The sequence below is a fragment of the Aliiglaciecola lipolytica E3 genome, assembly GCF_000314975.1.
In the GTDB taxonomy this organism is placed as follows: domain Bacteria; phylum Pseudomonadota; class Gammaproteobacteria; order Enterobacterales; family Alteromonadaceae; genus Aliiglaciecola; species Aliiglaciecola lipolytica.
This window is the reverse complement of record NZ_BAEN01000059.1, coordinates 1-57671: the sequence shown is the minus strand read 5'-3', so window position 1 is coordinate 57671 and position 57671 is coordinate 1. Positions and strand designations below refer to the sequence as shown.

Sequence of the window (57671 nt, the reverse complement as noted above, 5' to 3'; positions counted from 1 at the left end):
ACCTAACTCTTTTTCATCATCTGTTAATACCGCATAACTTGACGCTAGTGCAGAAAATATCATCTGATCAGCATTAAGTTCACAACGCTCCACACATTTCACCAAGTTTTTAGCCATGTCATCAGCACAGGTTATGATGTGCGCTCTGGCTTCCATTCTTACACCAGACATACCAATTGGGTTTTTAATCCCCTCTTGTACGTCAATGGTATATTCCTGTGGTAGTACATGTAGTAAACGACGCTCCAGTGCAATTGGAACTGAGCGCGCAGCATGTACTACATTGTCGACGTCGTCTTGAGTCACTTCCTGATTATTAATGGGTACCATGCCACTTTCGTTTTGGCATTTAACATGACGTCCAGATATCGACATAAATACCGACGACACTCGACAATCTGCCATTAATTCCATTTCACCGACTGCACGTTGCACCGACTGCACAAGTAAATTCAGGTCATTGACTCCGCCTTTGTCCATACCTTTGGCGGAATGAGTACCAACACCAACAATGCTAATGTCACCGTCATCGAGGATCTCTCCTACTACGGCTTTCACTTTACTTGTGCCCATGTCTAAGCCAACGATTAGATTTCTTTCTGCCACCTTAGACATATAATTTGCTACCCACCTTTACTAACTCTCTTGTTCATTTGTTGATGCGTCTTTCCATCCTACAGCTAGGCCGGTGTCATAACGCAAATCGATATAATTAACTTGTTTATTTTGCTTTTTAAGCAAGGGATAGACATCCACAAATCGCTGCAGCCTATTCACAAACTCTGATCGTCCTAAATTTAAACGAATGCCATTATTAAGGCGTAAATTCCACGCAAAACGTTCACTTAAGTACAACTCGTCAATGCTTAAACTGGTCGCATTTAACAAGGTTTGCATGTCGCGATACCCATTCAATGCAGTTTGCTCACTCCCACCAGGACCAAACAAATTCGGCAGTACCTCTTCTGGTAGCTGCGCCTCAAACATATCGCCATACTGATTTAGCAACGAATCACTATTCCACCTTGCACTGGCAATCTCTTCCACAACATGGATATTCAAGCTGTTCGGCCAACGCTTACGTACAGATGCGCGATAAACCCAAGGTAACGCTTCAATTTCACGGTGTAATCTATCTACATCTAACTCAAAAAAACTCTCTGGGTGATTAGAACGAATCGTCTGTTCAATCACCTCATCTTTAATATTGACTCGATTACCACTGACAATAACTTGGTTTATTGGTGCTCTTTGCGCATCCTCTAACCAATCACTTAACCACCAAATTGCATAAATTAGGCTTAACAATACAACCGCCAAAAACACCATACCTGCCACTTGATAGTGGAATTGTGATTGGCTTTTGTCGGTTAGTTGCTGCATTAGTCACCATCCGCGGTTTGTAATATAGCTAACACCAATTGTTCAAAACTCATACCGGCCTGCTTTGCAGCCATTGGTACTAAACTCTTTTCAGTCATGCCGGGTACAGTATTCGCCTCAAGCAAATAAAACTGACCACTCTGATCGCGCATAAAATCGACTCTTCCCCAGCCACTTCCATCCACAGCAGTAAAGGCTTCAAGGGCTAACGCGCCAAGCTTATTTTCATCTTCAATAGATAAACCGCTGGGACAAAAATATTCTGTCGTGTTTGAGTGATATTTTGCGTTGTAATCGTAAAAAGTATGCGGGGTGGACATACGAATAGATGGCAAAGCTTTACCATTCAAAATACTAACTGTGTATTCTGGACCATGAATGAACCGCTCCAACAAGACCGTATTATCGTATTTAAACGCATCTTGAATGGCAGTTTCTAATTGTGTAGCGTTTGTCACCTTGGTCATACCTATGCTGGAACCTTCCTGCGCAGGCTTAACCATGACTGTGTCCCCCAACTCGTGCATTATAACCCTGCAAGATCCTGCTTCAAAGCTACTTTTCTCAGCAATTTGATAATTTGCTGTGGGCAGACCTAAGGTTTGCCATATTTGCTTGGTTTTAATCTTATCCATCGCCAACGCTGAGCCCAAAACTCCGCTACCGGTATAGGGTAAATTGAGTACTTGCAGTGCACCTTGCATACTGCCATCTTCACCACCTCGACCGTGTAACATAATTAACACTCGTGCAAATCCGAGCTCAATCAGTTGAGTTATGGCATGTTCAGATGGATCAAATGCATGCGCGTCTACTCCCGCACTTAACAACGCTTTTAATACAGCATTACCGGAACGCAGAGATACTTCACGTTCGGCAGAATGGCCACCGCACAACACGGCAACTTTTCCAAACTGTTTCACATCAATGTTCAATCCCGTGCTCATTAGGCAGGCCCTACATTCATTTTTTCTTTGCTCAATTCAATAGATTGCAGATACTTGGCAATTTGACCAATGTTGCCTGCACCCTGGGTCATAAGTACATCTTGATCTTGCAATGCTTCCGCTAATAATTTGGGTAACTCATCTTTGCTGGCCACATAGATAGGTTCAATTTGTCCGCGTTGTCGAATAGATCGACACAAGGCTTTACTATCAGCGCCTTCAATAGGCGATTCACCGGCTGAATACACTTCTAAAAGCAATAAAATATCGACTTGTGACAACACGCGTACAAAATCTTCATACAAATCCCGAGTACGTGTATAGCGGTGTGGCTGATATGCCATAACGAGTCGTTTGTCTGGCCAGTTATTGCGCGCAACAGCTATAGTCGCAGCCACTTCTGTTGGGTGATGCCCATAGTCATCTACCAAAATGACTTCGCCATCTCCGGTATCAAAACTACCAAGTTGTTCAAAACGACGGCCGATACCGCCAAACGCACCTAACGCATCGATAATGGCTTGATCTTCAACCCCTTCATCGGTGGCGACGGCAATCGCAGCTAAGGCGTTCAAAATATTATGTGTACCAGCTATATTTAGGGTTATTTGTATGTCTGAGTGACCGCAGCGAACAGCAGTAAAGCGACTTTGATTAAAGCCCATTTCGATGTTAGTTGCGCGCACATCAGCTTGCTCTTTAATACCGTAAGTCATGACTTTACGCCCAACTCTAGGCAGTAAAGTTTGGATCACAGGATCATCAATGCACATAACCGCAAGTCCGTAAAACGGCAAGTTGTGCAAAAAGTCCAAGTAGGTGTCCTGCATACGTTGGAAGTCACCTTCGTAGGTATCCATATGATCTGGTTCGATATTCGTCACTATCGATACCATTGGTTGCAGATGTACAAACGATGCATCGCTTTCATCTGCCTCAGCAATTAAATAACGACTATTACCTAACTTGGCGTTAGTACCGGCACTATTTAACAAACCTCCAATAACAAATGTTGGATCTAAATCAGCTTGTGCAAAAATTGTCGCAAGCAAACTCGTTGTTGTCGTTTTTCCATGAGTACCTGCAACTGCAATTCCGTGCCGGAAGCGCATCAACTCAGCAAGCATTTCTGCTCGACGAATTACAGGCACGCGGGCTTCTTTGGCAGCAATAATTTCTGGGTTAGTATGATCAATTGCGCTTGAAACAACGACCACATTTGCATTTTCAATATTTTCTTGGCGATGACCGATGAAGACACTAGCGCCTTTGTTTTGCAAGCGTAATGTCATGCCGTTATTTTGCTGGTCCGAACCTGAGATTGCATATCCCTCGTTTAGCAATACTTCGGCGATTCCGCCCATGCCTGCTCCGCCAATTCCGATAAAATGGATCTGCTTAATGCGGCGCATTTCTGGAACACGATAATTTGCAAATTCAGGCTTAATCATACTGCTCGCCCTCTCAGTGTTTCGCAAATGTCACTAACCGTTTTAGTCGCGTTTGGTTTTGCTAATGAATTAGCTTTTTGACCCATAGTTATGCGACTCTGCGCATCATCTACTAGTTGTTGAATAATAACTTTCAAACCACCTTCTTCTAATTGAGGTTGAGGTAATAAAATAGCTGCATGATGGTCAACTAATGCCTTTGCGTTAAAGGTTTGATGATCATCGACAGCATGCGGCAAAGGAACAAAAATAGCGGCAACACCAACCATCGCCACTTCGGCTACAGTCAATGCGCCAGCGCGGCAGATCACCACATCGGCCCATGCATAGGCTTGCGCCATATCATCAATAAACTCCATCACTTGCCAATTACTGGCATCCGGCCACTGCTGCTGATATACATCTGTAACGGCTTGCGCATGACCTTTGCCGGATTGATGTCGTACTTCGATATTGTCAACGTTCGCCAATGCTGGCGGTACATGCGTATTTAAGGCACTAGCCCCTAATGAGCCGCCCACAATCAACACTTTGCATTTTTCATCTGACACTTGTTTCGCGGGTAAGTTTACAAAGTCATTACGTACCGGGTTTCCTACCCAGCTATACTTGCCTTCGGGTTGTTTACCAAACGCTTGATTAAATCCAGTGAGTACGCGACTAGCTATTTTGGCTAACACTTTATTGGTGAAACCAGGTAGCGCATTCTGTTCATGCACAACCAGTGGCACGCCACGCAACCATGCTGCAATGCCTCCAGGACCGCTGGCGAACCCGCCCATGCCTAAAACCACGTCCGGTTTGGTTTCTTTGATCACCTGCATAGCCTGCATAACTGCGCGTACAATCTGTATTGGTGCTTTTAGCAAGCGAATGACACCATTGCCACGCACGCCTGCTACATCAATAAAACTGATCTGAAATCCAGCTTTAGGCACAATATCAGCTTCCATTCTTTGCGCAGTGCCAAGCCAATGAATCCGCCAATTACGTAACTCTAATTCCTTAGCAACGGCAATCCCTGGGAACACGTGCCCACCAGTACCACCTGCCATGATTAAAATGGTTTTGGTCATGTCATTCATTCGCTCACGACCTCCGCATTTTTTTGGCCAACTTCAGCCAGTAGTTGCTTCACTTTCGACTTGCCTTTAACAGTCTTCTTTTTCGAGCCCTTGCTCATGGCCTGAACGCCATCTACACGAATCTCAAAATCAATTCGAATCAAAATCGCTACAGATACAGCCATCACTATGAGGCTAGAGCCGCCGTAACTTACCAAGGGTAATGTCAATCCTTTAGTAGGTAGGACACCTGCACTAGCGCCTACATTCACCGCAGTCTGAAAACTGAACCATATGCCAATTGCGTAAGCTAAATAGCCGTCAAAAGGACGTTGTGCGGATAACGCTAAGTTGCCAAGTTTTAAGGCTTTAAAAACCAGAATAAACAACAGAACCAATACGGATGCAACGCCCATGAAGCCGAACTCTTCAGCTAAAATAGCGACAATAAAATCGGTGTGAGCCTCAGGTAAAAATTCAAGTTTTTGTAAGCTATTGCCTAACCCCTGACCAAACCAATCTCCGCGTCCATAGGCCATTAGCGATTGAGTTAACTGATAACCCGCACCAAAGGGATCTTCCCAAGGCTTTAAGAAGGAACTCATGCGGTCCATGCGATAATCTGCTGTTAAAATCAACGCAGTAATAGCGGATAACCCCGTGAGAACTAACCCAAAAAATTGCCATAATTTCGCGCCGGCCAAAAACAACAAGCCAAGCGTCGTTGCGAACATCACAACAACAGTGCCTAAATCGGGTTGTAACAACATCAATACGGCAAGCACAAAAAACACAACCAAAGGCTTAATAAACCCTTTTAAGTTTTCTTTCACTTCTTCGTATCTGCGCACCATGTAACCGGCGAGGTAGCAAAAGAAAAATAATTTCGCTAATTCAGCAACTTGAATGGTAATTGGACCTATCGCTAACCATCGACGACTACCGTTCACTGTGCGTCCAACAAATAGCACCATGATTAACAACACAACCGCCGCCAATAGTAACCATGGATTACTTACTCGCCACCACTGCATGGGAATTTGTAAAACAATACAGGCTGCAACGCAGGCTAAGCACAGGTATATTCCGTGTCGAATTGCGAAGTGGAATGGGTCGTCAAATAGACGCGCCGCCACAGGCATTGAAGCAGAAGTTACGATGACCAGTCCAATGCCCATTAAAGCGATACTAAGCAAAATGAAATTGACGTCAAACGCAGTGCTCTTAGCAAGATTTCCATCATGTCGTTGTGAAAACATTCTACGTAGTAATGAATCGTGCTGTGTATTCACTGTTTTGGCTTCACTCATTGGGTGACCTCCAAAACCGTGTTTCTAAATACATCTCCACGATGTTGATAGTTATCAAACATATCTAAACTTGCACAGGCTGGTGACAACAACACAATGTCGCCACTTTCAACGATGCTATTAGCAAAGTTCACCGCTTCGTTGAGGTCTTTCACTTCGATACTGCCAGGTTTTAAAGAGGCGATTTCTCTACCGTCTTTGCCTAACGTAATCAGTAAATCAACGTCATTAAGTAGCACAGGTTGAAGCTCCGTGAAATCGGCATTTTTGCCGTCTCCACCCGCAATCAAAACCAGTTTTCCTGAATCCCTGTTCTTAAGACTTTGCAATGCAGCAATGGTCGCGCCAACGTTTGTGGCTTTTGAGTCATTAATCCAACGTACTTGATTATGTTCGCTTATCAACTCAAATCGATGCGCTAATCCTTTGAATTGGCCGACTGCCTGAGTGATAGCTTCAGCTCCAACACCTAGGGGCCTAACGCATCCAATTGCGGCCTGAATATTCAGCACATTGTGAAGACCTTTTAACGCACATTGATGTTCACTGACGTACGCTTCTCCATCAACAAGAATCTCTCTAGAAGCGTCGTTCCAACTAATGCCAAGCGGCGAATTGCTTAATCCGAAACTGTATTGTGGCTGATATTCGTGTGGCCAGGTTTTTACATCATCACGATTAGCAATCGCGTATTTAGCATTGTGATAAATGCGTTTTTTTGCATCGGCATAAGCACTGAACGTGCGGTGACGATCTAAATGATCTTCACTCACGTTTAAAATTGTCGCGCACACAGGAGTTAGAGATTGCAATCTTTCCAACTGGAAACTGGATAATTCAAGCACTAAATATTCGGCGTCACTTTTTAGCAAATCCAATACAGGCGTGCCAATATTCCCACCCATTTGCGCTTTAAATCCTGCGCAATTAAGCATTTCGTTAACCAAACAGGTTACTGTGGATTTACCATTTGAACCTGTGATAGCAATTACTGGAATCTGATTGAAACGAGCAAAAAGCTCGACATCACCAATCACTTCAACACCCGCTTCGATAGCGTTTTGAATTTCGGTAAGGTTTGGATCGATACCTGGACTTAACACCACGAGATCGGCTTTCAACAACGGCTTTTGTTTGAATTTACCGCTGAACGTTTTTACGTCTTCTGGCATCTCCACTGGATTACGGTCCATGCCAATGACTTTTGCCCCCTGCTCCTGTAAAAATTTCACGCAAGACTTGCCGGTCAATCCTAAGCCGACCACAACTACTTGCATGTTTTTTAAATCAGGGGTTTGCATGATACCTATTTACCTCAACTTCAATGTGGCTAAGCCAATTAGCACTAAAATCAAAGAAATAATCCAAAAACGCACGATTACACGTGGTTCTGGCCAACCTTTTAACTCAAAATGATGATGAATGGGCGCCATTCTAAAAATTCGCTTGCCGCGCAATTTAAACGAACCGACCTGTAATATCACCGACAAGGTTTCAATCACAAATACCCCACCCATGATAATTAGCACGATTTCCTGACGCACCAGAACGGCCATTATGCCCAAGGTTCCCCCCAAGGCTAATGAACCCACATCGCCCATAAATACTTGAGCTGGATAAGTGTTAAACCATAGAAAACCTAATCCAGCTCCAACAATGGCAGTACATACAATGACGAGTTCACTGGTATCAGGAATATACGGAATATTAAGGTATGCAGAAAAGTTAATGTTCCCTGTGGTGTAAGCAAAAATCGCTAGCGCACCCGCGACTAAAATAGTTGGTACAATCGCCAATCCGTCTAAGCCATCCGTTAAGTTTACCGCGTTACTTGTACCGACAACGGTAAAGTAAACAACCACCATGAAAAACATGCCTAATTGCGGCATGACTTCTTTAAAAAACGGGACTAATAACGCTGTCTCAGCAGGATCTTGACTATTGGCATATAAATAAACGGCAACAGCAATTGCTATAATGGATTGCCAAAAGTACTTCCACTTGGCGATTAGACCTTTCGGATCTTTACGAATAACTTTGCGATAATCATCGATAAAACCAATCAGACCGTAGCCTACGACAATGAATAGCACGACCCACACATACCGATTACTCAAATCTGCCCACAATAAGGCACTAGTAAGGATCGCTGCCAAAATAAGTAATCCGCCCATGGTCGGAGTACCTGATTTTGACAGGTGACTTTGTGGGCCGTCATCACGCACAGTTTGTCCTATTTGCATCGTTTGCAACCATCGGATCATGGCAGGCCCAATCAACACCGCCATTAACAATGCCGTTAGTGTACTGAGAATTGCGCGTAGCGTTAGATACGAGAATACGTTGAAACCCGAATCATATTGCTGCAACCACTCAGCTAACCAAATTAGCATGCGATACGCTCCCTAATGCGTTCAAACTTTCCCACAGGAGAGTCCTCCAAAGCTTTTACGACACGCTCCATTCGAGCACTTCTAGACCCTTTAACTAAAATGGTAATGTCACGTTGTTCACCAGATAAAATGTTACTCACGTGTTCAACCAACAAATTGATATCACTAAAATGCTTACCACCAAATTCATCACTCGCCGATTGACTTAACACACCGAGTGTAAAGACATTGTCGATGCCTTTTTGTTTCGCATGTTGACCAACTAATTCATGGTAGTAGCGAGCTTTTTCACCTAACTCGCCCATATCGCCCAAGATCAAAAGGCGTTGGCCACTAAAACTACTGAGCAAATCAATCGCTGCATTTACTGATGCTACGTTAGCGTTATAGGTGTCATCGAGTATTTTGACTTGGTTGGTTAGCTGTTTGACTTGTAATCGACCACTTACTTGACGCATATTTTGTAGCCCAAATTTCACGTCTTCTAAACCTGCGCCAACGTTGATCGCCAAAGCCGCTGCCACCAGTGCATTGGCTACATTGTGTACACCGGGAAGTGCCAGCGTTAAATGGATATTGCCTTTGGGAGTGCAAAGTAAAAACTGTGCACAACCATCTAATCCAAGCGTAACGTCTTGAGCATAAAAGTCGGTTGGCTGTTCAACTGAAAAGCTTTGAACTTTTAAATGCTTTAATTTTCCATCCCAAAATTGGTGGAACTGGCTATCTCGATTGATGATGGCCGTACCATCGTTGCCTAAACCTTTAAAGATTTCACTTTTCGCCCGTGCCACACCCAATAAACTACCAAAACCTTCCAAGTGCGCAGCAGCAGCATTCACAATCGTCGCCACATCAGGCTTGACTAAATTGGTGGTATAAGCAATTTCCCCCAAATGATTAGCGCCCATTTCAATTACCGCGAAATCATGATTTTGTTCTAATCTAAGTAGCGTTAAAGGAACACCAATATCATTGTTAAAGTTGCCTTTAGTAGCCAACACATTGCCAATACGCGATAAGATTGCTGCAACCATTTCTTTGACGGTCGTTTTTCCACTACTACCTGTAATCCCGACCGTTTTAGGCGCTACTTTTTGTTTGATTGCCGCACCGAACTCACCTAGCGCTAACTTGGTGTCTTCTACTAAGATACAAGGCAAATCGGTTTTGACTTTTTGCGACACTATCAATGCTGTTGCACCATTACTTGCTGCCACATCAACAAATTTATGACCATCAAAGTTGGGGCCCACTAATGCAATGAAGACATCACCTTGTCCCAAGGTTCGGGTGTCTGTGCTTACACCTGTAATAAGTTTATTATCGCCAAGCAATGTTCCGCCTGTTTGTTGTGCTATCCATTCAAGAGACACTTCAATCATTGCAATTTCCCCAAACACAGAGTGTTAACATAATTTCGTTCATCGTATGCCAGACTTTGCTGACCTATTATTTGTTCGGTTTCATGACCTTTACCAGCAACGACAATCAAGTCACCAGATTGACTTTGTGCTATCGCCAGTTGAATCGCTTTTTTACGGTCCGTTTCAATTTTGATACGACTATTGTCCGAAATACCGGTGAGAATATCTGACACAATTGCATTCTCAGATTCAGAACGACTATTGTCAGAAGTGATAATAATTTGATCACTAAACTGTTGCGCCGCTCTGCCCATAAGAGGTCGTTTGCCTTTATCTCTGTCACCACCGCAACCAAACACACAAATAAGTTGTTTTTCGCAATGCACACGAGCTGATTTTAAAGCTTGCTCTAAAGCATCTGGCGTGTGCGCAAAATCGACAATTAGATTGCCAGCGGTCGGGTGTTTAAATAACTCCATGCGTCCAGCAACCGGTTTTAATTGTTCACATAACACAGCTAACGTTTTGAGCGGACGCTGCAATACCAACAAGCTGGCTAATGCAGCCAACAAGTTCGACACATTGAATTTGCCTAACAACCCACATTTTATAGCTGCATCGCCCCAAGAAGACTGCAACTCAAATGACAATCCATTTGCATCATATTGAATGTTTGTGGCTAAACAGTACTGATGTTTTGACGATACTTGCGTTCTATCTAACTGCGTCGAAAACACGGTGATGGTTTGCGTATTTGACGCGGCCTTAATCCAGTTTTCAGTTTCTGCATCATCTGCATTTAAAATTAAGTCTTTTAGTTCTGGCTGATTCAACAACAAGCGTTTTGCGCGCGCATATTCCGCCATATCACCGTGGTAATCCAAATGATCACGGGTTAAATTAGTAAACACCGCGATGTCGGTTTTGAGCCCTTGGATTCGGCCTTGAACTAAAGCGTGCGATGAGGCTTCCAGTGCCACCTGCTTCGCACCATGTTGTACATATTTGGCTAATAATTTTTGCACCTGACAGGCATCAGGTGTGGTGTTCAACGTTTTTTCTAAGCCGCTATTGTCTACATTGTATATTCCAGCACCAAGCGTCCCAATTGATGCAGTAATGTCACCAGATAAGAAACGAAGCTGGCTAATTAGCTGAACCACTGAGGTCTTGCCGTTGGTACCAGTTACAGCAATCACATCTAACTTTTCAGCGGGTGAACCATAAAACTCGGCCGCTAGCAGCGACAATTTTTGACCCAGCTGGAAAAACGAAATCAAAATAGTCTGCTCACGCATTTCGATCGCGCCGTGCTGTTGTTGTTCTTCAACTTCTTGTAGAACTAATTTTGCACCTAAGCTAATCGCTTGAGGAATAAAATCGCGACCATCTAATTGATGTCCTTTAATTGCCACAAAAACACTGTGAACAGCTACTTCTCGGCTATCCAGCACAAGCTCATTCACTTGCAGTTCTGGCGCTTCGATTTGAAACTTCGCCAAGATAGATTTAATGTTTCTAGTTTCTAGTACAGCGTTCATTATCGCTCTCCTCCAGCGGCAATAGAGGAAACGTTTTTAGCATCAGGTGGCACATTCAATAATTGTAATGTGTTTGCCATAATAGTACTGAACACTGGCGCAGCTGTATCGCCGCCATAATATAAATCACCTTTTGGCTCGTTGATTAATACAACCACGGCTAACTGAGGGTCTGATACCGGCGCTACACCCGCAAAGATATTCACGTATTGTTCACCGTAACCGCCCTTGATAGCTTTACGGCTTGTACCTGTCTTTCCAGCTACGCGATAGCCAGGCACACGCGCTTTACGTCCAGAACCGCCATCTTCAAGTACACTTTCCATCATGGTTAAAACACGATGTGCATTTTCTTCACTAATGACTCTCTCAGTCATTTTTTGCTCATCCGATTTAACAATGCTGAAGGGTTGTTTAACGCCACCATTGCCTAAAATTGAATACATACGCGCTAACTGCATGGTAGTTACTGATAAGCCGTAACCAAACGACAAAGTAGACAACTCAAATTCTGACCAAATGCGTTGCTCGTTAAATAATCCGCCTTGTTCACCAATTAGGTTGGTACCTGTATCACTCATTAATCCCATGTTGTAATAGGTATCCAGCAAAAATTCTTTGGGCACTGACAATGCCAATTTGGAGGTACCAATATTGCTGGATTTTTGAATGATGCCTTGCAAGGTTAATTTGCCATAGTTTCTGGAATCACGAACAATACTGCCCCCAAGGCGACGCCATCCTGGTGCCGTATCGATCACGGTCTTAGTATCAGCAGAACCAAACTCCAATGCACTCAATACCGCTAAGGGCTTAACTGACGAGCCTGGCTCAAAGCTATCGGTAATAGCTCTGTTTCGAATTTTCCGCGCAGATACGCCTTTACGATTATTGGGATTAAATGAAGGACTATTTACCATCGCCAATATTTCACCAGTATTCACGTCGGCAACCACAACAGAACCAGAGGTTGCCCGATAAAAATGCACGGCTGACTTTAGTTCTCTATAAGCTAATGCTTGAATGCGTTGATCAATGGTTAATTGAATATCCTGCGGCTCCTTGCCTTTTTCTTGATCGAGGATTTCTACTTGGCGACCTTTCGCATCGCGGCGTATCGTTCTGGAGTCAGGGGTTGCTGACAGCAGCTTGTCATATAACATTTCAATCCCTTCAATCCCTTGATCATCAACGTTGGTAAAGCCAACCACATGCGCTGATGCCTCACCTGCTGGATAAAAGCGTCTTGACTCATTAACCAAATAAACCCCGGGAATATTCAACTTTTGCACAAATGTTGCCATTGCTGGGGAGACTTGACGTTGCAAATACACAAATTTGCTACTTTGATTAGTAGCTTTTCTAATTAAATCGTCAACGTCTTGTCCGAGCACTTCGGCTAACGCCTGCCACCGGCGTGTATCTGCCAACGCACCTTTTTCAGGATCGGTTACCGTTGGCGGATGCGCCCAAACCGCTTTCGCAGGAACACTAACTGCCAATTGTTCACCGTTTCTATCGGTAATTAATCCACGATAGACTTCATTATTACGGACTCGAAGAGTGCGGCTATCGCCTTCTTGAATGAGTTGATCAGGATTAATGACTTGAATATATGCGGCACGGACCGTCAGTACGACAAACACGCCAAGAATCGCAGCAACAACCACTGCGAAACGCCATTGCACCGAACTTGGAGCAATGTTTTTCTTAGCTTGTTTAGTCTTAGCGGTCTTCATTTCAAGCGCACCACAACTTCATTTTCCGGATTCGGTCTATGCATATTCAGTTGCTTTTTCATGGCAACTTCAATGCGATTATGATCAGTCAACGCACCTTGTTCTAAAATCAAGTGACGCCACTGAATATCTAGTTGATCTTGGTCTTGCATCAACTGTTCTAACGCTATCGACATCTGTCGATTATGGTGTGCGCTCATGATCACAGCGAACGCACTTATCAATACCATTAAAAACAACAAAACCCGTATCGGATGACGGGCTAGTTCGGCGAAGATTAAATTGACCAAATTGAAGTTGGTCCTGGTTTCCGTCATAGCTTCTGAGCCACCCTTAACACCGAACTTCGCGACCTGGCATTTGCCTTAATTTCATAGTCGCTTGGCTTAATCGCCTTACCAATTAATTTCATTGCTCGAGTGGCATCTATTTCCGCCTGCGTAATCGCCATTCGAGCTGGCACCTGCATGCCACGGCTTTGTTCGCGCATAAAACGTTTTACCAAACGATCTTCTAACGAATGGAAGCTGATTACCGCCAGTCGTCCACCAGAAGAAAGGCACTCTAATGCACTTTTAAGCCCATCACGTACTTCGTCTAATTCGCTATTAATGTAAATACGAATAGCCTGAAACGTACGTGTGGCTGGATGCTTAAATTTATCTTTAACTGGAACCGCTTCATCTACCAACTTTGCCAATTGCAAGGTTGTTTCCAATGGAAACTCATCACGGCTATTTACGATTGCATGAGCAATACGCTTTCCAAATTTTTCTTCGCCAAATTCCTTTATGACTTGGGTTATGTCATCTTCTTCGGCTTTGGCAAGCCACTGTGCTGCACTCATACCTTTGCTGGTATCCATGCGCATATCTAACGGACCTTCGCGCATAAAACTAAAACCACGTTGCGCATCATCTAGTTGCGGAGACGACACGCCAAGATCCATTAAAATACCGTCCACTTTGCCAAACACGTCATGTTTCTTAGCGACTTCTTCAATATTCGAGAAAGCAACATGCTCGATACTGAAACGCTGATCATTGGCAAACCGTTTAGCCGCTTCAATTGCATACGGGTCTCTATCTAATGCGATTAAGCGTCCCGAATCCGACAGTTTCTGTAACACTTTTTCGGTATGTCCACCGCGCCCAAAAGTCGCATCCATATAGATGCCATCTGGCTTTATATCTAACCCTTCAATAGACTCATCTAGTAACACTGAGCGATGAAGAGTTTGAGATGATTCATCCTTAGTTATCAAAGTGAGAAGTCCTGCAAACGCTCGGTTAATTCAAATTCGCCGCCTTTTTCGGTTTCAATATCTTGATGAACTTGTTGTTGCCAAACTTTGGCATCCCAAACTTCAAAACGATTGAGTTGACCAACTAACATGATTTCTTTTTCTAGGTTGGCGTGTTGACGAAGCGGTGCAGATAATAAAAAGCGACCATTCTTATCCATTTCACCTTCCATTGCATATCCTAAAAGCAGTCGCTGCAAGCGGCGCTCTTGAGGTATCATGCTAGAAAGTTTACTAAGTTTAAGTTCAATCTCTTCCCATTCAGGGAGTGGGTAAAGTAGCAGACAGCTTTGCTGTGTATCGATAGTGCAAACTAGTTGTCCCTGACAATCATCCAGCAACAACTGTCGATACCTTGTTGGTATCGCCACCCTGCCTTTTACATCTAGATTGATTGCGTTAGCGCCGCGGAACATATCCCCTAGCCTTTTTTATTAGTTTGCTTTTGTTATTTTTTTTAGCACCAGTTTGCAACACATTGAGATCACTTTGATCCACTTTCTGCCACAATTACCCACAAAACAGAGTTTAGGTTTCCACTTACCCCATTGTCAAGGACAAAAAACACCTTTAACTGAAGGCGTAAACACCAGTGAAATAAAGGGCTGAACCAAAGCGGCTGATATATATAAAGAAAGCGTGTTTAGCTGTTTTTATGTACAGTGAAAAAGCGGCCAGATGTAATGTGAAAATAAAATGAATATTTTTTGAAATTAGACAATTTGTTTAGAATAAAATGTGCGCTTTTTTGGCCTATCTACAACAGTTGGTTATTTGAAAAATAAAACCAGGGTTTACGGCTTAAAATAACCGCTGGTTTTTCTCAACACATTTCTTCCAAAAGTTGCGTTAACGTTATATTGTTTAGCGTTACCTAAACCTTTTTATTCAAGCACTTAACTATTGATGTCAGACAAAGTGATTAGATGTGAACTAACAAAAGAAATTAAAGTTCTTAACCAATTGGGTGAAGGCGTAATTTGGGACGCCAGAAGCGCTTCAATTTGGTGGACAGATATTTTATCGAATCGTTTATATCAGTGGACATTTGATGACCAGTTATGTGTTTACGATACCCCTGAAGCCTTGTGCTCTTTCGCACTTACTAGTCAACCAGATTGCTTTGTAGCCGCTTTTGCCTCTGGCTTCGCAAAGTTTTGGCCGAAAACCCAACGTCTAGAATGGATTTGTAAAGTTGAAAGCCATTTGCCTAATAATCGATTAAATGATGGCAGAACTGACCGCCATGGCCGATTTTGGAGTGGCTCATTGCGGATGCAAGGAAATGCTGATTTAGGTTCATTATATTGCTTATCAGACAACCAAGCGGTTAAGCATTTAGATAACATAGAGATTAGCAATGCATTGTGCTGGAGTAGAGATGGCAAGACTATTTATCATGCCGATACGCCTAGCCGCGAAATCAAAAAAGCGGCTTTCGATCTCAACACGGGGCAAATTAGCGATTGGCAGTTGTTTGTCAAAACAGAGCGAGACGCATTTCCTGATGGTGCTTGTGTGGATGCGAACGATAATCTATGGAATGCACAATGGGGTTCATCGTCGGTAAAATGTTATTCTCCAATAGGCCAACAATTAATTAGTTTAACGGTTCCATGTAAACAACCAACCTGTGTTACGTTTGCAGGTCAGAATCTTGATTACTTAGTCGTTACTAGTGCCTGCGAAGGGTTAACTCCGCTAGCAAATAAGCCTAGCCAAGATGGAAACGTATTCATCTACAAAACCAATATGAAAGGATTGGCGGAATCAATCTGTGCTATGTAAATTGACGGCACAAAGTAGCGAGCTGAATAGCAATTCGCTTCTCTTAGTTTACTAAATTTGGAAAAACACATGATCGAAAAAAGTGAATTTGGGCAGATGCCTGATGGTCAAAAAATTGAGTGTTATACACTGTGCAACGACAATGGCATGCGAGTTGAAATATTGACCTTAGGGGCCATTATCCGCTCATGGAAGTTGGCCAATGAGTCAGCTACAGACATCGTTTTAGGCTTTGATAGCGTAGATGAATATCTCGCAGATCAAGGATATATCGGCCGAACAGTGGGTAGATATGCGAACCGTATTGAAAATGGCCGATTCAATATTGATGGAAACGAATATGCCGTTAGCACTAATTTACAAGGCAATTGTTTGCACGGTGGAGTCGATGGTTTTCATAATCGCGTGTGGACTGCGGGTAAAATAGCAGAACAGCCGAACCCATCGATTACTCTAAGTTTGATCAGCGAAGATGGCGATCAAGGTTTTCCAGGCACATTGGCTGTGGATGTGACATTTAGTTTAGATCAAGAAGATCGTTTAACTATTGAATACCACGCCCTCAGTAATCAGGATACGGTATTTAATCCTACTCAACACAGTTACTTTAATTTAGCAGGTCATCAGTCTGGCAACATTTTTGCGCAGCAAATAAAAGTATTTTCAGACCATTATACGCCTGCGGACAAAAACGCAATTCCCACCGGAGAGGTTAAATCAGTTGAAAATACGGCCTTTGATTTGCGCGCAGGGATGTCGTTTTACGATGCTATTCATCAGCAAGATGAAGAAATTCAAGTCGCAAACGGATTAGATCACAATTGGTGTGCCAAGGATTTTAATAGTAATCAGGAAAACCTTAATTTAGTGGCAGAAGTCACCGAACCTAATTCTGGTCGTAAACTGATTACGCGAACTTCGATGCCAGGTGTTCAGGTATATACCGGTAATTTCATTGGTGAGACAAAAGGTAAAGATAATGCCAAATACGCTGACTATCAGGGTTTTTGTATCGAATCACAATTTTACCCAGACAGCCCAAATCAAGCGCATTTCCCAAGCGCCACCTTAATTGCCAAACACCCCTTTATATCTCGCACTAGCTACCAAATCATCTAAAAAAATGCCGGGGCAATTGCCCCGGCATGTCAATGTAATAATTAACTTAGCGTAAAAAATTAAGCGCTTGGCGTTTCTTCTTTAGCGTCTTCTTTTTTAGTACCTTCAATCACATTTATTTTAATTGCGCGAATTGGCTTGTCTGTATCCATAGATAATTGAGCCAAGCGATTAAGTTGAGTTAAAGATAACATCGCTGTGTAAATTGCACCCAGGTAGCCGTTATTTTTCAATTCGATGATGGTTTCATCTGGAAGTTCATTAACACGTTTTTCATTAATGCTATGAATTCCTGTTACGTTACGCGATTCGCCGTTAGCGTACTGCACGTTTAGTTGTACTTCATCGAGTAACTCTAGCTCTGCAATGCGTTTCACAAAACGTTGCGTCGCTAACTCGCTATTGGTGATTTCACCAAGAAGATCTTGACGGTTTTTCAAGTAATCACTTGGCTCACCTTCAGCTGTAAATAGGCTTTCACCCTCTTCTTCACCTACTAGCACACTATTTTCATCGATAAACACACCTAACTTATCGCCGTCAGGACGCACATCAAATGGATAACGTTGAATATTCATCGGCATGATATGGCCTTGCCATTTATCGCCTTTGAAATAGAGGTTATTGCTTTGCTCTAAACCTAACATAGCAATTGAATGGAAGTTACCAGAAGGCTGATCTTTAATAAAAGCAATTGGCATGCAACTGGCAATTTGCGCGAATTCACGCAATGTGGCCGACGCTAAATGCGTTTCCTTAGCAAATTCAAAATTGTGCTGCGTCTTTACTTTTAGGGCGCTATGTTTATTTTTATCCAGTGGAATATAATTCGTTTTCATTACTTCTTGTCTCTTTTATATGATGCTCCGTGAAAAAAAACCAGACGGAGATTGAATTCATTTTCAAACACTTTACTTGCCCATTTAACTGCTTGATCAAAATAAAATATAAGCCAGCATGTGCGAGAAGTGTGCAAGTATGTTTTATTTGAACCGGGAAGTCACCACCAAATCAGCTTAAATATTCTCAGTTCAACTAATGACATATGGGTGAATTTGGATTTTTCAAAAGAATCAGTGAAATAACCACTTTTAAATTAATCATGACCTAAAGCGATTAGTCTCGATTGGCCATGGTCGCGATATATTCTTGCAGCTTTGCGTCTGCTTCTTCGGCAAATAAAATTTCGCATGCCAGTTTCAATCCGGGGGCAGCTAAAATATCTGCTGTTGGCACTACCAAAGCGATTTTTGAACGTCGTCGTAAAAAATCATCAAGTTTGGTTATCATTTCTCGGTTTGCCGCCACTTCAATTTCGACTCGCAGATACTCGCTATTCTCGATTAATAATTTACCCATTTCTGGATTCTCGCGAATACTCTCCAACATATTTATCGCGTTTCGCCCATATCGTCGCCAAAATCGCTGGGTTAACGGTTCGGATGAGCTTTGTGGGGTGAGTTTATCCAAATCCATTAATTTTGCACGATGCATAAATTCTCGTTTTATTGCGATATCTGGTTCGCCATACCATTTGTAGTTGCTATGCGGCAATTGAATCCCAAAAGACGATATAGCCTCTGAGATTTCATCTCCAACATTAATACAATCAGTCAACTTACCGCCAAAAATAGATAAATATTTACGCGATTGATCAACTTCGATAACGTGTTTCCGTGACAATTTAAGCCAATCAGCATTGCCGTCTTTGCCCTTTACGGCCAAGGGTCTAACGCCACAACGCTGCGCTATTATATCTTGGTTGGTGAGCGGTTCAGCTAGTGCTAAATGCTTATTAACATTGGACAGTATAAATTCTCTGTCTTCCTCTGTTACTTGACTATGCGGTCCTTCAACTTGAGTGTCAGTTGTACCAATACAGGTTTTAGGCCCCATTGGAATGACGAAAAATAATCTCCCATCATCGGCAAAGAAAGTCAGCACTTTGTTGCTTTGGGTAATTCGATCGACGATCAAGTGCACACCTTTGGAGAAGGCATGATGATATTCAGTAGGCTGGTTATTGATTTGATTTATCTGATCAACAAATGGTCCGGTTGCATTAATCATCGCTTTTGAGTGTATAGAAAAACCTTCTCCGCTAATGTGATCTGTCACATCACTTATCCACATTCCGTTTTCGAAGCGAGAACGCTCCAAACCAACATAGTTAGCGGCGATACATCCATAACTCATACTCGAACGAATAAAATTAAACACGAATCTGGCATCATTATCATGCAAATAGGCATCCGAATATTCAAAACCACCCGCAATGTGTTGAATATCGATAACACTTTCCATTTGTTTAATTTTTGCTGGCGACAAATATTTCGGCATTTTGGTGAAGAACCGCCCCATCGCCCAATACAATAATGTTCCAAGAAAAACCCAAGCGGGGGAATGGCGGAACCCATGTTGAATACAAGTAAAGAATCGGATCTCTTTTACAGTTGATGGATATTGGGCCATCAGCTGATTACGGCTTTTACATAGCTTATTAACTAAACCAAACTCATAACTTTCTAAATACTTAATGCCTCCCCATGCCAAATTGGAAGAATTGGAACTGGTAAAGCCCGCAAAATCCCCTTTGTCTATTAACGCTACTTTTACCCCCTTAGCTGCTAAAGCAGCAGCAGACACCGCACCGTTTATACCTCCACCAACAATTAATACATCAAAGGTTTCGTCTGCTAGCTTCCGAATATTACTCTTTCGAAGGTTCATCATCTTATTCAGTTCCAGTAGCGACAATTGTAAAAGGGAATAAAACCGCATCACGACACTGATGCGTAGATTTTTCTTATGACAAAGTTTAATCTAATAGTGGTTGTGTTGGTGCAAACTGTCAATCAGCAAGCGATTTGATCTGAATCGTCCTGAGCCGGTTTATCACACGAACATAAGCAACTTCTGTTTTACTCAAGTAAACATCGTATGATTTGCATGCATATAAACTGGCAAACCTTTTAAAGCTTTGGTTAATCGCATATTGTATTCATAGAATTTGGCACACTTCGACAGAAAGTATCCGAATCTAGGTTACGCATCGGTTAATTTTAATAATAAGGAATAAAGATAATGAACAAGAGTATTTGGATGGCCGTGGTTTTGGCGCTAGGTGGCTGTGCTTCAGCGCCCGATACTAAATTTGAAGCCTCCAATGAAGCTAAGGATATCGCTCAGAAATATATTCTAGTTGACGGTCATATTGACGTTCCTTATCGATTACAAGATAAATGGGTGGACGTTACCAAAGCAACTAGTGATGGTGATTTCGATTATCCACGAGCTAAAGCAGGTGGCTTAAATGCGCCCTTCATGTCAATTTATATTCCTGCTTCGTTAGATGACTCTCCACAATCTACAGCGCTTGCACATAAACTCATTGATTATGTTGAGGCCATCGTTGGAAGAGCGCCTGACAAGTTTGCCATCGCAAAATCACCCGCAGATGTTGAAGCCCAATTCGCACAAGGTCTAATTTCTCTGCCGATGGGAATGGAAAACGGCTCCCCATTGCAAGGTAGCATGGACAATCTAAAATTATTCTATGAGCGTGGCATTCGTTACATTACGCTTGCGCATTCATTGGCCAATCATATTTCTGATTCGTCTTATGATATTCGCAGAAAATGGAAAGGATTGAGCCCATTTGGTAAGGATCTTGTGGTTGAAATGAATAACTTAGGGATCATGATTGATATATCGCATGTCTCAGATGATGCGTTTTACCAGGTTATTGAACTAAGTAAGGCACCGGTTATTGCCTCACATTCTTCATTACGTCGATTCACCCCCGGATTCGAACGTAATATGGATGATGACATGCTCAAAGCCTTAGCCAACAATGGTGGGGTTGTGATGATAAATTTTGGTTCAACCTTTGTTGATCAAGTATCCAGAGGCTGGCGCATCACTATGGGTGAAAAGCGCAAGGCGATTGAAGCGGAATTTGGTGCAGACAGCCCAGAGTTAGAAAACTTTGAGGAAGAATACAAAAAGAACAATCCATTCCCTTACGCCAACGTAGATACGGTAGTAGAACACGTTGATCATGTAGTTAAATTAGTGGGTATTGAACACGTCGGTATAGGCTCAGACTACGACGGTGTGGGTGATTCATTGCCAATTGGTTTAAAAGACGTTTCTACTTATCCCAATCTAGTGCAAGGGTTACTTGATAAGGGTTATAGCGAAGAAGATATTGCTAAAATTCTTGGTAAAAACTTACTTAGAGTGTGGAGCGAAGTAGAAGAGTACGCGTCGAAACACTAAAAGTGAAATGACGCAGAGGAAAGTTTTTCAGGATTATGTTGGGTTTGCATATACACATTCTGAACTAACTCTGCGTCACAACTAGCACGGTGTCGAGTGCAATCCATACTGGCACACAGCAGTTCGTGGGTATCGTGCCAAAGTTCCATCTGTTTTTCTGACAAAATATTTTCTAAGGGGCTGAGTCTGAATTTCATTTGTTGTTTGCCCGCACTGAACAGCTTAATAAGCCAAGGGTAATCCACTACCCAACCATCTGAATAGACAGTTTGCCCATTCAATAGATTGTTTAAATCAATACAAACCTGCGTGGCTGGCACACCTTTTTGCAATAAAATTTCTCGCGATATGCCGTGCAAGTCTTGCGCTTCTTGAGTCCAATGTCGCCAATCTGCTTCGGGTTGAATTAACCGGCAGTAACGTTGCGACAAATAGGTAACCACACCGACTTCAATCGGATAACTTTGACTCCCAAAGCCGCTGGCTTCGATATCGAGTATTGTCGGGATGATGGTTTTAATAATATCAACCTCTAATGAAATGATTTCAAAATAAAAATCGGTCTATTTTTCCTCAATTTACCTTAATTTATAACTGATTAACAATTGTACGAAAGTTTAATTTGAAAAATAATTTTTAAAATAGACAAAGAGAAAGATATCTTCCTAAAAAAAAGCCCCCTTTATTTGTAATAATGGGGGCCTCTCAATAACCTTAATTCAAGTTAACAAAGATGTGACTAGGTCTAGACATCATTCCAAGAAATGGGCTTTTAAGATTTTAATATCCTCAGCACTCACATCTAATTCTTGCTCAATATATGCTTCAACAGAGCCTGATTGCGCGATCATTTCATCAAACGCTGCTTGGATGTAGCTTTTTCTAGCCCCCATTAAAGCCGCTAAAGCGGGTCTAGGTAACTTAGCGAGTTGCGCCTTCAGCGGATCTGCAGGTTCATTAGCATGTCCAGCAGGCGGCAGTAAGTCACTAGGCTTTAACACCTGTTCAGTGTATTCGTAATCCTGAATGATTATTTCTCTATCAACATCTAATGCAGTAAGAATAAGCGCTGCACTGATACCTGTGCGATCTTTACCGGCGGTACAATGAAAAACTAGTGGCTCGTCTGACTCCACCATTTTTTGGAACATCGCTTTATAGTGTGCTTTTTGCTGATGGAGAATACCCGGATACATGCTGGCCATAACGCCTTCCATCATTTCAGCTGTAATAGGTTGCCCATTCATTACACTTTTAAACGAATCAATATCAAAATCCATTGCATAGTCCCAGCTGAAATTCTCGATTTCTCCAGCTTGCCATTGTGTCTTTTCAGAAGCACGTTCTTGTGGCGTACGAAAATCAACCACTGTAGCAATGCCCAAATCTTGAAGTAGTACATAATCTTCTGCAGTTAGATTATGCATAGCTCCCGAGCGATATAACTTGCCCCATTTCACATGTTTGCCATCTTTGCTTGGATAGCCGCCTAAATCTCGGAAATTACGCCCACCAGCTAAAGGTAATACACGACTTCTAAGCTCGATAGTTTCACCATCAGCCTGTTCAATAATAAATTGATAACGCTGGGCTTCAGGCGCTTGCCAACGCAATTCATTTATCATGTTGTTGCTATCAATCAGTATGACTTTACTTTCTTTACCTACTGGAAATGCTTTTACATTTACAGGCGATTGCGATTGCCAATTCAACTGATAAGCCTGATTTTCCTGGTCATAGTCTACATTTGCTTCAATAGCGTTTGCTTGAAAAAAGATCGATGCACCAAACAAGGTTGATAGCAAAACGCGTGGATTGATTAACTTTTTCGATTTCATAATTTATTCCAATTTAGTCAACAGAAAATGGGCGGCTTTGCGCCCATTTGTTTAGTAATTAAAACGCACACCTACAAGATAACGTTTGCCATAGCGTTCAATTTGGTTGGGCGTCGTCAAGTCACCCACATATCTCACATCTAACTCATCTGTGAGGTTATTCGCATTGGCATAAAATGAGAGCTCTCCACCCATAACATCCCACGGCAAGGCGTAACTCAGTGACACGTCAACACGTTTTTGTGCATGCCAGTACTCACCCATGGAATCGTTTTCAGTAGTCGATAACCAACTGTCGCGATATTGATAATTCAAACGCGCAGAGAAAGCGTCGTTTTCATAAAATATTGATGCGTTATAAATAGCTTCTGATGTGCCCGGCAAGCTAAATGTTGTGCCAGATTGGGTAGTGAATTCACTATCTAAGAAAGTCGCATTAGCGCTTACACCAAAGCCATCTAACATGTCGATTTGCATATCAGACGCTTGTAGTATCGCATTGATTTCTAAGCCACTTAGTTTGCCGTCTTTGCCGTTGATAAAACCGGTGTATTGCCATGTTTCGCCAGCATTTGCATCAGCATAAACGCCACCATCAATAGGGCTGCTGTCAGCGTATATCACGTTGTCAATTTGACGGGTGAACAGACCAATTGAGAATAAGCTGGCCTCGGCCGCATACCACTCTAATGCAATATCACCACCTCATGCTTCTTCCGCTTTAAGAGACGGATTACCACCAGCAACTTGCACAGGATTAGAAGTGTAATCAATCGATGCTGACGCTCTCCATTCGCCATATGTGGGGCGGCTAATGGCACTATTTAATGACAACCTCAGTTTTAAATCTTCAGCTAAATTTATATTAACCAAGGCACTTGGCAAGAAATGTATATCATCGTCAGAATAACTATCATCTGGCCCGGTACTGGTGTAATCGGTTTGTTCAATTCGCATACCAACAACCCAGTTACCCCAGCTTTTTTCAGTGGTAAGCATGGCATAAACGGCATTGATTTGTTCTTCAATGGAAATCAACTGATCATCGGGATTTGCTGGGGTTAAATCACCTGCCGCAGCTTCCCACGCTTGCAATAAGCCGACATTGTCGTAATAGCTAGCATTTAAACTGTTAGTAAAATCAGAATCCCACACCTCACCCGTGTCATAGGTCACAATATCAACGCTATCAGTGGGGAAACCAGATATAGCATTGCTCACGCCACTGCCATTTGCTTTGCGTTGGTTAATACTTACACCCGTATTGAGGATTGATGCATGTCCTAATAGGTTGAGCGGACGTTCAGCGTCAATGCTGAATAAATCGGAATCGATGTCCAAGCCTCCTACCACAATCAATCCTAAATTTGCTGCGTAATTTATATCAGCAACCCCAATAGGATCAGTTGTGCCAGCGCCATATAAGGTGATTAGTGGATCGTTGATGTCAGTAATGTCGTAACTAGCAGCTACCGCTCCCCCAGCACTATAAGGAATAGGTAAAAACGTCTCATTACTGGTTTCGGTGCGATTGTATTTTGCTTCTATAAACCAATCGCTTAATTGCTTGTCGAAACCGACTGTATTGGTCCAGGTTGAGTTCTCATATACGCCATTTTCTAGCAATCGACTTGCTAATACGACCGGCATATAGCCACTATCACCAGTCGGACCAGGCGCACCTATAGCCTCAGCGCCACCAGCAAAATCAAATACATACTGATTACGTTGCTCATGGTCGCTAAACTTTGTATATAGTGTGCTTAAGTAAACTCTATCCATCCCGCCATTTGGGCGATATTCAATTCTGCCACCTAACGACTCATCTTCACGTTTGACTTTATAACTACGAAAATCAATTGCGTTCAACTGGCGTTGACCATCTACACTCTCTAGGTCATATTCGCGATTGTCAGTGGTTTGCTCTCGACTATTTTTCGAACCAAATAATGAAAATCCCCATTGATCTTCAGAGTAAGAAGTTCGCAATGAAAACTTTTCAATGTCACCGTCGCCTAGTTGTTGTGTCCCTGCACCTAAATCAGCGGCAACCGACCAACCTTGCACGTCAAATGGATTGAAAGTGCCGATGTTAATAAAGCCAGCAATCGCTTCTCCAGGCATCTTGGCTGTAATCGCTTTGTTTGCTTCTATGCGACTAGTAATGACAGAAGGAAAGCTATCAAAACGCGGAATACGTCCATTTTCTGCACCAGGAATAACAACGCCATCAATCGCGATGGTGGTGTAGCGAAATGGTGCGCCACGGAAGTTTATATATCGGGCTTGTCCTTGGTCACGCTCTATTGCCAATCCAGGTACACGCCCTAAAGAGTCCGCTAAGTTTTGATCTGGAAAACGGCCAATTGTATCTGCAGCGACTACATCAACAAAGTTTGAAGCATTACGCTTAGCATCAATTGCCGCTTTTTGACTATCGCGAATTGGCGAAGCAATAGTAACGACTTCTTCGATGCTATCGTCTTTGCTATTTGTTTGCGCAAGTGCGGTCGTTGATGTACTCGTTAAAGCTGCAAAAACCGCAACAGAAACTGGGTTTAAATAACGCATTTATGATGCTCCAATTATATTTTAGATAAGTGTGATGTGTTGAATTGCGGTGCATGCTGGAGGTTTTAGATTGCCAAAATATGACAAAGAGGTTTTTTTAATTTTAGAGATATCTCTAAAAATTTAACCTTTACATTTCAATAGGTTAAAAGAGTGATGTTTTTATTAATTTATTACTATTTGGGTTTTATCGAAGTGTGTTCGGTACCAATAACGTTGGGACTTTGCATCTCGGCGTGATTCAAACAAATAATTTTCTGCTAATTTGTCGCCTAAATAGTGATGCAGTTCGTCTTTTATTTTATTCCTGTTTTGATCGAGTTTTTTTGAGGTTAATCCTTGAACTTCCAAATCGTTGATTGCTTTTCCATGACCACCATATTGCTGCATCAGTTGAATAAGTTCTAATGCGGCTACCTTATCAGGTCGATTGGTTGCAGGATTTATTTGCCAACCATCGCCTTTCAAGCGTTTTTGGGCATACCATAAAAAATAAAAATACGGTGTTTTGGGGAGCTTTAAAGGCAAACCATGAATGGTAACTAAGCTCTCAGACGTATCGAATTCGATAACATCATCATGAATTGCAATTTTAAGAGCGTGCTCTTTTTGTTGATAGTCATCGCAAGCGATATAAAACCAGTTCACTTGTTTTAAACTCATCTCACTAGGAATGTTTTGCATACACCACTGCGAAATAACATCAATATCATCATCACTTTGATTGCGTAAAAAATTAAATATTTGTAGTTGCCCAGCACTAAATTGGTATATTCGATGGCTCAAACGTGTCGCTTTTTTTCGACTATATCCCGATTCTGTTAAGCTTTTATACCAATGTCGCTGATGTGTGGATAACGGTCTTGGTAAATAATAAACAGCCAAAAACATTAAGGCTGCGAACATAAAGTTAAGCCCTAGTAAATTGCCCCACTTAATCTCGCACCCCACCGAAATACCTGCAACTAAGTCATAAGGGGCAATAGTTATATTAATTTGTTTCCAAGAATTTTTGAGCTTAGCAGCCTCTGTTTGACTAACGACTTCGGCTTTAACCACCCGACAGTTTTTTTGTATCGTTAAATAGGATGATGGTGAAATATCTGCCAAATCTAAACGCAGCCTCGTTTCTATCTGTTGCTTAAAATCCTCTAACATATTACTGGAGTAGGTTTTAACCTGCTCTATCTCTAGAAACTCCGTATTTAAGCGACTTTTTAATGAAGCAACTGTCGTATAATTAATCCACAACAAATTCAAAAGTGACAAACTCATCCACACCAACACAAATATGCTAATTGGGGTTAGCCACTTTTTCATCATTGACAACGTCCTATATCGCTATTTTGCGTAGCAGGCTGAAGCTGTCTGTTTTGGGTTAACTGATTGATGAACTGAATAAAGGGTTGAATCGCTCTATAAATTTCACATTGCTGGAGTTTGGAAAGTTGATTACTAACGAAAATATCACCAATATTAGCGTCTGCAGTGATCAATGACTTATAAACGTGGCCTGCTAACTCATGTTCGAACCAAGCACCACTACTTATTAAATCTATCTGCTCATTTTTGAATGCATCGTATAATTTGTAAGCGTTGTCATAATAATGGAGTTCAACTTGATCAAGGTGTACATTGGCTTCAGCTAACGCTGTAAGTGGTAATAAATAATGGGTATGACTTACTTTATCATTAATAATACCGATGCGTTTGCCCACCAGCTGTGAATATGAATTTTGTGCAAACGGTGCGCGGCTAAACCAATAAACTGGATACTCTGTAAAATTAACCTTTGGTTCTAGAGGTTTATAAGATGTTTCAAACGTCGGAACCAATCCTGTAAAAGTATGCTTTCGCCCCATTAACAAGGAAAATTGAGAGTCGATAATATCCGCTGCAGTAATTGCATCCCTAGGTTTCCAAGATACAATGACTGAATTATATTCTTGGCGAATTGACTCTGATTGACACAAGGTTTCAGCGATCGTTTTGATGAAGATGGGAATCGCTAAATGCAATTTAAGGCTGCTTTCAACCTGAGTCCCTGTTTGGCAAGAATACGCTGAGTAATCAGAAAGTTGGATGTCTGGCACAGATTGTCGGGTAAGGATGGCTCCTAAACTGACTAAGCATCCCATTAAAAACAGCAATGCCAGCGAGTATTGCCTTCTTGACATCGCAGTAAAACACACCAAATGATTTTTTAAACTGCGATAATAATATGACTTTATTATTGCACTTATGTGACTATGAACGATTTACTGTAATAAATCTGGAAACATGCAAGACGAAGATTAAGTTTTGTTTTAATACCGATTATTTGCATCAACCGCCACTATTAAAATAAAAATTACGCTTAAAATAATACCTAAGTAGCCTAAACACAAACCCCACATTGCCATCGTTTTGCCTTTGAGCTTGCCATTGCTGTGTTGAATTTTAGAGCGGGCTACATGACCAAATATCACCCCCAGCAATGAGCCGAATATAAGTAATCCAAGAATCCCAAACACGAGCGATAATATTGCCCATGTAGAGGTTTCTGGAACACCATCATTTGCCAATGTCACCGCATTGGGAGCTTCGTTAAGGGCATAAATTTGCGTGGCATTTCCTAAATGAGCAACAAAATCTACGTGCAAACCGGGCCGGAGTCCGTTACTACTTTTAAATTCGGTCAGATTAAAAGTAAAACGTTTGTTTTCCGCGCTAATGATCCCTTGATTGGTATCGGGATTAAAATCCAGTATGGTTCCTTTCATGATGTTCCTGTACGAAATATAGTCGCTTGCTAGTGGTTGAATTTATGTTGTGCTAACTGAATTTATCTTAAATCACAAAAGAACTCTATATTTTTTATATGCTTAGGAAAATGTACTTTGGAATATAAATGCTTGTACGGTAAGCGTAGTGTGCGGTGCAGAGTGAATTTACTACGTAAATGAAACAAAGAACAAAGGAAAAGGCAGTGACTGTATTGTCAATCATCCTCCCCTTTTGTTTTCCAATCTTAATCTTGCGGAATAGATTTATAACTGTGAGCTAAATTTGCAGATGAAACTATATATCCAGCATCTACCACAGTCCCATCGCTAGCTTGCCATTTTAGCGAATTGCCCTCTGTTGACCCTTTTGGTAAAACGAAACTGGTAAAATCGCGATTAAATTTAAAATTTTCTTCCCCGATAAACGTTAATCCATCAGGTAAATCCAAATGTGTTAAGCGATTCGCAAGAAACGCTTTATCTCCAATAGTCTTAAGCCCTGCAGGCAGTTTAATATTGGTTAATCGATTATCCCGAAAAGCACTTTCCTCAATGTCGGTAATTCCTGCAGGCAGTTCAACACCAATTAAGAAATTAACATTAAATGCACTCTCTTCAATGATTTTAAGCCCAGCGGGTAACTTTAAAGTGATTATACGGTTATTCTGAAAAGCAAAATCGCCGATGGAAGTTACCCCAGCAGGCAAATCAACAACGATAAGGCTATTATCCCTAAAAGCACTACTTTCTACAGTAGTGAGCCCAGCGGGCCAAGTCACATGAGCGATACTATTGGTTGCAAAAGCTCCTTTACTTATAGAGGTAATTCCAGCAGGCAAGTCCACACTGGTTATAATGTTAAACTCAAACGCTTCCTCGCCAATGGATGTAAGGCCTGTTGGCAAATTAATACTTGCTAGGCGATTATTTTGAAATGCAAAATCGCCAATACTTATAAGTCCGGGAGGCAAATCTACACTAGTAAGACCGTTATCTTGAAAGACATGCTCACCAACCCCGGTTATGACCTGTCCATTAAGCACTTCAGGGATAATAATGTTGGGTTTGAAATTATCTCCACTGGCGTTGGTAAGCGTCGAGGAAGTAATTATTCCGTTAACCACCGTTACGTCGTTGTCTGTTAGGGTATAAGGAGATTGCGATTTGACTGCAAAGGTAATTGCAAACAAAACGACAGTACTCAATATAATTTTACTTATCTTCATATTCTATGGCCTCCGGATATGCTGAGCTCAACGTATTTGGCGTACACCTAGTGCAGCCAATCCCCAGTCATTCAACTTCAGAATCTACAATATATTTCGAGCCGTATTTTCATACGGCTCCGTCACCTATCTGTTTGATATTAAAAAGTGAAAGCGATTGCTCTTGCAGGTTACCAGCGATAGCTTGCACCAAACGTAATGCGACGATCGGTAAGACCTTGGAAACAAAGTAGTGAGCCCTCGGTCACACAAGATTGCTCAACCTCGGATTCAGTTAAGTTCACCGCTTCAATCCCAATATTTAATTGTTCAGATACGTCGTAACTAATACTTGCATTAAGTTGGCCTCTATCTTCTTGTACTACAGGGAAGCCCCAAGGGAAACTTGATGTGCTACCAAAGTCAGTAGAACGGTATGCTTCGCGCCATGTATAACGCATACGAGCAGAAAGACCATACTTCTCATAGTACAAAGTGAAGTTATATGCATTTTCTGACAAATCAATCAAAGACTGTCTAGCCGAAACATCGATATCTTCTATGCCTGTTGACGCTGCAAAGATTGCGTTAGCACGACTTGTCGCGGTATCAACCGCTTCACCACCCGAGAATTCCTGAATAGTATAGTTGGCTAAAATACCAAACCCTGAAGCCCAACCTAGTTCATCTTCAAACCCTGACAAGTCATATTGCACTGCCATTTCGATGCCTTTTTGAGTTGTCTTGCCTGCATCGTTAATCGTGGTTGCCCAAGGAACACAGACACCGACCCCGACTGGACCAAATACGTTTATGTCGGCAATCGGGTTCCAAATACCGCCCTGTTCACACTCTGGACCGATAATGTCACGAAAACCAGTTTCAGGATCTTCATATGGGTCGTTTTGTTGACCAACATGTAAATCTTTACGTGTTTTGTGGAAATAACCTATACTCACTACGCTCGCTTCGGCGAAATACCATTCAGCAGAAAGATCAAATGAGGTGACTTCTTCAGGGACTAAACTAGGGTTACCGACTGACACTGCCGGATTAGGACTGGTTGAATACGTAACTGACGTTGAAAGATCATTGAAGTCAGGACGACGGATATCTTTTCCCCACCCAGCGCGTAGCACTACGTCATCTGTTACATCAGCAACAATGTTGATTCTAGGCAATAAGAAATCATAATCACCCACGGTTGTAACCTGTGAAACAGTAGGATTGCCATTGGCATCTGTGGTGATTGAGTTACCCGTTGATGCAACTTCGGTTTCTAAATAACGAACCCCAAAGTTACCGCGCACATAATCTGTTGCAAAGTTTGCTTGTGCATATAACGCATCAGTCGTTTCTTCTATATCAAAAAACGCATTCACTTCTGACGTTGGAGCGGTAATCGGTGTTGAGCCTCCATGCGCAGTAACAGCGTCATTAAGTATGCGTAGCACATTATCTTGATCGGCAGTTACCATTTCCGGATTAACCATCAAGAAGTCACTTACAAATAGCGACCTGCCATCGGCGTCACCAAAATTATCAGGACCAGCGACAAGAAGCTCTGCGAACAAATCGCCCCTAGGGCTGTCGTCATAACTTCTAATCCCTACGTTTGCACGAATTTGATCAGTCATGCTAGTTGCAACACTGTGACGATATCCAAAATCAAGTGTGGTCAACACCGACCAATCTAAGTTATATACAAAATCAGCTCGAAATGCTTCTTCCGTATTTTCAGTTAGGTCGCGAGCGGTTTGTACATCACGCAACACGTAATTGGCTGGATTTAACATATCAGCTCTTGAGGGTGCGTTTGCTTCGTCAAACGCAATACCAAATGCCAGCGAACCGCCATTTAGATCATATTCAAATGGAGTGCCATTTTCGTTTGATGAATTAATAGCGGCATTAGGGTTAAGAAAGTTAAGTGTGGTGTTAATTCTAGGATTGCTAGATTCAGAAGTAGATGAAGCCAGCTCAACCGTGACTTTTAGATTTTCACCTTGCCATTCACCGCCTAGTCTAAAAATTTCGCTTTTGGTTACCCGCGAGCTGGTATCTGCAGCTACACGCAAGTTTGGATCGGCACCACCATCTTCAACTGGAATAACGCCCTTTATTGCCGCTTGAATACTGCCAAGATCCTGACCGTCTAAATTGCCAAAGTTAACTGTTTCAAATTCACTAGGCACTGATATGCCAATAAGATCACTCACTCCTGAAGCTTGAATCGATGAGCTTTCCGCGTATCGTTGTTGATCATTGATAATGGCATCAAAATAAAACTTCATATCAGAAGTGGGGGCCCATTCAAGAGAACCCGCTAAATTCACTGTTTCGTATTCATGGTTGTCATAATCTTGGTTTAGGAATTGAATACCTAAAAAATCGAATTCTTGTGCATTGACAGTACCACCATCTGAAGTCACTACGTTGTCACGATCAACACGAGGACGGAAAGCAGTAACATCTTGTTCTGCATAACTACCGCTGATTACAAATCCAAATTCTCCCGCATCCGTTTCCCAATTATCGCCATATGTACCTGACACTCGAGGTTTTACACCATCGGTTGAAAGACTGCTAGATTCTCCCTGTACCCGAACGGAAGCGAGAGTTTCGCTTAGTTGAAGTGGACGAATAGTTCTTAGGTTTATTGTCCCCCCCACTGAGCCTTCAATTGTTTTTGCATCAGGGGATTTAGTCACTTCTACACCCGCAATAATTGACGCTGAAACATCTTCAAAATTAATACCGCTTCGGCCTGCGCCAGAGCCTACCGTTGATACACCATTTATTTCTGTGCGGTTTGCATTAGTTCCGCGAATTTGTACACCCGTACCGACACCCGCAGAACGTGTAATTTGGATACCGGTAATATTTTCTAATACTTCGGCCAGGTTTTGATCTGGCAACTTACCAATATCTTCTGCTTGAATAATTTCGACTAAGTTATTTGAATCACGCTTTTCTAAAAGTGCGCTCGTCAGCGCACTGCGGATGCCACTCACTTCAATAACTTCAGTATCTTCTCCGTTTTGCGTTTGTTGTGCAGTTACTGTCGGAGCGGCGAGTAATGCGACCAATGCTGTGCTGTAAATTGCTGTATTTGCTCTACGACTCTTTAATATCGAACTTATTTTATTGAGTTTGGTTTTCATGGGGTCTCCACTTACTTGTTAGCGTCACTCTGAATATTCATGTTATGCCGCTGTGTAAATAAATTGTTTCAATAACGGAGCCAACCAGCTTGTCGCTTATCTGTGCGAATTAGCACTGAATATTCGCTATGCGCAGCAACTTTGGCCTCATATTTAGTTACCGTTCTGGCTTATCCTGAACGACAACAAAACCGTTTTACTAAACCGGTTTATTTATTTAAATTAACATACCGTTAAAAAAAGTCAATATGCTTTTATTGGGAAGGGTTAAAAGAATAAAACGTCGCCAGGAATGTTGCTGGAACGCCCTTAGAAAAGCGCCGAGCGTGGACATCATCCAATACGAATGATTGACTAAGATAGGTATTTAAGCGTGACAGAATCGAAAAGGTATTCTGGATATTGAGATACCAGAAGTTTTAAGAACGTTTTATCTTGGCAGCAACCGTTGTAGTGGTTTGGCTATATGAGGTACTACATTTGATAAAATGAGGAAGTTAGAGCTGGTCATTAAGCCGGGTTCTGTATTTCTCAAAGAGATTAACAATCATTCATCTAGGCCAGCAATCGCTCACTGGCTCAAGCAACCTACCCGGTTCCGATGCGGGCCGCACCATAAGGAACCCTATTTGGTCTTGCTCCGGGTGGAGTTTACCTTGCAACCAACTGTTACCAGTGGCCCGGTGCGCTCTTACCGCACCCTTTCACCCTTACCGGCGCTTACGCGCTTAGGCGGTCTTCTCTCTGCTGCACTTGTCGTCGGCTCGCGCCGCCCAGACGTTATCTGGCACCCTGCCCTTTGGAGCCCGGACTTTCCTCCCCCTTGAAAACCAAAAGGTAACAAGGCGGCGATTGTCTTGACCAGCTCTGGCGCGCAGTTTACGTTGATTAGCGTGTTGATACAATCAATTGTGTAGGTAAATGGGAGATTCCGCGGGCTAAAGCCCGGGCTACATTGATTATATCCCTTCGGAGATTTCACGGGCTAAAGCCCGAGCTACATTGATTATATCCCTTCGGAGATTCACGGGCTAAAGCCCGGGCTACATTGATCGTATTTCTTCGGGGATTCCGCGGGCTAAAGCCCGGGCTACATTGATTATATCCCTTCGGAGATTTCACGGGCGAAAAGCCCGGGCTACTATTTCTGTCGCTTTGGAATTAATTTGATTGGAAAGAATTGTAGCCCCGGAATTTATTCCGGGGACGGGGTTTGCTTTAAAACGGAAAGAAATCTAACGAATAATCAAGAATAGTGGCAGTGACTTGATCGGCACCAAAATTCATTAAACGAATACGATTGAGTAGTTTTTCTTCGAGCTCAGGGAAATCCAATTCACTGGATACTAATTTCACATTAGTCACCGAACCATTGGGTGCAATTTCCAGATTCACGGTGATTTTACCCTGCAAACTCGGATCATCCCTCAGTGCCCGTCGATAAATGGTATACAAGGCACCTTTATTGGTATCAAAACCTTTGCGAATTGATTCAATATCTCGACTCCCTAAAACCGTTTCTTCAGTCACTAGCTCTTTGGCGGCAAGTGACGCTAAACCTTCATTAGGGGCATCAAACTCAGTGGTTTTGCGTCCAGCCAACTCTCCTCTAGCACCTACATCCGTAGAAAGATCACCGGTATTTAATCCTCCACTTTTGTCATCGACTTTTTTGCCCACAAAAGCCCGCTGTTGTTCGTTAGTTTTTCCGGCCCCTTGGATCATTTCCGTGTCAGCCAAATTATTAATATTGGCTTGTTCCCGCATACTGTTTAAGTCATCAGTAAACTGTAGCAACCCGCTTTGACTGGCTTTTTCTCGAGCCTGCTCGGCAAGTTCTGCTTCTGACGGCTTTTTAACTTCCGGTTTAGGTTTTTCTTTTGGTTTTTCAACCTTCTTCTCTGGCTTGGGTGGCTCAGGTTCTTTCTTTGGCTCATCCGGTTTAATTTCCGGTGGCTTTTCTTCGGGAATCGGCTTTGGCGGCTCTATCGGTTTTGGTGGTTCAATTTTCTGCGCTTCGATTATGCGTGTTAACTGCGGCGGTACACGTTCTTTTTCTTCGCGGGTTTGTTCTGGCACATCTTGCCATTTTATCATCAACCCCAAAAACAAGGTAATAACCAGCGCGGCTAATGTTAATTTATTAAAAAACTTATTTTCTTTTTCACTGGAAGACCAAGGCAACTGACTTCTAAAGTGGGGCTGAACCAGAGTACTCATTCTTCCCCCTTAGCTGGCAGTTGCTGTTCTACTGCCAATGAAATATTGGTATACCCAGCTTGAGCGCAAGTTTGCATAATTTTTTTCAGTAAACTGTAAGGAATCGCTTGATCACCCATAATGGTAATTGCCCGAGCTATTTCGCTAGGATCTTGCTCTTCGTTACTATTAACCGCAATAATTTTGGTTCGGTTTTTTTGGTAAGTTAGTTCTTTTTCCAAAGCGGGAATAATGTCACTGGGCTGTGACATAACTTGGGCAACATCTGCCATCCGCTGGCCTTGCAACAAAATATGCTTAGCATTGACCAGCAACACTAATGTCTCTTGGGCAGCAGTTTCTGCAGTAGACTCAGGTAACTTCACACTTTTATCTGTTTGTAGCACTTGCACATCAGACGCATTGAACATTAAGAAAAATACCAAAATGGTAAAGATATCCATCAACGATACCAGGCTTAACTTTGACGTTTTTGCCATGCGTTTGTGATGTCTCTCCATGCGAGAGGCGCGAACTGATTTTTTCATCGACGATCCTCTGCTATTGGGTTTGGTTAACTTGGTCAGATGCGTCTAGTAAAGGTGCATCTCCCAATGAAATTTGCGGAAACAACTCAGCTTGAACAACTGACGCGACCACCACTTCTTCGTATGAGCGAGTGGTGTCCATCAAAGCGACAATTACCTGATACGAAATGTCTTCTTCGAGCAGCAAAGTAGCCTGATTTTTTTCCAACTCTTGATTTTTCAGGGTTTGTTTAATTTGCCTTAACACGTATTGGAGCGCTGCGTAGTCGTATTCTTGTTCTACCTTAGGAATACTTTTTACCAAGTAGCCCTGCGGGTAAAACACTTCAATTCCTGTGTTACGCACAATAATTTCAAGTTGCTTGTCTTTTTCATCTAATTCCGTTTGTGCAGATGCATCTCCCAATTCTGGCAAAGTTAACTCTAGTACGGTAATACGCGAGAACACCATCATCATTAGTAGGACAGGCACCAACACAATCATCAAGTTCATAAATGAAGTGATGTCTAGTTCAGCATCTTGCTTTTGCAGACGTTTTTTTCTGCCCAACATTCTAAATTAATCCGTTGTGCGAGAACGAGTAGAAATAGCCTGACGCCCCATAAGGGTGTTTAAACATTTCACGCCAGCCATTTCCATGCTATCAATAATTTCCGTGGTTTTGGTTTGTAAGATTGAATGGCAAGCCAACAGCGGAATCGCAGCGATTAGGCCGAAAGCAGTAGTATTCATAGCGACTGAAATACTTTGTGACAACAAACTGGCTTTCTCTGAAGGGTCAGCTGTCGCTACTGCTGAAAACGCGGCAATCAAGCCAATAATGGTTCCCAACAAGCCTAATAGTGTAGATATATTTGCTAATGTGGCTAAGTAAGCAGTGCGCTTTTCTAAACGCGGTGTGCTTTCCATGAGTCCTTCTTCCATCGCGTATTCGATATCTTCACGGCGTTGGCTTAATGACATTCTAGCGATCCCTGCACCTATAATGCGGCTGATAGGAGCTTGATTGGATTTACCAAAACTTAAAATACCTTCGTAATTAGCTGATTCCAACATAGGTTCAATTTGCTTAAAGGCTTTTTGATTGGTTCTTTTCGCCTTACTTAAGAACAAGTAACGTTCAATTGCTATAGCAATCCCTAATGCTAATACCACAGCAATTGGAAACATGAAGGAACCACCTTCTTGAAAGAAGCGAACTATAATATCCATAAAAATACCTTAATTGTGCAATACCGACAGTCTACTCATTACTGCCGCTTTGTAGCGTATGGGAATATCCACACAGTTAACAAATTTAATAACTTACCTACCACTAACATTTGCCAGTGACGTTTTTACTGCTATTTTTCACCATTAACGCGATCGAAGTGTTTCACTTTGCGGGTAAACTCATCTCTATCTAATGGCATAAAATCCTGTTCAATCCGTTTCACAAACGGGCTTGGCAGTGACGCTTTATCGCGTGGCGGCTGCCAAGGCACAATCGACAATACTCGTGGCTGCTCTCGACTGCCACGAATGGTATCTTCGATCAAAATTTTGCCATTAACCTGAGTCACAGTTTGCGTTGATTCCGGCACCAATTCATCGGTGTCTAACGGCTGTTGATCAGATTGCGCATATACACTAGCAGAACTAGCAAAGGTAATGAATGTGAAACTTAAAATCCTTAACACCGATTTCATTTGTTAACCTTCTTTTTTTGCTTTGGCAATTTGTCGGCCTAGATCTGCAATCCAGCCTTTTACTTGTCGAATGGGTTCATCTTGTAGTGCTTGATACAACTCGTAATTGTCTAACGCTAATTGTTTTTTACCCATATAGAGATCGTACAAAATCCCCAAATTCAAATAGGCATTATCATATGCAGGATAACTACTTATTGCATAATTATAGTGTTGCTCTGCCTGCTCAAACTGGCCCATTTCACGATATACCTTGGCAAGTCGATTGTGAGCAAAATAATTGTTCTGATTTAGCCTAAGGGCCTTTTCGTAGTCTGATTTAGCCGCTTCCAAGAATACCTGTTTTGCATCCCAATCTGAATTTTCAGCCTGATTGAATTGCTGCATGCTAAGATCACCTAACTGCACCCAAGGTCCAGACAACTTAGGTTGTTCACTGATTAAGGCCTGAAAGAGTTGCTTGGCAAGCGCTAGATTGTTTTCCTGTTTTGCAGCCAGCGCTTGATCAAATTGATATTTCACAGAGGCTTTAACTGGAGTTGAACCTGACAAATATAAATTGGGTTGTGCCCTAAGTGCTTGAACTTTTACTTGCATTGGGTCAAGCGGCTGCGCTTCTATGGGCTCCCCGTCAGTTTGATTGGTGTCGCCAGAAGACAGCGATTTTTCTACTGGTTGAGGATCCGGTTGGGCAGTAAATATTTGATCAAAACTAGCACACCCTGGCAATACAGTAACCATTAACAACATAATCAACCAGCTAGGCACATTAGCTTGCAATGGTGATTTAGAAAATCGCATTAGCAGCCTCCGACACTTGTTCTTGCTTGTTGTAGCGTCCTGGTAATAATTCACTCAGCGCGGCAAAACTTTCTCTAACCCAGCGATCATATACGCCCTGCCAACTGCGTTGAATATTCGCTTCATGAATGCCTATTGCTTGCTCCTCGAATGGATAGGCTTGTTCTTCTAATAAAATATCATACTGCTCAAGTTCTAATGTGGACAAGCCAGTTGGTCGCTCAGAATCCATTAAATCTCGCGCCAATTGACCATATATCTCACCAATTTTAAAGTTAGCCACAGTACTAAACTCGGCGATTTTGTATTCCAAGGTTGCATTTAACGACGCCAACGCTTTATCTAACACTTCACGCTTTTTCTTCAGACTTTTATTTAGTGGTAAAGACAACTTCACTCGATTAAAAGCTTGTACATCATCTTCAGCAAACACAATTGAAGACATTGCAGCAAGATATCGCGATCGATCTGTGCGATCAGCACCCGCTTGAGCATCTCCTTGAATTAATTTTCTGAGCCAAAAGCGACGTTTACTTTCTTCATTGCTTTGCAGATAAAACTCACTCATTTGAAAGCGCGCTTCTGTCACTTCATTAAATGGCAAAGGATAACGATGTGCATAAGTACGATAAGTATCTAATGCAGCGTCTCGAGATTGCGCTTTAAGGTAATACTGCGCCGCAATGTACAGCGCTTCGCGTCCTTCTTCCGAATCAGGATTTGTTTCCCACAACTGTTTTAATTCTTCCGCTGCAGGCAGCCAATCTTGATTCTGTTGATAAGCAAAAATCAGTTTATCCTGAATACTTTCAGTTAGTGGATGAGATGCAAATCGCACTCTGAAATCTTCTAACAACGAAATGGCTTCAGTCCAAGACCGCATTTCCAATAAATAACTAGCGGCATCATATTGTGCGTTGACTCGTATACTGCTACTGGGTGCTTTAGCTATCACTCGTAAAAAATCTTCTATCGCCAAAGCCACATATTGTTTCGCCAGATTATCTTCTGCTTGTTTGTAAATGCTGGCAGCCAGTCGTTCCAACATATCATTATAACGCGGATCCGTTTGCTCAAGAGCCGCTAAAATTTGCTCGTAACTGGCTTCGGCACGTTGATATTGCTGTAATGCAAATTCACTATGGGCAATCACCAATTGACCAGACATTTTCCGCTGGGCATCCACTGTAGGCTGCCAAGCCAATATTGACTCGGCACTTTCAATCGCAAGTAAATAACGCTTAAGTTCGAATTGTTGTTGCATAGTGTCATACAACACATCGATAGCTCTGGGGTCGGCACTAAATCGGCTCACAAATTGTTGCTGACTGGCAAGTTGCTCATCTTGCCATTGCTGCTGCAAAGTCGAATCAGTTAACGTTTCTCGAAGTGCGCGAAAAGCTAAAATTGCGGCATAACCCGCTTCGGCAGCTCTAGGTTCATTCAAATACTGATAAGCATATATTTCATAAGCTTCAATCGCTTGTTGATAACGCTGAGCTTCAAATAAACTTTCAGCTAAATTAAACGTGATTTGTGGGGTTAAATCGTCATGAGGGAAGGTTTCGATAAACTCCCGATAAAGTTTGGCCGCTTGCGCATAAGCCACTTGCGCTTTTTGGTGGTTCTCTTCCACTTTTTCGAGTTGTTCTTCATTTGGTTGATTTGCAGCTTTGGTTAACAGTTGCGCCTTACTATGTTCATATTGAGCAAGTTCTTGAATGTATGTTCTTAAATAGGGTTTTACATCTTGCTGAATTAATTGTCCCCAGTGCGACCAAAATGGGCCATTGATACCATAGCGGTCAACGAAATCCTGTTTAGCAGGCAATACGAAGGTGGGAAACTTACCTATGATATATGCGTCAATTTGTTTCACTGCAAATGTAGGTGCTTGGTTGTGTTCTGGATGCACTTCGGTAAACCCACGATAAACCAGTGCACTATCGCGAAAACGATCTTCATTTAAAAATTGCTGTCCCAATCGGTCATAAAGCAAATTCTCATAATGGCGCTCGCCTACATTCTCGTAAAAGGCTTTTAAACTTTGCTCTGCACCTTGATAAGAAAATAGCAACGCCATAATGCGGATACTGTCGTTTACGATTCGCTTTTCACCGACCGGTAACAACGCCAATTGCTGCTCGGCGTTCAACTGTCTCAACATTTGCGAATCTATCACACTATTTGGTAGCTTTTGATCTAGCAACTGGGTGAACGCTAGCAATGCATTTTCATAGCTTTCGATTTTAAAATGACTCCAACCCAACATATATGCGGCAGTCATAAAATAATCGGTATTTGGACCTTGTTCTAAAACCGCCTGATACGCTTGTACAGCTCCGGGATAATCTTGTACGTTAAACAAAATCTCGCCGCGTCTAAATTCAAGTTCAGCCAGATATATTGTGTCGGGATATTTGGCCAACAGCGTATCTATAACTTGCAGGCTTTGTTGAGACTGTCCTTGTAAATCATAGGCTTTGGCTAATTGATAAAGCACTTCGGCATTTTCTTTCTGCTCTGGGTGACGGTCTAATATAGACTGATACTGGGCAATCGCTAAGTCGTAAAACCCTCTATCAACCGGCGCTACGCCAACTTCTTGCTGTCGCTCTGCTAGCAAAACCTCCAAATCCGCAAGTCGATATTGCACAATTTTGATGGTCTCCGGATCATCGATAATATCCAGCAAATTCACGTAAGCATCGCGCAAATTCTCTAAACCTTCGTCAGGTAAAGGATCGTGATTAAGTGATACAGGTTCAAAATAAAACTCGCCGAGCGTTTTGCGTTTTTCAACTAAATTGACCGTTGGTGGAGCGTCAAACAGACCCGCACAGGCGGATAAGTAAAACCCACTAAACATTACTACGAGCAAGCGAAAGTAGCGGCGAGACACGATCATCTTGTTGCCCCCTGCCTGTCTGCTTCTGCTTTTCTAAATGCCTTATCATTTAACCGAACAAGGGCTAACTGAGCTTGCAAGTTATAGCTATCTAATTGCGCTATTTGTTGATTTATTTGTTCAATAAACAGCACATTTAAATTCGCCAAATGTTGTGTCTGCAACGCTTGATTACGCTCCTGCTGGACTGCCAAATCCTGTTGCAATTGCATAATTCGTTGACGTTGACTTTGATATTCAGGAGTTTGATTAAGTTGCGCAACCAATTGAGCTTGTTGCTTTGCAGTTTTCGCTATCAAAGTATCTACTTCATTCAACAATTTTTGTGCTTGCCAACGACGTTTTGCAAGCGACTCAGCAGCATTCCAAATCATAATGCCTTCTAGACGCTGCAAACGCGCTTGATAGCGGGGTTTGAGCGGCTTTTGATTTAACGCTAACCAGCCTTCAGTAATATCTTTGTGGCGTTGTTGAGCACGGTCGAGGCGTGCCTGCCATGCAAGCTCCTCCTCGTTGGCCAATATTCTTGGTTGCAAGTTAGCATTAGCTAAAGTGGCTTTTAGTGAATCTCGAAGCGCTTCATATTCGGCAAGTTTCGATAGTAAATCGTTTTGTTTTAGAGCCTGTTGACGTTTTAACGATTCTTGCTGGCGTTCATCTAACATCAAATTGAACGTTAGCAAACGTTGCTGCCAATCATCAAAGCGTGCTTGAAGGGCCAAACTTTCTTCAAGCCATGTCATTTGATTGCGAAAATCTTTGCTCAACATCACTTCAGACAAATGCGAAGGAATCTGTTTGGACCAATCTTTATTTTTGGCTAAATTTAGAAAAAATTGATCATTGATACTTTGTTGATGGCTTTGCAACATTTGTTTTTCTTGAGCAAAGCGCTTTAACCCTCGTTGCAAGTTATTTAGAGCTTGTGTTGGCGCGAAGGCCTGCTCGAACGCATAGGCAGAAGCTAAATAGGATTCCATGATGTATTCGTTGCTACGTGGCATACTTTGCAACTTTTGCCATGCAGATAGCGCGATTTGATACTCTTCCCGTTGCGCCGCAGCCCAACCATAACCCAATAAGGCCGAATCAGTGTCTAAACTATCTAAACGTACACGATTGAACGCATTGAGTGCTTTTAGTCCTTGCTGATTTTTAAGGTGAGCATAGCCGATAGTTAAGTTTGCTCTATCACGTAACGCGTCCATTTCGGTTTGATCAACGTCCGTCAGCGGTGACCACCAACCACCAAGAAACGTATCCAAAATACTTGTTTGTGCCGTCCCTAATTGTTCCAAAGTATCCACTGCTTGAACATATTGATTGGATTGCAGTTGCGCCAAGCCTTGATTGTAAATTACGTATTGACGGTAAACAGAATCTTCAGATAACTCAGTTAGCCAATAGCTGTTATCTCGAGCGACATTGGTTGATTGCGTATTTTGCCAGTTGAATAACTGACTTTGGATATATAACCACTGGTCTTTATCTTGGGTTTGCAAATGTTCATCTGCACTATTGACGTTAATCTTATTTAAGATGCTTGAAGCCAATTCGTATTGTTGCTTTTCGAACAAGGATTTTCCCAACAAAAACCAAGCTTGAGTTTGTGTTTCAGGCGTTGCCACTTGCACCAATAATTGATTGAAAATATCGGCGGCTTGTTCTTCTAATCCATATGCCAAACTAATCCCGCCCTTGAGCAAATTAGGATCAACACCAGGCTGACTTATTTGTGACAGGGCATTGGGACAGGCCTGCTGGATAACCTCAAATTGAGTGAGTGCTTGATAGAAATCTTGTTGAAAATAAAAGTACAGAATTTCTTGATAGGCCTTGTCTAGCATCACGGTTTCGCATTTTTGCACAGACCAAGCCGGCGTATTCACCATCAACCAAGACAGGGTAACAAAAATTGCATTGCGCACTATATGAAGCCGTTTATCCATTGCCTTAAATACCAGCCACTAAAGCTCTACCACGGTAAATTCAGGTTGTTGTTTAACGCTGGAATCACTGATTTTTAGCTCAAGTGCCTTAGCGTCTGCCTCTTTTTTGAAATTAAAGGTTGCAGCGCGTTTATATTCTCTACCTTCTGGACCTAAACCAATGAAAAAAGCACTGATTTGATGATCACCTTGTGCTAAATTTCCAATGTGTAAACGTTGTACGCCGCCTCGATAAAGCGCATCAACTTGACGGTCGGTGTAAAGGAATTCGGTTACCACTTTGTCATCAATTTTCAGTTCTACAGAATCTAACTTAAAGTAAGTACCTACATCCACTGAAAGGTACACTACGACTTGTGTGCTAGATGGAAATAATAAATCTTCTTCAAGCACAAACAGATCACGATTCAAGGCGATCACTTCTTTTCTTAATTGTTGCAATTGCTTAGCAACCGTTTGCTGATCCGTATCTGCTGACTGTTGAGCTGAACTTTGAAATGCAACTGACAAAAGTAACAGTGCTGCGATAAAAGTGGACATGTTCATGTATTTCACCTGGTACTCCTAGTACCTTAATACCACAGTGACACAAATATGCGTGTCACATTGGCAGAAAATTCAAATAGTGGTTCTTCCCCAACTGGCGCATCAGCTAGGACATTTCTGAAGTCATCATACTCAAAACGAAGATGATCTAATTCATAATTGACTGTGCCCTTTTTCACCCATGAGCTAGGTGAGAAACGATATTCATAGGTGACACTTAGACCAATCGAAGTATTGCTAAATGTACTCATTTCTTTATCGCGCGCTCGAAAATTAAATTCGGCACTTCGTGCAAATAAATCTTGATAAAAATCCGCTTTATCTTGTTGATAATGCCGCACTCGCATATCTAAAATCCAATTATCTCCAAAGGTATGGATATAACCAAGTTTGTAGCTATTGGCATCAATTCCCCAGGTGTCAGAAAATACGCTGGCCTCACCGTATATACTGGCGCGATAAGGTAAATAATAATTTAAATTGATTGCAGCTGCGTTACTGGTGCGCGTATTCGGATAAACTTCTGTTTCAAAACGATAACCGCGTTCAGCGCTAGGATCAACAAAACGTACAGCTCGATAGGGATTGTTTAAATAGCCTTCATCAGAAATATTTTCAAAATTTAATCCGATAATCATATTTTTGGTGATAACTTGAGTTACACCAAATTGAAACTGCTGACGTTCGGCTTCTTCGAAAAAGTTTTCATCACCGCGTTTACCAACTTCATCCCAACCTTTGGAATACCCCATACTCAAGGTCGTAAGATCACCAAAAAAGTCCTGTGAAATACCGAAATGAACCGATCTTGCTTCAAAGTCGTTTTCTGAACTACTAGTAAAGTTAAGATTCATGAGGGTTTTATTATGTAAGAAATCAACTCCTACACTGTGTTCTGTGCGCTCTTCTTCATATGGGCTTGCAGTAGCAAGCACGTCAATCGATGCGCCGGATATCATATCCACATAATAATTCGCAGAAACGGAGACTTTGTTGCCAATTTGTTTGCGCACCAACACAGAAGGACCATCAATAGACATACCATCCCCCTCATAGGAATGGTACATCACATCTGCGCGTTCCTGAGGCAAAACTGCGGCAAAACTACTGAATGCAGCAACCAGCAGAATTTGCAATAGGATAAAAAGAATAACGCTGCGTTTATTCATTGTGTAAATAACTCTAGTTGCATCCGCATCCACCACCAGCTCCCCCTTCTGCGCCTCTCGCCCCTTCACGCGCTTGGAATGCGTGCATGGTATAACTAAAAGACACGGGATTGCGATTCGCGCTCATAATGGGATCCGCTAAGTTATCTCTTTCGTAGGGCTTAACCCAAGGTTCGATACTGGCGCAGCCGCTTGAAATCAAGATACCGGCAAACATCAATCCACTAACCGTGGTTTTAAGCAATCGCTGTTTCATTTGCATTCTTAATTACCCTCTTAAGAGATATCTCTTTGCTTAACGATAGTTAGTACTTACTCTCTAAGTAAGGCTTTAACTACAGTTTCATATTTCGCTTCATCACCACTTTTATAACCGTAGTGAGTTAGACGTTTGTTACCATCACGGTCGATTATTACAGTTGTCGGCATTGCTCTGACGTCATACAGTTTACTTACCTGATCTTGGTTGTCGAACAACACTGGAAAACTAACAGGGATATCGTTTAATAGATTATTCGCCTTTTCAGGGTACTCATCGACGTTTACAGCTAACACGGTAAAGCCTAGATCTTCATATTCTTTTTGCATCGCATCAAAATGCGGTAGCTCTTCACGACACGGTGCGCACCAAGATGCCCAAAAATTAACGATGACAACATTGCCTTGCTGTTCTTCGAGTCGTAAGTTTTCACCTGTATTACTTTTCAAGGTAAAATCGGGGGCTGATTGCAATTCAGTTGCACCTGCCGTAAACGCCGTCAATAAGGTTAACGAACTGACAACAACGAACAATAAAATAAAGTTAGATAAAGGTTTTGAATTCATGACAAACTCCGTCAAATATTCTGTTATTCGGCTCAAAAGAAAAACGTAGCACCAATACCGTATTCGATATTATGTGTGGCTTTTTCCTCGCCAATAATTTCACTATTAAAAATGTGGTCTTTTAATCCCACATGTACTGCAAAATAGTCAGTTAATAACAACCGATATCCTGCCCCAACACTTACGGTGAAACGACTATCTCCACCAAACTCTGTACTTCCTGCACCTAGTGTAAAATACGTTGCTGAGTTAAATACCCAATCACGAGTTAAAAACACTTCTCCATTTAAGGCATAGCCTAACGATAAATCGTAATAACTATATTCACGCTCTTCTTCGGTTAAAAAAGGCGCGCCGCCGCTCAATATTTCAAAGCTGGTTTCTCCAGCAGTAGCCTGCCCGTAGCTTGCTTCAACAAAAAAGTCTTCATTTACGTGATAGGTTAAACGCGCACCAACGATAGAACTGGATGAAAAATCTTCGATACTAATAATTCCTGCAAACACACCGATTTCGAAGTTTTCAGTATCAATATTCGACTCATTGATGTCTCTGCGTTGCAAATCGGGTTCAATTACATTCTGAACGCCTGTTTGCTGCTCTTCTTGTGCAAACGCTAGGTTACTGGCGCTGATTAAAATCGCCCCTAGAAAAATATCGCGAATCCGAGTTTCCACTCTTCAAGTTCCTCATTTTCGTCACGCTCTGTCAGCGCAAGTAAGTTCTGATATTCAAATTTCACGACAAAATTTCGTGCTAAGTAATATCTCAATCCAATTCCCCCCACCATCAAATCATTGGTTCTGGTTTCTTCACCAGATTGCACCAAATTTGCTCGCGGTGTGGTTTTAATCTGTCCTAAACCGAGTCGAAAATACGGTGATAAACGCCATTCAGGAAACGTGGTGTGAGTTACACTAATAATCCCAAAACGATTTTCAGAAAAATCACCCAAGGCTTGGCTATAACTTACCTCTGCGGCGATATTTTCGGTTACCACCCAAGCCCCGTAAACACTCAGCGATGGTACACCCTCAAATGATCCGCCACTTGCACCTAATTCGAAATCACGTTGCTGATAACTACTAAAACTACCATCTTCAATTTCGACTGGCTCACCTGCACTGTTCACCGTCAGTTTCAGCTCATCCACCGAAACCCAGCCCTCTTTATCTTTTTGGGTACGCACTTTAAACCAACTCGTGCGTCTCTTGAGGATGCTAATCCACTCTCCTTTTTCTGCCACGTAGAAAATTGGATAGCCAATTGCGGGGCCGGTTCGCATTTCAATATAAGGTTCAATAACCTGAACTTCGGGTAATTGCTCTTGCGCGTTTACCGTATTTATAACTAACACTAACCCTATCAGGGCGATCCACTTTGCCATACCTTCCATCAACTAGTCTGCCGGAGCTGCAAAGGGATTATTATAGTATTGAGCGCCAATATCCAGCCATTCAGCGATAAGTTTTAGTTCTGCTTTGCTTAACCACGCCTGATGACTACCGCCCGCTGCAAACATATCGAAAAAGGCGGCACTATTACGTGCGCCATTAGTGCTCATGGTATTTGCCACTGTCACAGTTCGAAATACAGGAATTGGGTTACCTTCGCCATCGAGAATCAACTCTCCGTCTTCATCTAATTCATAAACAGGGTCACCGTTGGCATCAAACACTTGCACTAAACGATCAACAATTGCTCCTTCGTTTAACTCTTGTTCCGAATCTGCAAACATGAGCTCTCGGTAACTGGTTAAATAGTCTGGATTGTCGGTTGAAATTGAGCCACTGAGATCTAATTGCGCAAGTGGTACGCGAGCCATTTCCGCTTCATCAGTTGGAGAATGGCAACTGGTGCAGGTTCTATCTTCCAACACTGTCATGCCGTCATCCGCTAATATTTCACGATTTACTTCAAAAATAGGATGAATAGTATCGGGATAATTTATTTGTATTCGACACAGATTTGTCCAGTTGGTAGCGCAAGCTGTGGTAACAGGTAAAGGTGACGATAGGTTAGCGTACGCGTAATAGAATGACTCTGCGGGTGTAGCTAAGTCAGGATCAGTCCAAATATCAACAAATTCAAGATCAGGAGTCGGGTAATTCACGCCATTGATACGTCCTGCCGTTTGCGCCATGGTTTCACCCATGTCCGCGAATAATACGGGGTTAGTATTAGGGAATGGGGCTCCTGTTGTTGGCGCACCAAAGTTTATTGATTCAGCTTCTGCATCAAGACGACCGTGGGGCAACGTACTTTGTTGCGAATGGCAGCCGTTGCAAGTTTTTACTTCTCCTGGCGCAAATTGCAGCCAGTTTTGATGACGCGCACCAACACGTTTTCCGTCAATATCCACTAAACTAAATGCCAGAGGCAAGTTTGCCGGCACTTCAAACAACGCCGAACCGTCCGGCTGTACTGGTACATATCCTATAATTTCACGCATCAACTGGTTTCGGCTTCGACCAAAAGCTGAGGCGTTAAAATCCCTCACATCTTCATCTGGAATTGATACCGATTTAACTATTCTTAAAAACTGCACAGGACGCTGTAAAGCAGGTGTTTGAGTTGGATCTGACAACACCGCTATTCCTTGTGCCGAGGCATCAACACCAGCAAAATCGTAAACACTACGAATATGTACTTTCGCTAAGTTTTCATCAGCTAAGGTTTGTTCATATTCTTCTGCAATTTGCGCATCGTTAGGATAAGGACGTTCTTCCATTGCCAATGCTTCTGTGTACATTTCCCCTTCAACAGGTACACCTATTGGAAGCTGTGTGTTTTCAATACCGTCATACATCCATAAGCCAAATAGTAGGGGAGCTTCTTCAATGTCCGGGTTGTCTTCATGGGAGTCATCACAAGGTATTATTTTACGCTCGACGACTTCACCTTCGGCAATAATTTGCTCAGGATCATAAACTCGACATTGGCTCCAACTAAAAATAACACGGCTACTGCCGTCCCAAAGCGGATAAACTGACGCAAATCGACCACCGCGGGAAAGACTGCCATCTATAGTGATATTGTCAAATAACACGGGCGTTTGTGCGGGGCCAGATAAACCAGTTTGAGATGCAATTGGTTGTGTATTATCGATGAAATTTAAGTAATCAATACTGACAAAATCGCCACCAATAGTGTCGCTGGTGAATGGTCGCAACGCACTTAAAATTGTGCCATCTTGGAGTTCTCGCACCTTTACAAACTGTAAAGGGTCGTCGCTTCGATCGCTAGCGTGACTATGGCGACCATACAGTATTTCCAAGCCTGAACCATCGGCGTTCATTTGGTATAAATTAATGCTGTCATTATTACCCGCTTGATCCCAACGGCTAAATAGAATTTTTCCATTGCTGAGAACTATCGGGTCTAAATCATGACTTTGATTAAATGATATTTGTTGTATATCTGTGCCGTCACTATCCATAACGTGGATCACTGATGCATATTCATCTAAGCCTTCATCCAATCCTTGGTATTGAGGTTTGCCTTCATCTAACAATATTGCTTGGTTACCCGCTTGACGGGTAGAACTAAAGGCTATGCGTCCGTCTGGTAGATAAACAGGGCCTGTATCTTGTCCTTCTTCAGCTTGAATATCAGAGCTGATAATGCGTCGTAATTGATCTGAACTGCGATCGTATTCCCAGATATTCCAGGTAGGCTGTTCGTCTTCGTCAGCATCTTCAATCTCTGGTGCGCGCATAGCAAATACCAGACGCTGCGAATCATATGACACATCGACATCTTTTACATCGTAACCTGCTAGCGGGTTTTCTTCACTTGCCTGCTCAATCTGTTCTGGCGTATAAAAAGCACGATCCGTAATATTGATTTCTAAAGCATTAGCAGACGCGCGAGACTTTATATACAAAGCAGCGCCTGGCAAAAATTCAAAAGGTTGACGCAAATCGCCAGTGATTAAATTGCCATCTTCATCGAGAGGAATCGGGCGCTTAACATAAGCAATGGGCACGTCGATCACGACAGGATCGGGTTCTTGCGAAGAAGAAACAAGTTGTTTTTCGCCACCACACCCAAACAGGACAGTGCAAATCGCCACTAGCAAACTAGTCTTGCGATTCAATCCTTTAAATATGGGGCTAAAAATAAATGTCATATGTAGCGCTGAACCTTAATTATTGTAAAGTATAAAACACCAAATTTAGACAGGAATGGTGCTTACTTTTTTTGATTGCCTAGGACGCTCAAAAGTATTAATTATCTATCGATAGCAAATAACTTTAAACTGTCTCTGCTTCACGACAACTCGCTAATACCCATCAATACAACAGTTGGTCAATTTGATTTGAGCCACAATTCAACGGTATTTCATGAACTAAAGTGTTTCATTATGCTGTCAATAAAACAACTTAGTGTTTAATGCATAGTAATGATTTTTAATACCTTAACTGACGTTTTTTGTTCGCTATCAGTACCATCAATAAAGCCAAAAAAAATATATGAAAAGCAATTAAGGGGTAAAGTGTAGCAAATAATACACGCCTAACACTCGGCATTTTTAACCATCTATCTTACTGTTTTAATGTCACTTTCCATAATTACTCCACAAATTTAGTATTTACTGTCTATGAAGATGTACTTCTCTGACGACAACTTTCCCATTCTTTGCCTCAACAATTCACATAAATACCGCTGCATACCTTATATTTACTTGCATGGTCTAAAATGTGCTGTATTGGTCAAGATCTGTATTCGATGCATTCAATATTGCAATACAAGAACATCAATTTGCCGGCAATAACGCACGGCAAAAAACCATTATATTAGACCCAAGTTGGGTATAAAAAATAACACCCAATACTAGACTGTCATATTTACCCTTGCTGGCAAATTAGACTATTTTTAGAAGTATTGTATTGAGGAGCGCGAGCTTGAAAACAGTAGTATCAAAAAAGGAACCGCACAGATTAATTTCTCGATGGTTGCCTTGTAAGATTGTGACACTTGCCGCCGTTGCCGCTATGTTCACTCACCTAACCGCAATTGCCGGACCTACCGAGCAAGCAAAACGCATGCATGACAGACTTACTGGTGTACCCGCTGATGCCACTACCCTAGAGCAAATGCAAAACTTGATTGAGCAAGGCGATAATATAGAAGCCGCGTATATTGCTATGGATAATCCCGCTTTTTACAACGTGACGCTGAAAAATTGGGTCACGCCCTGGACTAATGAAGAAGCTGACATTTTTGCGCCACTAAATGATTATACTGCCACGGTAATTGGTATGGCCCGAGATGATGTGGATTTTCGTTTGGTATTAAGCGGTAATATTCTTTATGTCGGTGACAATGCCTTAAATATTCCAGCTTATGGCGTGGATAATAATGAGCACTATCAAGCATTAGAGGATCAAGAAATTGATCTTAGCCAAGCACTGGTAGCAACAACGCAAACTGCAGTCACTGGACTCCCAGAAACCGCGACGGCCGGTGTGATGACCACCCGCGCCGCAGCTAAATCGTTTTTCAAAGATGGTACCAATCGCGCCATGTTCCGATTTACCTTGATGAATCATTTATGCACAGATTTAGAAGGTGTAAAAGATACCAGTCGCGCGCCTGACCGCATTCGTCAAGACGTCAGCCGCAGTCCAGGGGGTGATAGCCGGATATTTCTTAACTCCTGTATTGGTTGTCACTCTGGAATGGACCCATTGGCCCAAGCGTTTGCCTACTATGAATACAGTTATAACTCAGATGCCGATCCGGATGGTTTAAGTGGTCGATTAAGTTACAACATGGCAGGCCAAAACGATGCCATCACCGGATCTAGGGTAACCGCCAAACATCAAATCAATAGCAATAATTTCCCTTACGGTTATGTGATTCAAAACGACCAATGGGATAACTACTGGCGAGCTGGAATCAATAAAAATCTAGGCTGGGATGAAAACCTTCCCGGCTCAGGTAGCGGTGCTAAAACCATGGGACAAGAACTGGCACATAGTGAACAATTTGCCCAATGCCAAGTGAAAAAAGTATTCAAAAACGTGTGTTTACGCTCTCCGCAAGATGGCGATGACTGGACTCAAGTAGATTCCATGGTAGGTAACTTCAAAAACAGTGGTTATCAAATAAAGCGTGTCTTTGCTGATGCGGCCAACTACTGTAAAGGGAGTTAAGCATGAAATTACTCATTATCTCCCGTGTGACGCAACTCACAATTGTTCTAAGCTTCACTGCAATATTAAACGCGTGTGGTGGCAGTCCAGCAAACGTTGAACAAACGCCAACGCCACCTCCGACGTCTCAACCCGGTGATACTTATTCTGGACCACCAGCAAATACGGAAGACGTGCAACGCTACAAACTTAATTTATGGGACAATATTAGCAGTGCAGAACGTTGTGGAGCCTGCCATACAGACGGTGGACAATCTCCTGAATTTGCACGAGCGGATGATATTAATCTGGCATATGCAGCGACTAACCCTTTGGTCAATTTAGAAGAGCCAGAAACGTCAACTTTGGTAACTAAAGTTGGTGGTGGCCATAATTGTTGGCTGGCAAGCCCATCTGCATGTGCCGATATTATGACAATCTGGATTGCAAATTGGGCAGACACCGAAGTCAGCGCCAATGAAATACAATTGGAAGCGCCAGTGCAAAAATCCCCTGGTGCGAATAAAAACTTTCCCCAAGACAGCGCTTTATTTGCTTCTACGGTTTATCCCTTGTTAGAAACCTATTGTGCTAGTTGCCATACGAATTCTGCTGCCATACCGATATCGCCTTACTTTGCATCTAGTGATGTTGATGAAGCATACGATGCTTCAAAGGCCAGATTGAATTTAGACAATGCTGCGTCGTCGCGATTTGTTGGACGCATCAGAGATGAATTTCACAATTGCTGGAGTAATTGCAGTGATGATGCAGCAGATCTAACTGCCGCAATTCAAGCAATGGCCGACGGTATCGATGTGACTGAACTGGCACCAGAACTGGTAAACAGTCAAGCGCTCACCTTATTTGATGGAACGCTAGCCACCGGTGGTGGAAGATTTGAAAACGACTTAATCGCTAAATGGGAGTTTAAAACAGGTACGGGCACAACCGCATTTGATACCAGTGGTGTAGAACCGGCTATCGATTTGACGTTAAGTGGCGACGTGTCGTGGATAGGTGGCTGGGGAATACAATTAACTGATGGTAAAGCGCAAGGTAGTACCGCTAGCAGCAAGAAATTACATACCTTATTGACCGCAACTGGCGAAATGTCAATCGAAGCTTGGGTGGTACCTGCCAACGTAACTCAAGAAGGTCCCGCACGAATTGTCAGTTATTCAGGTGGAGCGCAAACGCGCAACTTTACCCTTGGACAAACTCTGTACAATTACGATTATATGCTCAGAACTAGCAATACAAATGCTAATGGTGAAGCTGCCTTGTCTACAGATGATGATGACGAATTATTGCAGTCTAGCCTACAGCACGTTGTCGTGACCTATGATCCGATAAATGGTCGTCAAATTTATGTTAACGGTGTCCATGCGGGGGTAACAGACAATGTTGATGTCGGCAATTTTAATGAATGGAATGATACCTATGCCTTTGTACTAGGCAATGAGGTATCCGGTGACATCCCTTGGGCTGGGTCTATCCGCATGGTGGCTATGCATAATCGTGCTTTAACTGCCGAACAAATCACCCAAAACTTTGATGCTGGGATTGGTCAAAAATTCTTTTTGCTGTTCAACGTTACGCAGCATACCGGTATCGATCAGAGTTATGTGGTGTTAGAAGTTAGCCAATTTGATAGTTACAGTTATTTATTCGCAGAACCATTTTTTATCTCTTTAGATGACAACGCCAGTATCACAAGCGTACCTATGCAAGGTATGCGAATTGGCATTAATGGTCGTGAAGCAGCTACCGGCCAAGTTTTCCAAAATCTTGATGTCACAATCAATAGCACTGAATATATCCCTGGTGAAGGGCAAGTGATGTCTAGATTGGGTACTACAGTGGCGATTGAAAAAGGGGCAGAAACCGATGAATTTTTCTTAACCTTTGAACAGCTTGGCAATGCGTCGAACGTAGTGATTGAAGCTGATCCCCCAGCCCCTGCACAGCCGGCCAACTTAGCTCCTCAAGCAGAAATTGGAGTACGTAATTTTGCTGAGATTAATGCCAGTTTGTCGGTTATCACAGGTGTTCCCACCAGCAACTCAGAAGTAAAAGCAGCATTTGAAAAGCTAAAACAACAACTTCCTAGTGTTACTAATATCGATGGCTATTTAGCGTCAAATCAAATGGCTGTGACCCAAATGGCAATCAAATATTGTGACCAATTAGTAGAGAATACTAGCCTGCGTAATAACTATTTTAGCGGCTTCGATTTTTCTCAAGCAGCGGACAGCGCATTTTTCGAACAGGATAGAAATCTGGTCATTACGCCATTACTGGATCGTGTTATTGGCGAAGGAGTGGCAACACAGCCGCAACGCGACCAAGTGAGTGGTGAGCTTAATAATTTAATCGACACACTCACCGACTGTAGTGGCAATAAAGTGTGTGATGCCAATTATACCCAAACCATAGTAAAAGCAACTTGTGCAGCGACTATTGGTAGCGCAGCAATGTTAATTCAATAGTTTAAGAGTGTTAGGTAATAAAATGAAAAACAAGAAATTTGACAACTTATCCGCCGATGCTCCTTTGCTACACGACGATCATGCTAAACCGGTTACGCGCAGGGAATTTATTTCTCAAGGTTTTACCGCGGGTTTAGGCACGGTAATGGCTGGCTCAGTATTTAGTATGTTTGCCAACCCCAAACATGCCAATGCCGCGCTATCAAGTGATTTGGAGGCTTTGAAAGCCAGTTGCGGGATTGCCACTCAAGGGGCCGGAAAAATTCCGTTCATCTGTTTTGACTTGGCCGGCGGTGCCAATATCGCGGGTTCTAATGTTTTAGTAGGCGGTCGTGGCGGCCAACTCGACTTTCTTAGCACCGGCGGATACAGCAAGTTAGGCCTGCCCGGTGACATGGCTCCGTCAGTGATGAATCCTGCTACGGGTTTAAGCGACTTCATCAATAACGAACTTGGCTTGGCATTTCATTCCGATAGTGCATATTTACGCGGCATTTTAGAAAAAGTGAATCCGGTGAATCGTGCCAACATCAATGGTGCAGTTATTCCTGCTCGTTCTGAAAATGATACCGGTAATAATCCACACAATCCTATGTATGGGATTAATCGTGTTGGAGCAGATGGTTCGCTGCTGACGCTAATTGGCTCACGCAACTCTGATTCAGGCGGCAATAGCATGTCACCGGCGTCAATGATTGATGCAGCTAAACGCCCTACCAAAATTGACCGTCCCTCGGATGTGACTGGATTAGTTGATACCGGAGACTTGGTAGGCTTATTGAGCCAGCAAGATTCGGTGGCTGTAATGGAATCCATTCAACGCATCAGTGACATGAAGTTAGGTAGAGTTAATACCCAAATTACGACCGATGACGTGATTAAAGATCTTGTTCGATGTGGATATGTTAAAAGTGCAGATATCACTGATCGCTTCGGTGATCCATCATCGTTAGATCCGGAATTAGATGGCGATATTGTCGGTCCTTCAGGCGTGTTCACGCAGCAAGAATTTGACAGTGATAGTGAGTTTCGAAAAACTGCCGCGGTGATGAAACTCGTTATTAACGGTTTTGCCGGCGCAGGCACCATTACTATGGGCGGATTCGATTATCACACAGGAAATCGCATGGTCGGTGAAGTGCGAGATTTACGAGCGGGACGCTGCATGGGAGCCTGTATCGAATACGCTGCGCGCGTAGGCGTGCCGCTGATGATGTATGTATGCAGCGATGGGTCAGTTGCCAGTAATGGGATGATTGATGATTCGCTTGATGGCCGCGGTAAAGGCGTGTGGACAGGTGATAATTCGTCGACTGCTGCGTCATTTTTTCTGGTATACAACCCCAATGGCACACCGCAATTAATTGGTGCGACCCCAGAACAACAGGCGCAACATCAACAAATCGGTTATATGCGCCGTGATGCATCAGTTGAAACAGCCGCGACACCTGCTGCTAATAACGTAAATTTATTGGTAGAAACGATCATACTAAACTACATGGCGCTGCACGGTGAGCAAGGTAACTTCGCAAATATGTTTCCTTCGAATGGATTAGGCAACAGTACCTTGATGGATAGCCTAACCGCGTTTGAACCTATCGTAAATGGCACAATGTCGTGATACTAAAGGGTTCGTTTTCACGGGCTGAAGCCCGCAGTACAGATTCCAGATTGTAGGCTGGCATTTATGCCAGTGGAAGTTTTCACGGGCTGAAGCCCGTGCTACAGAATCGAGATTTTAGGCTATAAATCGTTGTTCTCCTATGGTACATTTTCTTCTCGAACATACCCCAAGGATGAACTTATGTTTAAATGTCTACTAGTACCATCGCTGTTACTCTCCTTATCGACTAACGTCGCATTGGCTCAAACGCCTACTTTTCAGGATGTATATGCGCAATATAATCAAGCGGTTTCGTCTGAAGAGCATCAATCTGCGGTTGTCTATGCCAAACAAGCGCTGGAGTTAGGAAAAGAACGATATGGTGTAAATTCAGAAAATGCTATCAATCTAGAATACAATTTAGGTTTAGCCTATTCAGCTAACAAACAACCAGAACTGGCGTTTGAAACGCTTGCTAATGTTGCGGATGCTTATGCTGCCCTCAAGGATGAACACTCAGTGGAACGCTTTCAAGCGCTTTTGGATCAAATAGCCACAGCTGATCACTACACCACAATGAATTTTAACCGAAAAAGAGAAAAATATCGGTTTGTCATCAATGCTGCCATTGACATAGCCGACAACATTAACGAAAACGATAAACAAGCCAAAGCGAGCATGTATTATCTGTTAAGCAAAATATTAATTAAAGGACCCGTTAGCAGCCATCATTTTAGACACGTATTTAGAACCCTTGAAAAAACAGAAGAGTTATTACTGGCAACAGTTGGTGAAAAGGATTCTCGCACTGTTGAAGTACAATTTTTGTTAGCAAAATATAATTCGGCTAAAAATCGCACCCAGTCGGCGATTAAATATTATGAAACTGTGATTACCGTTATTGATGATGAATTAGAAACCTCTCATCCATACGAGTTAGCATCAAGAGCTGCTCTTGTAGAATTATATGAGCGCAGTGGTAAATCTGAACAGGCCACTGAACACTGTATCGCAATAGGTCATATGACACCTTGGAATGACGATATGGAGCCAACTCCTTTGTACCGCACCCCGCCCAGTTATCCAATGTCGAAAGCACGACAAAGAAAAGATGGTTGGGTAGTATTAGCGTTCGATATTGACCAAGCAGGATTCGTCAAGAATATTAAGAAACTGGATGAAGACGGCGGTTCGGCATTCGTCGATAAAGCAATTGAAGCGCTAGAACATTGGCGTTATGCGCCAAAAATTGTAGATGGGCAAGCTGTTATGGCTAAAAATATGAAAGTACAGTTGGATTTTAAAATTCAATAATAATCATTTTTTAACCTTGTAGGCTGGCATTTATGCCAGTGGAAGACTTTCACGGGCTGAAGCCCGCGCTACAAAATCGAGATTGTAGGCTGGCATTTATGCCTGTGGAGGATTTCACGGGCTGAAGCCCGCGCTACAGATTCATGATTGTAGGCTGGTAGTTATGCCAGTGGATGTTTTCAAGGGCAGAAGCCCGCGCTACAGAATCGAGATTGTAGTGGAGTTTTGCAACAGACAATAAAAAAGCCGCTTATGCGGC

47 protein-coding genes and 1 other RNA gene (1 of these 48 running past the window's edge) are annotated in these 57671 nt (G+C 42.4%); 7 read left to right on the top strand and 41 right to left on the bottom strand.

Annotated features, from left to right (window positions below):
• The 14 genes in view from ftsA to mraZ are tightly spaced (at most 21 nt apart) and all read right to left on the bottom strand, a layout consistent with a single transcriptional unit that may run on beyond the window.
• A protein-coding gene (ftsA, locus tag GLIP_RS14440) for a cell division protein FtsA (protein WP_008845396.1) crosses the window boundary here: on the bottom strand, window positions 1–615 show its 5' portion. 615 nt of this gene lie to the left of the window's left edge; the window shows 615 of its 1230 coding nt (coding positions 1–615); the start codon lies at window positions 613–615; the stop codon falls past the left edge of the window.
• Between the two features lie 21 nt (window positions 616–636).
• Window positions 637–1383: a cell division protein FtsQ/DivIB gene (locus tag GLIP_RS14435; RefSeq protein WP_008845395.1), complete on the bottom strand. Its 747-nt coding sequence runs from the start codon at window positions 1381–1383 to the stop codon at window positions 637–639.
• On the bottom strand, window positions 1383–2330 hold the full coding sequence (locus tag GLIP_RS14430; protein ID WP_008845394.1) for a D-alanine--D-alanine ligase: 948 nt from the start codon (window positions 2328–2330) through the stop codon (window positions 1383–1385). Before GLIP_RS14430 ends, GLIP_RS14435 begins: the two co-directional genes overlap by 1 nt.
• Window positions 2330–3781, bottom strand: coding sequence for a UDP-N-acetylmuramate--L-alanine ligase (gene murC / locus GLIP_RS14425; RefSeq protein ID WP_008845393.1), 1452 nt, complete (start codon window positions 3779–3781; stop codon window positions 2330–2332). The genes GLIP_RS14430 and murC overlap by 1 nt, the downstream gene beginning before the upstream one ends.
• A complete protein-coding gene (gene murG, locus GLIP_RS14420; protein ID WP_040523137.1) occupies window positions 3778–4857 on the bottom strand; it encodes an undecaprenyldiphospho-muramoylpentapeptide beta-N-acetylglucosaminyltransferase in 1080 nt (359 codons plus the stop codon). Before murG ends, murC begins: the two co-directional genes overlap by 4 nt.
• A 5-nt stretch (window positions 4858–4862) precedes the next feature.
• Window positions 4863–6155: a cell division protein FtsW gene (gene ftsW / locus GLIP_RS14415; RefSeq protein WP_008845391.1), complete on the bottom strand. Its 1293-nt coding sequence runs from the start codon at window positions 6153–6155 to the stop codon at window positions 4863–4865.
• Window positions 6152–7456: a UDP-N-acetylmuramoyl-L-alanine--D-glutamate ligase gene (murD, locus tag GLIP_RS14410; protein WP_008845390.1), complete on the bottom strand. Its 1305-nt coding sequence runs from the start codon at window positions 7454–7456 to the stop codon at window positions 6152–6154. The genes ftsW and murD overlap by 4 nt, the downstream gene beginning before the upstream one ends.
• Before the next feature lie 9 nt (window positions 7457–7465).
• Entirely contained in the window at window positions 7466–8548 is a 1083-nt protein-coding gene (gene mraY, locus GLIP_RS14405; RefSeq protein ID WP_008845389.1) for a phospho-N-acetylmuramoyl-pentapeptide-transferase, read from the bottom strand.
• Complete coding sequence (locus tag GLIP_RS14400; protein ID WP_008845388.1) at window positions 8542–9933, bottom strand: UDP-N-acetylmuramoyl-tripeptide--D-alanyl-D-alanine ligase; 1392 nt, start codon at window positions 9931–9933, stop codon at window positions 8542–8544. Before GLIP_RS14400 ends, mraY begins: the two co-directional genes overlap by 7 nt.
• On the bottom strand, window positions 9930–11456 hold the full coding sequence (gene murE, locus GLIP_RS14395; protein WP_008845387.1) for a UDP-N-acetylmuramoyl-L-alanyl-D-glutamate--2,6-diaminopimelate ligase: 1527 nt from the start codon (window positions 11454–11456) through the stop codon (window positions 9930–9932). The genes GLIP_RS14400 and murE overlap by 4 nt, the downstream gene beginning before the upstream one ends.
• A complete protein-coding gene (locus tag GLIP_RS14390; RefSeq protein ID WP_008845386.1) occupies window positions 11456–13195 on the bottom strand; it encodes a peptidoglycan glycosyltransferase FtsI in 1740 nt (579 codons plus the stop codon). Before GLIP_RS14390 ends, murE begins: the two co-directional genes overlap by 1 nt.
• Window positions 13192–13512, bottom strand: coding sequence for a cell division protein FtsL (ftsL, locus tag GLIP_RS14385; RefSeq protein ID WP_040523070.1), 321 nt, complete (start codon window positions 13510–13512; stop codon window positions 13192–13194). Before ftsL ends, GLIP_RS14390 begins: the two co-directional genes overlap by 4 nt.
• Window positions 13509–14459, bottom strand: a complete 951-nt coding sequence (rsmH, locus tag GLIP_RS14380) for a 16S rRNA (cytosine(1402)-N(4))-methyltransferase RsmH (protein WP_008845384.1) — start codon at window positions 14457–14459, stop codon at window positions 13509–13511. The genes ftsL and rsmH overlap by 4 nt, the downstream gene beginning before the upstream one ends.
• Window positions 14456–14914, bottom strand: a complete 459-nt coding sequence (mraZ, locus tag GLIP_RS14375; protein ID WP_008845383.1) for a division/cell wall cluster transcriptional repressor MraZ — start codon at window positions 14912–14914, stop codon at window positions 14456–14458. Before mraZ ends, rsmH begins: the two co-directional genes overlap by 4 nt.
• A gap of 490 nt (window positions 14915–15404) precedes the next feature.
• Between mraZ and GLIP_RS14370 the strand changes: the two genes are divergently transcribed.
• On the top strand, window positions 15405–16286 hold the full coding sequence (locus GLIP_RS14370) for an SMP-30/gluconolactonase/LRE family protein (RefSeq protein ID WP_008845381.1): 882 nt from the start codon (window positions 15405–15407) through the stop codon (window positions 16284–16286).
• A gap of 69 nt (window positions 16287–16355) precedes the next feature.
• Window positions 16356–17405, top strand: a complete 1050-nt coding sequence (locus tag GLIP_RS14365; RefSeq protein ID WP_008845380.1) for an aldose epimerase family protein — start codon at window positions 16356–16358, stop codon at window positions 17403–17405.
• Window positions 17406–17464: 59 nt separating this feature from the next.
• Here GLIP_RS14365 and GLIP_RS14360 read toward each other — a convergent pair whose 3' ends face one another.
• Both GLIP_RS14360 and GLIP_RS14355 read right to left on the bottom strand, forming a co-directional pair.
• Window positions 17465–18244: a SapC family protein gene (locus GLIP_RS14360; RefSeq protein ID WP_008845379.1), complete on the bottom strand. Its 780-nt coding sequence runs from the start codon at window positions 18242–18244 to the stop codon at window positions 17465–17467.
• 277 nt (window positions 18245–18521) lie between these two features.
• Complete coding sequence (locus GLIP_RS14355) at window positions 18522–20138, bottom strand: glycerol-3-phosphate dehydrogenase/oxidase (RefSeq protein ID WP_008845378.1); 1617 nt, start codon at window positions 20136–20138, stop codon at window positions 18522–18524.
• Window positions 20139–20480: 342 nt separating this feature from the next.
• On the opposite strand from GLIP_RS14355, the gene GLIP_RS14350 reads away from it, so the two are divergent.
• Complete coding sequence (locus GLIP_RS14350) at window positions 20481–21686, top strand: dipeptidase (RefSeq protein ID WP_040523067.1); 1206 nt, start codon at window positions 20481–20483, stop codon at window positions 21684–21686.
• Here GLIP_RS14350 and GLIP_RS14345 read toward each other — a convergent pair.
• The 25 genes from GLIP_RS14345 to GLIP_RS14230 all read right to left on the bottom strand — a co-directional run bounded on the left by GLIP_RS14345 (window position 21683) and on the right by GLIP_RS14230 (window position 49995).
• Window positions 21683–22186, bottom strand: a complete 504-nt coding sequence (locus tag GLIP_RS14345; protein WP_407638178.1) for a 3'-5' exonuclease family protein — start codon at window positions 22184–22186, stop codon at window positions 21683–21685. The genes GLIP_RS14350 and GLIP_RS14345 overlap by 4 nt on opposite strands.
• A 252-nt stretch (window positions 22187–22438) precedes the next feature.
• Window positions 22439–23524 carry a tyrosine-protein phosphatase gene (locus GLIP_RS14340; protein ID WP_008845375.1) on the bottom strand — a complete coding sequence of 362 codons (1086 nt, stop codon included), beginning with the start codon at window positions 23522–23524 and terminating at the stop codon, window positions 22439–22441.
• A 51-nt stretch (window positions 23525–23575) separates the two neighbouring features.
• Window positions 23576–24148: a TonB-dependent receptor gene (locus GLIP_RS14335; RefSeq protein ID WP_040523065.1), complete on the bottom strand. Its 573-nt coding sequence runs from the start codon at window positions 24146–24148 to the stop codon at window positions 23576–23578.
• Between the two features lie 81 nt (window positions 24149–24229).
• The gene (locus GLIP_RS14330) at window positions 24230–26095 is read right to left on the bottom strand and encodes a TonB-dependent receptor plug domain-containing protein (RefSeq protein WP_040523063.1); all 1866 of its coding nucleotides are present in this window, start codon (window positions 26093–26095) and stop codon (window positions 24230–24232) included.
• A gap of 165 nt (window positions 26096–26260) precedes the next feature.
• Window positions 26261–27418, bottom strand: a complete 1158-nt coding sequence (locus GLIP_RS21490; RefSeq protein WP_008845374.1) for a hypothetical protein — start codon at window positions 27416–27418, stop codon at window positions 26261–26263.
• Window positions 27415–28272, bottom strand: a complete 858-nt coding sequence (locus tag GLIP_RS14320) for a substrate-binding domain-containing protein (protein ID WP_008845373.1) — start codon at window positions 28270–28272, stop codon at window positions 27415–27417. The genes GLIP_RS21490 and GLIP_RS14320 overlap by 4 nt, the downstream gene beginning before the upstream one ends.
• 129 nt (window positions 28273–28401) lie before the next feature.
• Window positions 28402–28857 carry a DUF4190 domain-containing protein gene (locus tag GLIP_RS21720; protein WP_008845372.1) on the bottom strand — a complete coding sequence of 152 codons (456 nt, stop codon included), beginning with the start codon at window positions 28855–28857 and terminating at the stop codon, window positions 28402–28404.
• Between the two features lie 248 nt (window positions 28858–29105).
• Window positions 29106–30086 carry a leucine-rich repeat domain-containing protein gene (locus GLIP_RS14310; RefSeq protein ID WP_008845371.1) on the bottom strand — a complete coding sequence of 327 codons (981 nt, stop codon included), beginning with the start codon at window positions 30084–30086 and terminating at the stop codon, window positions 29106–29108.
• A gap of 170 nt (window positions 30087–30256) precedes the next feature.
• Entirely contained in the window at window positions 30257–33229 is a 2973-nt protein-coding gene (locus GLIP_RS14305) for a TonB-dependent receptor (RefSeq protein WP_008845370.1), read from the bottom strand.
• A 495-nt stretch (window positions 33230–33724) separates the two neighbouring features.
• Window positions 33725–34098, bottom strand: an RNA gene (rnpB, locus tag GLIP_RS21515) — RNase P RNA component class A.
• Window positions 34099–34447: 349 nt separating this feature from the next.
• Window positions 34448–35449, bottom strand: a complete 1002-nt coding sequence (locus GLIP_RS14300; RefSeq protein WP_008845368.1) for an AgmX/PglI C-terminal domain-containing protein — start codon at window positions 35447–35449, stop codon at window positions 34448–34450.
• Window positions 35446–35976 (bottom strand): ExbD/TolR family protein, encoded by a 531-nt coding sequence (locus tag GLIP_RS14295; protein WP_008845367.1) that lies wholly within the window; start codon window positions 35974–35976, stop codon window positions 35446–35448. Before GLIP_RS14295 ends, GLIP_RS14300 begins: the two co-directional genes overlap by 4 nt.
• Before the next feature lie 13 nt (window positions 35977–35989).
• Entirely contained in the window at window positions 35990–36529 is a 540-nt protein-coding gene (locus GLIP_RS14290) for an ExbD/TolR family protein (protein ID WP_008845366.1), read from the bottom strand.
• Window positions 36530–36535: 6 nt separating this feature from the next.
• Window positions 36536–37189 carry a MotA/TolQ/ExbB proton channel family protein gene (locus tag GLIP_RS14285; RefSeq protein ID WP_040523060.1) on the bottom strand — a complete coding sequence of 218 codons (654 nt, stop codon included), beginning with the start codon at window positions 37187–37189 and terminating at the stop codon, window positions 36536–36538.
• Window positions 37190–37320: 131 nt separating this feature from the next.
• On the bottom strand, window positions 37321–37665 hold the full coding sequence (locus GLIP_RS21485; RefSeq protein WP_008845364.1) for a hypothetical protein: 345 nt from the start codon (window positions 37663–37665) through the stop codon (window positions 37321–37323).
• Between the two features lie 3 nt (window positions 37666–37668).
• Window positions 37669–38466, bottom strand: a complete 798-nt coding sequence (locus GLIP_RS14275) for a tetratricopeptide repeat protein (RefSeq protein ID WP_008845363.1) — start codon at window positions 38464–38466, stop codon at window positions 37669–37671.
• Complete coding sequence (locus GLIP_RS14270; RefSeq protein WP_040523058.1) at window positions 38453–41374, bottom strand: tetratricopeptide repeat protein; 2922 nt, start codon at window positions 41372–41374, stop codon at window positions 38453–38455. The genes GLIP_RS14275 and GLIP_RS14270 overlap by 14 nt, the downstream gene beginning before the upstream one ends.
• Window positions 41371–43323: a coiled-coil domain-containing protein gene (locus GLIP_RS14265; protein WP_040523056.1), complete on the bottom strand. Its 1953-nt coding sequence runs from the start codon at window positions 43321–43323 to the stop codon at window positions 41371–41373. Before GLIP_RS14265 ends, GLIP_RS14270 begins: the two co-directional genes overlap by 4 nt.
• Window positions 43324–43341: 18 nt before the next feature.
• On the bottom strand, window positions 43342–43869 hold the full coding sequence (locus GLIP_RS14260; protein WP_008845360.1) for a hypothetical protein: 528 nt from the start codon (window positions 43867–43869) through the stop codon (window positions 43342–43344).
• 26 nt (window positions 43870–43895) lie between these two features.
• Window positions 43896–45038, bottom strand: coding sequence for a DUF3570 domain-containing protein (locus GLIP_RS14255; RefSeq protein ID WP_008845359.1), 1143 nt, complete (start codon window positions 45036–45038; stop codon window positions 43896–43898).
• Window positions 45039–45051: 13 nt separating this feature from the next.
• The gene (locus GLIP_RS14250; RefSeq protein WP_193362862.1) at window positions 45052–45294 is read right to left on the bottom strand and encodes a DUF4266 domain-containing protein; all 243 of its coding nucleotides are present in this window, start codon (window positions 45292–45294) and stop codon (window positions 45052–45054) included.
• Between the two features lie 56 nt (window positions 45295–45350).
• Window positions 45351–45863 (bottom strand): TlpA family protein disulfide reductase, encoded by a 513-nt coding sequence (locus GLIP_RS14245; protein ID WP_008845357.1) that lies wholly within the window; start codon window positions 45861–45863, stop codon window positions 45351–45353.
• A 32-nt stretch (window positions 45864–45895) separates the two neighbouring features.
• The gene (locus tag GLIP_RS14240) at window positions 45896–46540 is read right to left on the bottom strand and encodes an outer membrane beta-barrel domain-containing protein (protein ID WP_008845356.1); all 645 of its coding nucleotides are present in this window, start codon (window positions 46538–46540) and stop codon (window positions 45896–45898) included.
• A complete protein-coding gene (locus GLIP_RS14235; protein ID WP_226992229.1) occupies window positions 46510–47250 on the bottom strand; it encodes an SH3 domain-containing protein in 741 nt (246 codons plus the stop codon). Before GLIP_RS14235 ends, GLIP_RS14240 begins: the two co-directional genes overlap by 31 nt.
• Window positions 47251–47262: 12 nt before the next feature.
• On the bottom strand, window positions 47263–49995 hold the full coding sequence (locus tag GLIP_RS14230) for an HzsA-related protein (RefSeq protein WP_008845354.1): 2733 nt from the start codon (window positions 49993–49995) through the stop codon (window positions 47263–47265).
• Window positions 49996–50770: 775 nt separating this feature from the next.
• Between GLIP_RS14230 and GLIP_RS14225 the strand changes: the two genes are divergently transcribed.
• From GLIP_RS14225 to GLIP_RS14210, 4 genes are all read left to right on the top strand, one after another.
• Entirely contained in the window at window positions 50771–52024 is a 1254-nt protein-coding gene (locus GLIP_RS14225) for a hypothetical protein (RefSeq protein ID WP_085949190.1), read from the top strand.
• Window positions 52025–52026: 2 nt separating this feature from the next.
• Entirely contained in the window at window positions 52027–54495 is a 2469-nt protein-coding gene (locus GLIP_RS14220; protein ID WP_008845351.1) for a LamG domain-containing protein, read from the top strand.
• A 22-nt stretch (window positions 54496–54517) separates the two neighbouring features.
• Window positions 54518–56116, top strand: a complete 1599-nt coding sequence (locus GLIP_RS14215; protein WP_008845350.1) for a hypothetical protein — start codon at window positions 54518–54520, stop codon at window positions 56114–56116.
• 183 nt (window positions 56117–56299) lie between these two features.
• On the top strand, window positions 56300–57412 hold the full coding sequence (locus GLIP_RS14210; RefSeq protein ID WP_008845349.1) for an energy transducer TonB: 1113 nt from the start codon (window positions 56300–56302) through the stop codon (window positions 57410–57412).
• The last annotated feature ends 259 nt before the right edge of the window (window positions 57413–57671 follow it).

What these genes read in the sequence shown, in the direction of transcription:
- ftsW (WP_008845391.1), bottom strand. Translation starts at nt 6,155, where the DNA reads ATGAGTGAAGCCAAAACAGTGAATACACAGCACGATTCATTACTACGT.
- GLIP_RS14220 (WP_008845351.1), top strand. Translation starts at nt 52,027, where the DNA reads ATGAAATTACTCATTATCTCCCGTGTGACGCAACTCACAATTGTTCTA.
- GLIP_RS14245 (WP_008845357.1), bottom strand. Translation starts at nt 45,863, where the DNA reads ATGAATTCAAAACCTTTATCTAACTTTATTTTATTGTTCGTTGTTGTC.
- GLIP_RS14400 (WP_008845388.1), bottom strand. Translation starts at nt 9,933, where the DNA reads ATGATTGAAGTGTCTCTTGAATGGATAGCACAACAAACAGGCGGAACA.
- GLIP_RS21720 (WP_008845372.1), bottom strand. Translation starts at nt 28,857, where the DNA reads ATGAAAGGAACCATACTGGATTTTAATCCCGATACCAATCAAGGGATC.
- GLIP_RS21490 (WP_008845374.1), bottom strand. Translation starts at nt 27,418, where the DNA reads ATGATGAAAAAGTGGCTAACCCCAATTAGCATATTTGTGTTGGTGTGG.
- mraY (WP_008845389.1), bottom strand. Translation starts at nt 8,548, where the DNA reads ATGCTAATTTGGTTAGCTGAGTGGTTGCAGCAATATGATTCGGGTTTC.
- GLIP_RS14330 (WP_040523063.1), bottom strand. Translation starts at nt 26,095, where the DNA reads ATGCGTTATTTAAACCCAGTTTCTGTTGCGGTTTTTGCAGCTTTAACG.
- murG (WP_040523137.1), bottom strand. Translation starts at nt 4,857, where the DNA reads ATGACCAAAACCATTTTAATCATGGCAGGTGGTACTGGTGGGCACGTG.
- GLIP_RS14275 (WP_008845363.1), bottom strand. Translation starts at nt 38,466, where the DNA reads ATGCGATTTTCTAAATCACCATTGCAAGCTAATGTGCCTAGCTGGTTG.
- GLIP_RS14430 (WP_008845394.1), bottom strand. Translation starts at nt 2,330, where the DNA reads ATGAGCACGGGATTGAACATTGATGTGAAACAGTTTGGAAAAGTTGCC.
- GLIP_RS14320 (WP_008845373.1), bottom strand. Translation starts at nt 28,272, where the DNA reads ATGTCAAGAAGGCAATACTCGCTGGCATTGCTGTTTTTAATGGGATGC.
- ftsL (WP_040523070.1), bottom strand. Translation starts at nt 13,512, where the DNA reads ATGACGGAAACCAGGACCAACTTCAATTTGGTCAATTTAATCTTCGCC.
- GLIP_RS14230 (WP_008845354.1), bottom strand. Translation starts at nt 49,995, where the DNA reads ATGACATTTATTTTTAGCCCCATATTTAAAGGATTGAATCGCAAGACT.
- GLIP_RS14305 (WP_008845370.1), bottom strand. Translation starts at nt 33,229, where the DNA reads ATGAAAACCAAACTCAATAAAATAAGTTCGATATTAAAGAGTCGTAGA.
- GLIP_RS14340 (WP_008845375.1), bottom strand. Translation starts at nt 23,524, where the DNA reads ATGAAATCGAAAAAGTTAATCAATCCACGCGTTTTGCTATCAACCTTG.
- GLIP_RS21485 (WP_008845364.1), bottom strand. Translation starts at nt 37,665, where the DNA reads ATGAAATCGGTGTTAAGGATTTTAAGTTTCACATTCATTACCTTTGCT.
- mraZ (WP_008845383.1), bottom strand. Translation starts at nt 14,914, where the DNA reads ATGTTCCGCGGCGCTAACGCAATCAATCTAGATGTAAAAGGCAGGGTG.
- GLIP_RS14300 (WP_008845368.1), bottom strand. Translation starts at nt 35,449, where the DNA reads ATGAGTACTCTGGTTCAGCCCCACTTTAGAAGTCAGTTGCCTTGGTCT.
- GLIP_RS14370 (WP_008845381.1), top strand. Translation starts at nt 15,405, where the DNA reads ATGTCAGACAAAGTGATTAGATGTGAACTAACAAAAGAAATTAAAGTT.
- GLIP_RS14285 (WP_040523060.1), bottom strand. Translation starts at nt 37,189, where the DNA reads ATGGATATTATAGTTCGCTTCTTTCAAGAAGGTGGTTCCTTCATGTTT.
- GLIP_RS14235 (WP_226992229.1), bottom strand. Translation starts at nt 47,250, where the DNA reads ATGGCAAAGTGGATCGCCCTGATAGGGTTAGTGTTAGTTATAAATACG.
- murE (WP_008845387.1), bottom strand. Translation starts at nt 11,456, where the DNA reads ATGAACGCTGTACTAGAAACTAGAAACATTAAATCTATCTTGGCGAAG.
- GLIP_RS14435 (WP_008845395.1), bottom strand. Translation starts at nt 1,383, where the DNA reads ATGCAGCAACTAACCGACAAAAGCCAATCACAATTCCACTATCAAGTG.
- GLIP_RS14210 (WP_008845349.1), top strand. Translation starts at nt 56,300, where the DNA reads ATGTTTAAATGTCTACTAGTACCATCGCTGTTACTCTCCTTATCGACT.
- GLIP_RS14260 (WP_008845360.1), bottom strand. Translation starts at nt 43,869, where the DNA reads ATGAACATGTCCACTTTTATCGCAGCACTGTTACTTTTGTCAGTTGCA.
- GLIP_RS14250 (WP_193362862.1), bottom strand. Translation starts at nt 45,294, where the DNA reads ATGAAACAGCGATTGCTTAAAACCACGGTTAGTGGATTGATGTTTGCC.
- GLIP_RS14255 (WP_008845359.1), bottom strand. Translation starts at nt 45,038, where the DNA reads ATGAATAAACGCAGCGTTATTCTTTTTATCCTATTGCAAATTCTGCTG.
- GLIP_RS14215 (WP_008845350.1), top strand. Translation starts at nt 54,518, where the DNA reads ATGAAAAACAAGAAATTTGACAACTTATCCGCCGATGCTCCTTTGCTA.
- GLIP_RS14365 (WP_008845380.1), top strand. Translation starts at nt 16,356, where the DNA reads ATGATCGAAAAAAGTGAATTTGGGCAGATGCCTGATGGTCAAAAAATT.
- GLIP_RS14355 (WP_008845378.1), bottom strand. Translation starts at nt 20,138, where the DNA reads ATGATGAACCTTCGAAAGAGTAATATTCGGAAGCTAGCAGACGAAACC.
- murD (WP_008845390.1), bottom strand. Translation starts at nt 7,456, where the DNA reads ATGCAAACCCCTGATTTAAAAAACATGCAAGTAGTTGTGGTCGGCTTA.
- GLIP_RS14310 (WP_008845371.1), bottom strand. Translation starts at nt 30,086, where the DNA reads ATGAAGATAAGTAAAATTATATTGAGTACTGTCGTTTTGTTTGCAATT.
- GLIP_RS14265 (WP_040523056.1), bottom strand. Translation starts at nt 43,323, where the DNA reads ATGGATAAACGGCTTCATATAGTGCGCAATGCAATTTTTGTTACCCTG.
- GLIP_RS14290 (WP_008845366.1), bottom strand. Translation starts at nt 36,529, where the DNA reads ATGTTGGGCAGAAAAAAACGTCTGCAAAAGCAAGATGCTGAACTAGAC.
- murC (WP_008845393.1), bottom strand. Translation starts at nt 3,781, where the DNA reads ATGATTAAGCCTGAATTTGCAAATTATCGTGTTCCAGAAATGCGCCGC.
- GLIP_RS14360 (WP_008845379.1), bottom strand. Translation starts at nt 18,244, where the DNA reads ATGAAAACGAATTATATTCCACTGGATAAAAATAAACATAGCGCCCTA.
- GLIP_RS14295 (WP_008845367.1), bottom strand. Translation starts at nt 35,976, where the DNA reads ATGAAAAAATCAGTTCGCGCCTCTCGCATGGAGAGACATCACAAACGC.
- GLIP_RS14270 (WP_040523058.1), bottom strand. Translation starts at nt 41,374, where the DNA reads ATGATCGTGTCTCGCCGCTACTTTCGCTTGCTCGTAGTAATGTTTAGT.
- GLIP_RS14390 (WP_008845386.1), bottom strand. Translation starts at nt 13,195, where the DNA reads ATGAAGACCGCTAAGACTAAACAAGCTAAGAAAAACATTGCTCCAAGT.